Source organism: Streptomyces sp. NPDC093149 (assembly GCF_044754145.1).
Classification (GTDB): domain Bacteria; phylum Actinomycetota; class Actinomycetes; order Streptomycetales; family Streptomycetaceae; genus Streptomyces.
The window spans coordinates 534586-590125 of record NZ_JBIVON010000001.1 but is presented as its reverse complement, the minus strand read 5'-3'; the positions used below and the strand labels follow the sequence as shown (position 1 = coordinate 590125).

Annotated in this window: 56 protein-coding genes (2 of these 56 running past the window's edge); 21 read left to right on the top strand and 35 right to left on the bottom strand. The window is 71.3% G+C overall.

Annotated features, from left to right (window positions below; all coding sequences use genetic code 11):
- Positions 1–238, top strand: the end of a protein-coding gene (locus ACIQCZ_RS02930; protein WP_402279017.1) for a hypothetical protein. Its footprint begins 401 nt before the window's first position; 238 of the gene's 639 nt are visible here — the last part of the coding sequence; its start codon lies beyond the left edge, outside the window; it ends in the stop codon at positions 236–238.
- Between the two features lie 72 nt (positions 239–310).
- On the opposite strand, the gene ACIQCZ_RS02925 is transcribed toward ACIQCZ_RS02930, so the two are convergent.
- From ACIQCZ_RS02925 to ACIQCZ_RS02910, 4 genes are all read right to left on the bottom strand, one after another.
- Positions 311–1435, bottom strand: a complete 1125-nt coding sequence (locus ACIQCZ_RS02925; protein WP_072486665.1) for a GuaB3 family IMP dehydrogenase-related protein — start codon at positions 1433–1435, stop codon at positions 311–313.
- Positions 1436–1540: 105 nt separating this feature from the next.
- Positions 1541–3046, bottom strand: a complete 1506-nt coding sequence (gene guaB / locus ACIQCZ_RS02920; protein ID WP_376279161.1) for an IMP dehydrogenase — start codon at positions 3044–3046, stop codon at positions 1541–1543.
- 128 nt (positions 3047–3174) lie between these two features.
- Positions 3175–3750, bottom strand: coding sequence for a sigma-70 family RNA polymerase sigma factor (locus ACIQCZ_RS02915; protein WP_093893485.1), 576 nt, complete (start codon positions 3748–3750; stop codon positions 3175–3177).
- Between the two features lie 297 nt (positions 3751–4047).
- Entirely contained in the window at positions 4048–4659 is a 612-nt protein-coding gene (locus ACIQCZ_RS02910) for a response regulator transcription factor (protein ID WP_003948568.1), read from the bottom strand.
- Positions 4660–5072: 413 nt separating this feature from the next.
- On the opposite strand from ACIQCZ_RS02910, the gene ACIQCZ_RS02905 reads away from it, so the two are divergent.
- A complete protein-coding gene (locus ACIQCZ_RS02905) occupies positions 5073–5405 on the top strand; it encodes a WhiB family transcriptional regulator (RefSeq protein ID WP_351074519.1) in 333 nt (110 codons plus the stop codon).
- 85 nt (positions 5406–5490) lie between these two features.
- Here ACIQCZ_RS02905 and ACIQCZ_RS02900 read toward each other — a convergent pair whose 3' ends face one another.
- Positions 5491–6381: a LysR family transcriptional regulator gene (locus tag ACIQCZ_RS02900; RefSeq protein ID WP_351074521.1), complete on the bottom strand. Its 891-nt coding sequence runs from the start codon at positions 6379–6381 to the stop codon at positions 5491–5493.
- 253 nt (positions 6382–6634) lie between these two features.
- Here ACIQCZ_RS02900 and ACIQCZ_RS02895 point away from each other — a divergent pair, with 253 nt between their 5' ends.
- Both ACIQCZ_RS02895 and ACIQCZ_RS02890 read left to right on the top strand, forming a co-directional pair.
- On the top strand, positions 6635–7318 hold the full coding sequence (locus tag ACIQCZ_RS02895; protein ID WP_402280197.1) for an MOSC domain-containing protein: 684 nt from the start codon (positions 6635–6637) through the stop codon (positions 7316–7318).
- A 71-nt stretch (positions 7319–7389) separates the two neighbouring features.
- Positions 7390–8163 carry an SDR family NAD(P)-dependent oxidoreductase gene (locus ACIQCZ_RS02890; RefSeq protein WP_402279013.1) on the top strand — a complete coding sequence of 258 codons (774 nt, stop codon included), beginning with the start codon at positions 7390–7392 and terminating at the stop codon, positions 8161–8163.
- A 171-nt stretch (positions 8164–8334) separates the two neighbouring features.
- On the opposite strand, the gene ACIQCZ_RS02885 is transcribed toward ACIQCZ_RS02890, so the two are convergent.
- A complete protein-coding gene (locus ACIQCZ_RS02885) occupies positions 8335–9864 on the bottom strand; it encodes a hypothetical protein (RefSeq protein WP_402279011.1) in 1530 nt (509 codons plus the stop codon).
- 198 nt (positions 9865–10062) lie between these two features.
- On the opposite strand from ACIQCZ_RS02885, the gene ACIQCZ_RS02880 reads away from it, so the two are divergent.
- The 5 genes from ACIQCZ_RS02880 to ACIQCZ_RS02860 all read left to right on the top strand — a co-directional run bounded on the left by ACIQCZ_RS02880 (position 10063) and on the right by ACIQCZ_RS02860 (position 15510).
- Entirely contained in the window at positions 10063–11148 is a 1086-nt protein-coding gene (locus tag ACIQCZ_RS02880; RefSeq protein WP_402279009.1) for a substrate-binding domain-containing protein, read from the top strand.
- Between the two features lie 225 nt (positions 11149–11373).
- Entirely contained in the window at positions 11374–12702 is a 1329-nt protein-coding gene (locus tag ACIQCZ_RS02875) for an ABC transporter substrate-binding protein (RefSeq protein WP_402279007.1), read from the top strand.
- Positions 12702–13595 (top strand): carbohydrate ABC transporter permease, encoded by an 894-nt coding sequence (locus tag ACIQCZ_RS02870; protein ID WP_266358671.1) that lies wholly within the window; start codon positions 12702–12704, stop codon positions 13593–13595. The genes ACIQCZ_RS02875 and ACIQCZ_RS02870 overlap by 1 nt, the downstream gene beginning before the upstream one ends.
- A complete protein-coding gene (locus ACIQCZ_RS02865) occupies positions 13592–14446 on the top strand; it encodes a carbohydrate ABC transporter permease (protein ID WP_376222237.1) in 855 nt (284 codons plus the stop codon). The genes ACIQCZ_RS02870 and ACIQCZ_RS02865 overlap by 4 nt, the downstream gene beginning before the upstream one ends.
- A 35-nt stretch (positions 14447–14481) precedes the next feature.
- On the top strand, positions 14482–15510 hold the full coding sequence (locus ACIQCZ_RS02860; RefSeq protein ID WP_402279005.1) for a hydroxyacid dehydrogenase: 1029 nt from the start codon (positions 14482–14484) through the stop codon (positions 15508–15510).
- Between the two features lie 285 nt (positions 15511–15795).
- Here the strand turns inward: ACIQCZ_RS02860 and groL are convergent, their stop codons facing one another.
- Both groL and groES read right to left on the bottom strand, forming a co-directional pair.
- Positions 15796–17424 (bottom strand): chaperonin GroEL, encoded by a 1629-nt coding sequence (groL, locus tag ACIQCZ_RS02855; protein ID WP_351077925.1) that lies wholly within the window; start codon positions 17422–17424, stop codon positions 15796–15798.
- Between the two features lie 100 nt (positions 17425–17524).
- Complete coding sequence (gene groES, locus ACIQCZ_RS02850; RefSeq protein ID WP_093540722.1) at positions 17525–17833, bottom strand: co-chaperone GroES; 309 nt, start codon at positions 17831–17833, stop codon at positions 17525–17527.
- A gap of 327 nt (positions 17834–18160) precedes the next feature.
- Here groES and ACIQCZ_RS02845 point away from each other — a divergent pair, with 327 nt between their 5' ends.
- Positions 18161–18643: a DUF6234 family protein gene (locus ACIQCZ_RS02845; protein WP_402279002.1), complete on the top strand. Its 483-nt coding sequence runs from the start codon at positions 18161–18163 to the stop codon at positions 18641–18643.
- A 214-nt stretch (positions 18644–18857) separates the two neighbouring features.
- On the opposite strand, the gene ACIQCZ_RS02840 is transcribed toward ACIQCZ_RS02845, so the two are convergent.
- Entirely contained in the window at positions 18858–19838 is a 981-nt protein-coding gene (locus tag ACIQCZ_RS02840; protein WP_402279000.1) for a polysaccharide deacetylase family protein, read from the bottom strand.
- A gap of 115 nt (positions 19839–19953) precedes the next feature.
- Here ACIQCZ_RS02840 and ACIQCZ_RS02835 point away from each other — a divergent pair, with 115 nt between their 5' ends.
- Positions 19954–21207, top strand: a complete 1254-nt coding sequence (locus ACIQCZ_RS02835; protein WP_402278998.1) for a methyltransferase domain-containing protein — start codon at positions 19954–19956, stop codon at positions 21205–21207.
- A 16-nt stretch (positions 21208–21223) separates the two neighbouring features.
- Here the strand turns inward: ACIQCZ_RS02835 and ACIQCZ_RS02830 are convergent, their stop codons facing one another.
- Positions 21224–21589 (bottom strand): hypothetical protein, encoded by a 366-nt coding sequence (locus tag ACIQCZ_RS02830; protein WP_351077933.1) that lies wholly within the window; start codon positions 21587–21589, stop codon positions 21224–21226.
- 154 nt (positions 21590–21743) lie between these two features.
- Complete coding sequence (locus ACIQCZ_RS02825) at positions 21744–22409, bottom strand: hypothetical protein (RefSeq protein WP_402278995.1); 666 nt, start codon at positions 22407–22409, stop codon at positions 21744–21746.
- A gap of 95 nt (positions 22410–22504) precedes the next feature.
- On the opposite strand from ACIQCZ_RS02825, the gene ACIQCZ_RS02820 reads away from it, so the two are divergent.
- Positions 22505–23125, top strand: coding sequence for a class I SAM-dependent methyltransferase (locus ACIQCZ_RS02820; protein WP_402278993.1), 621 nt, complete (start codon positions 22505–22507; stop codon positions 23123–23125).
- Positions 23126–23154: 29 nt separating this feature from the next.
- On the opposite strand, the gene ACIQCZ_RS02815 is transcribed toward ACIQCZ_RS02820, so the two are convergent.
- From ACIQCZ_RS02815 to ACIQCZ_RS02805, 3 genes are read right to left on the bottom strand one after another with little or no spacing between them, the layout of a single operon-like run.
- On the bottom strand, positions 23155–24426 hold the full coding sequence (locus tag ACIQCZ_RS02815; RefSeq protein WP_402278991.1) for an RNA polymerase sigma factor: 1272 nt from the start codon (positions 24424–24426) through the stop codon (positions 23155–23157).
- Positions 24427–24467: 41 nt separating this feature from the next.
- Positions 24468–24824 (bottom strand): YciI family protein, encoded by a 357-nt coding sequence (locus ACIQCZ_RS02810; protein ID WP_402278989.1) that lies wholly within the window; start codon positions 24822–24824, stop codon positions 24468–24470.
- Positions 24825–24866: 42 nt separating this feature from the next.
- Positions 24867–26291 carry an MFS transporter gene (locus ACIQCZ_RS02805; protein WP_402280195.1) on the bottom strand — a complete coding sequence of 475 codons (1425 nt, stop codon included), beginning with the start codon at positions 26289–26291 and terminating at the stop codon, positions 24867–24869.
- A 370-nt stretch (positions 26292–26661) separates the two neighbouring features.
- Between ACIQCZ_RS02805 and ACIQCZ_RS02800 the strand changes: the two genes are divergently transcribed.
- Positions 26662–27276 carry a TetR/AcrR family transcriptional regulator gene (locus tag ACIQCZ_RS02800; RefSeq protein ID WP_402278987.1) on the top strand — a complete coding sequence of 205 codons (615 nt, stop codon included), beginning with the start codon at positions 26662–26664 and terminating at the stop codon, positions 27274–27276.
- Between the two features lie 263 nt (positions 27277–27539).
- On the opposite strand, the gene ACIQCZ_RS02795 is transcribed toward ACIQCZ_RS02800, so the two are convergent.
- From ACIQCZ_RS02795 to tsaB, 4 genes are read right to left on the bottom strand one after another with little or no spacing between them, the layout of a single operon-like run.
- Positions 27540–27818, bottom strand: coding sequence for a hypothetical protein (locus ACIQCZ_RS02795; RefSeq protein WP_402278985.1), 279 nt, complete (start codon positions 27816–27818; stop codon positions 27540–27542).
- Positions 27815–28915 carry a tRNA (adenosine(37)-N6)-threonylcarbamoyltransferase complex transferase subunit TsaD gene (gene tsaD, locus ACIQCZ_RS02790; protein ID WP_402278983.1) on the bottom strand — a complete coding sequence of 367 codons (1101 nt, stop codon included), beginning with the start codon at positions 28913–28915 and terminating at the stop codon, positions 27815–27817. Before tsaD ends, ACIQCZ_RS02795 begins: the two co-directional genes overlap by 4 nt.
- Positions 28915–29418 carry a ribosomal protein S18-alanine N-acetyltransferase gene (rimI, locus tag ACIQCZ_RS02785; protein WP_365690025.1) on the bottom strand — a complete coding sequence of 168 codons (504 nt, stop codon included), beginning with the start codon at positions 29416–29418 and terminating at the stop codon, positions 28915–28917. The genes tsaD and rimI overlap by 1 nt, the downstream gene beginning before the upstream one ends.
- Entirely contained in the window at positions 29415–30077 is a 663-nt protein-coding gene (gene tsaB / locus ACIQCZ_RS02780; protein ID WP_402278981.1) for a tRNA (adenosine(37)-N6)-threonylcarbamoyltransferase complex dimerization subunit type 1 TsaB, read from the bottom strand. Before tsaB ends, rimI begins: the two co-directional genes overlap by 4 nt.
- A 122-nt stretch (positions 30078–30199) precedes the next feature.
- Between tsaB and ACIQCZ_RS02775 the strand changes: the two genes are divergently transcribed.
- The gene (locus tag ACIQCZ_RS02775; RefSeq protein ID WP_402278979.1) at positions 30200–30793 is read left to right on the top strand and encodes a hypothetical protein; all 594 of its coding nucleotides are present in this window, start codon (positions 30200–30202) and stop codon (positions 30791–30793) included.
- A 9-nt stretch (positions 30794–30802) separates the two neighbouring features.
- Here ACIQCZ_RS02775 and ACIQCZ_RS02770 read toward each other — a convergent pair whose 3' ends face one another.
- The 12 genes from ACIQCZ_RS02770 to ACIQCZ_RS02715 form a co-directional block, all read right to left on the bottom strand.
- The gene (locus ACIQCZ_RS02770) at positions 30803–31057 is read right to left on the bottom strand and encodes a hypothetical protein (RefSeq protein ID WP_402278977.1); all 255 of its coding nucleotides are present in this window, start codon (positions 31055–31057) and stop codon (positions 30803–30805) included.
- A 131-nt stretch (positions 31058–31188) separates the two neighbouring features.
- Positions 31189–31719, bottom strand: coding sequence for a tRNA (adenosine(37)-N6)-threonylcarbamoyltransferase complex ATPase subunit type 1 TsaE (tsaE, locus tag ACIQCZ_RS02765; protein WP_361441509.1), 531 nt, complete (start codon positions 31717–31719; stop codon positions 31189–31191).
- Positions 31688–32947, bottom strand: a complete 1260-nt coding sequence (locus tag ACIQCZ_RS02760; RefSeq protein ID WP_402278975.1) for an alpha/beta fold hydrolase — start codon at positions 32945–32947, stop codon at positions 31688–31690. The genes tsaE and ACIQCZ_RS02760 overlap by 32 nt, the downstream gene beginning before the upstream one ends.
- Positions 32948–33040: 93 nt before the next feature.
- A complete protein-coding gene (alr, locus tag ACIQCZ_RS02755) occupies positions 33041–34195 on the bottom strand; it encodes an alanine racemase (protein WP_402278973.1) in 1155 nt (384 codons plus the stop codon).
- 97 nt (positions 34196–34292) lie between these two features.
- Entirely contained in the window at positions 34293–34691 is a 399-nt protein-coding gene (locus ACIQCZ_RS02750; RefSeq protein WP_402278971.1) for a DUF488 domain-containing protein, read from the bottom strand.
- A 69-nt stretch (positions 34692–34760) separates the two neighbouring features.
- Positions 34761–36221: an NAD(P)H-hydrate dehydratase gene (locus ACIQCZ_RS02745; RefSeq protein ID WP_402278969.1), complete on the bottom strand. Its 1461-nt coding sequence runs from the start codon at positions 36219–36221 to the stop codon at positions 34761–34763.
- Between the two features lie 4 nt (positions 36222–36225).
- Complete coding sequence (locus tag ACIQCZ_RS02740) at positions 36226–36594, bottom strand: holo-ACP synthase (protein ID WP_351077969.1); 369 nt, start codon at positions 36592–36594, stop codon at positions 36226–36228.
- Between the two features lie 20 nt (positions 36595–36614).
- Positions 36615–38462 carry a glutamine--fructose-6-phosphate transaminase (isomerizing) gene (gene glmS / locus ACIQCZ_RS02735; protein ID WP_402278967.1) on the bottom strand — a complete coding sequence of 616 codons (1848 nt, stop codon included), beginning with the start codon at positions 38460–38462 and terminating at the stop codon, positions 36615–36617.
- A 389-nt stretch (positions 38463–38851) separates the two neighbouring features.
- Entirely contained in the window at positions 38852–40180 is a 1329-nt protein-coding gene (locus ACIQCZ_RS02730) for a lanthionine synthetase C family protein (protein WP_402278965.1), read from the bottom strand.
- The gene (locus ACIQCZ_RS02725) at positions 40177–43350 is read right to left on the bottom strand and encodes a lantibiotic dehydratase (RefSeq protein WP_402278963.1); all 3174 of its coding nucleotides are present in this window, start codon (positions 43348–43350) and stop codon (positions 40177–40179) included. The genes ACIQCZ_RS02730 and ACIQCZ_RS02725 overlap by 4 nt, the downstream gene beginning before the upstream one ends.
- A gap of 134 nt (positions 43351–43484) precedes the next feature.
- Complete coding sequence (lanA, locus tag ACIQCZ_RS02720) at positions 43485–43643, bottom strand: SCO0268 family class II lanthipeptide (protein WP_376284049.1); 159 nt, start codon at positions 43641–43643, stop codon at positions 43485–43487.
- A gap of 498 nt (positions 43644–44141) precedes the next feature.
- Positions 44142–44969, bottom strand: a complete 828-nt coding sequence (locus ACIQCZ_RS02715; protein WP_402278960.1) for an alpha/beta fold hydrolase — start codon at positions 44967–44969, stop codon at positions 44142–44144.
- Positions 44970–45284: 315 nt separating this feature from the next.
- On the opposite strand from ACIQCZ_RS02715, the gene ACIQCZ_RS02710 reads away from it, so the two are divergent.
- Complete coding sequence (locus ACIQCZ_RS02710; RefSeq protein WP_402278958.1) at positions 45285–46739, top strand: ATP-binding protein; 1455 nt, start codon at positions 45285–45287, stop codon at positions 46737–46739.
- 86 nt (positions 46740–46825) lie between these two features.
- On the opposite strand, the gene ACIQCZ_RS02705 is transcribed toward ACIQCZ_RS02710, so the two are convergent.
- From ACIQCZ_RS02705 to ACIQCZ_RS02695, 3 genes are read right to left on the bottom strand one after another with little or no spacing between them, the layout of a single operon-like run.
- Positions 46826–47008, bottom strand: a complete 183-nt coding sequence (locus ACIQCZ_RS02705; RefSeq protein WP_402278956.1) for a DUF397 domain-containing protein — start codon at positions 47006–47008, stop codon at positions 46826–46828.
- 16 nt (positions 47009–47024) lie between these two features.
- Positions 47025–47234, bottom strand: coding sequence for a DUF397 domain-containing protein (locus ACIQCZ_RS02700; protein WP_402278954.1), 210 nt, complete (start codon positions 47232–47234; stop codon positions 47025–47027).
- Entirely contained in the window at positions 47231–48103 is an 873-nt protein-coding gene (locus ACIQCZ_RS02695; protein WP_402278952.1) for a helix-turn-helix domain-containing protein, read from the bottom strand. Before ACIQCZ_RS02695 ends, ACIQCZ_RS02700 begins: the two co-directional genes overlap by 4 nt.
- A gap of 144 nt (positions 48104–48247) precedes the next feature.
- Here ACIQCZ_RS02695 and ACIQCZ_RS02690 point away from each other — a divergent pair, with 144 nt between their 5' ends.
- The 6 genes from ACIQCZ_RS02690 (at position 48248) to ACIQCZ_RS02665 (ending at position 53785) form a co-directional block, all read left to right on the top strand.
- The gene (locus ACIQCZ_RS02690; RefSeq protein WP_402278950.1) at positions 48248–48667 is read left to right on the top strand and encodes an ATP-binding protein; all 420 of its coding nucleotides are present in this window, start codon (positions 48248–48250) and stop codon (positions 48665–48667) included.
- A gap of 303 nt (positions 48668–48970) precedes the next feature.
- On the top strand, positions 48971–49873 hold the full coding sequence (locus tag ACIQCZ_RS02685) for a helix-turn-helix domain-containing protein (protein ID WP_402278948.1): 903 nt from the start codon (positions 48971–48973) through the stop codon (positions 49871–49873).
- Between the two features lie 177 nt (positions 49874–50050).
- Positions 50051–50647: an RNA polymerase sigma factor gene (locus ACIQCZ_RS02680; protein ID WP_402278946.1), complete on the top strand. Its 597-nt coding sequence runs from the start codon at positions 50051–50053 to the stop codon at positions 50645–50647.
- Positions 50635–51594 (top strand): CU044_5270 family protein, encoded by a 960-nt coding sequence (locus tag ACIQCZ_RS02675; RefSeq protein WP_402278944.1) that lies wholly within the window; start codon positions 50635–50637, stop codon positions 51592–51594. The genes ACIQCZ_RS02680 and ACIQCZ_RS02675 overlap by 13 nt, the downstream gene beginning before the upstream one ends.
- A gap of 192 nt (positions 51595–51786) precedes the next feature.
- Positions 51787–52782 (top strand): type I pantothenate kinase, encoded by a 996-nt coding sequence (gene coaA, locus ACIQCZ_RS02670; RefSeq protein ID WP_351077997.1) that lies wholly within the window; start codon positions 51787–51789, stop codon positions 52780–52782.
- A gap of 46 nt (positions 52783–52828) precedes the next feature.
- A complete protein-coding gene (locus ACIQCZ_RS02665; protein WP_402278942.1) occupies positions 52829–53785 on the top strand; it encodes a DUF389 domain-containing protein in 957 nt (318 codons plus the stop codon).
- A gap of 181 nt (positions 53786–53966) precedes the next feature.
- Here ACIQCZ_RS02665 and glmM read toward each other — a convergent pair whose 3' ends face one another.
- Positions 53967–55325, bottom strand: a complete 1359-nt coding sequence (gene glmM, locus ACIQCZ_RS02660; RefSeq protein ID WP_402278940.1) for a phosphoglucosamine mutase — start codon at positions 55323–55325, stop codon at positions 53967–53969.
- A gap of 182 nt (positions 55326–55507) precedes the next feature.
- On the bottom strand, positions 55508–55540 hold the final stretch of the coding sequence (gene rpsI / locus ACIQCZ_RS02655; RefSeq protein WP_351078005.1) for a 30S ribosomal protein S9. It continues 495 nt past the right edge of the window; the window shows 33 of its 528 coding nt (coding positions 496–528); the start codon falls outside the window, past its right edge — the gene reads right to left on this strand; its stop codon occupies positions 55508–55510.

Below are 55540 nucleotides of genomic sequence, written 5' to 3'. Positions count from 1 at the left end.
GAACCCGGTGCTGCCCGTGGTCAGCGCCGTTCTGTCGGTGGGCGCCGTCTACCTCGGCCAGCTCGTGGGCATCTCGATCATCTTCTCCGACCTGGCCCACCAGTCCGCCTCCAGCCTCTTCTTCGACCACTTCGACGTCCTGACGAAGGCGTGGAGCGAGGCGGCGGACTTCAAGTCCTACCTCTTCCTGCTGCTCGGTGCCGTAGCCGCGTTCGGTGGCGCCAAGAAGGCCGCGTAACGCCTGCCCGGACACGGCAGGAGGCCCGGACCGCGTCTGCGGTCCGGGCCTCCTGCGTACTGCCGGGCGTACTCAGCGGCGGTGCTGCGAGTCCGCCACGGTCACCTCGACCCGCTGGAACTCCTTGAGGTCGCTGTACCCCGTCGTCGCCATCGCCCGGCGCAGCGCACCGAAGATGTTCATCGAGCCGTCGGGGGTGTGCGAGGGACCGGTGAGGACCTCCTCGGTCGTGCCGACGGAGCCCAGGTCCACCAGCTTGCCGCGCGGCACGTCCTCGTGGACGGCCTCCATGCCCCAGTGCCGGCCGCGGCCCGGCGCGTCCGTCGCGCGGGCCAGCGGGGAGCCCATCATCACGGCGTCCGCGCCGCAGGCGATGGCCTTGGGCAGGTCGCCGGACCAGCCGACGCCGCCGTCCGCGATCACGTGCACGTACCGGCCGCCGGACTCGTCCATGTAGTCGCGGCGGGCTCCGGCCACATCGGCGACCGCGGTCGCCATCGGGACCTGGATCCCGAAGACGTTGCGCGTGGTGTGCGCGGCGCCGCCGCCGAAGCCGACGAGGACACCGGCCGCACCGGTCCGCATCAGGTGCAGGGCGGCGGTGTACGTGGCGCAGCCGCCGACGATCACCGGGACGTCCAGCTCGTAGATGAACTGCTTGAGGTTGAGCGGCTCGGCCGCACCGGAGACGTGCTCGGCGGAGACCGTCGTACCGCGGATGACGAAGATGTCCACGCCCGCGTCGACGACGGCCTTGGAGAACTGCGCGGTGCGCTGCGGGGAGAGCGCGGCGGCGGTGACGACGCCGGAATCGCGCACCTCCTTGATGCGCTGGCCGATCAGCTCCTCCTGGATGGGGGCGGAGTAGATCTCCTGGAGACGGCGGGTCGCCGACTCGACGGGCATCTCGGCGATCTCGTCGAGCAGCGGCTGCGGGTCGGCGTGCCGGGTCCACAGGCCCTCGAGGTTGAGGACACCGAGGCCGCCCAGCTCACCGATGCGGATCGCGGTCTGCGGGGAGACCACGGAGTCCATGGGAGCCGCCAGGAACGGCAGCTCGAAACGGTAGGCGTCGATCTGCCAGGCGATCGAGACCTCCTTCGGGTCGCGGGTACGGCGGCTCGGAACGACGGCGATGTCGTCGAATGCGTACGCCCGGCGGCCGCGCTTGCCGCGCCCGATCTCGATCTCAGTCACGATGGTGTGGCCTTTCCCTCTATGTCTGCGCTGTCCAGTATCCCCGACACACGGCTGAGGGGCGGTCCCGGGAACCCCGGGCCGCCCCTCAGCTGCGCTGACGTGTTACTTCCTGCTGTAGTTCGGCGCCTCGACCGTCATCTGGATGTCGTGCGGGTGGCTCTCCTTGAGCCCCGCCGAGGTGATCCGGACGAACCGGCCGTTGGCCTGGAGCTCCGGGACGGTGCGCCCGCCGACGTAGAACATCGACTGGCGCAGGCCGCCGGTGAGCTGGTGCACGACCGCCGAGAGCGGGCCGCGGTAGGGGACCTGGCCCTCGATGCCCTCGGGGACCAGCTTCTCGTCGGAGGCGACGCCCTCCTGGAAGTAACGGTCCTTCGAGAACGACTTGCGGTCGCCACGGGTCTGCATCGCGGCGAGCGAACCCATGCCGCGGTACGACTTGAACTGCTTGCCGTTGATGAAGAGCAGCTCGCCCGGGGACTCCTCGCAGCCCGCCAGCAGCGAGCCGAGCATCACGGTGTCCGCGCCGGCCACCAGGGCCTTGGCGATGTCGCCGGAGTACTGCAGACCGCCGTCGCCGATGACCGGGACACCGGCCGCCTTGGCGGCGAGCGAGGCCTCGTAGATGGCGGTGACCTGCGGGACACCGATGCCGGCGACGACACGGGTGGTGCAGATGGAGCCGGGACCGACGCCGACCTTGATGCCGTCGGCACCGGCGTCGATCAGCGACTGGGCGCCGTCACGGGTGGCGATGTTGCCGCCGATGACGTCGACGCCGGAGGCGTTCGACTTGATCTTGGCGACCATGTCGCCGACCAGCCGGGAGTGACCGTGGGCGGTGTCGACGACGATGAAGTCGACGCCCGCCTCGATCAGTGCCTGGGCCCGCTCGAAGGCGTCGCCCGCGACACCGACGGCCGCGCCGACCAGCAGCCGGCCTTCCTTGTCCTTCGCGGCGTTCGGGTACTTCTCGGCCTTGACGAAGTCCTTGACGGTGATGAGGCCCTTGAGGACCCCCGCCTCGTCGACCAGCGGAAGCTTCTCGATCTTGTGGCGGCGCAGCAGTTCCATGGCGTCCACGCCGGAGATGCCGACCTTGCCGGTGACCAGCGGCATCGGCGTCATGACCTCGCGCACCTGGCGCGTACGGTCCGACTCGAAGGCCATGTCACGGTTGGTGACGATGCCGAGCAGCTTGCCCGCGGCGTCGGTGACCGGGACGCCGCTGATGCGGAACTTGGCGCACAGCTCGTCGGCGTCGCGCAGCGTCGCGTCCGGGTGCACCGTGATCGGGTCGGTCACCATGCCGGACTCGGAGCGCTTGACCAGGTCGACCTGGTTGGCCTGGTCGGCGATGGAGAGATTGCGGTGCAGCACACCGGCGCCACCCTGCCGGGCCATGGCGATCGCCATGCGGGCCTCGGTGACCTTGTCCATCGCGGCGGAGAGGAGCGGGATGTTCACCCGCACGTTCTTGGAGATGTACGAGGAGGTGTCGATCTGGTCGGGCGCCATGTCGGACGCGCCGGGCAGCAGCAGCACGTCGTCGTATGTCAGCCCGAGCGTCGCGAATTTCTCGGGCACTCCGTCGACGTTTGCAGTCATGACACCTTCCCCAAATGGCCTTGATCGGTGCGGATGTCCATGCTAACGGCCTTCGGGGGTGTCTCATTCCACGAGCAAGATCACCTAGAGGTTCTGTAGCTTCGTACGGACGGCGGCGGTGAGCCGGCTCACTGCTCCGCGAGGGCCCGCAGCCTGCTCAGCGCCCGGTGCTGGGCGACCCGGACCGCGCCCGGCGACATCCCGAGCATCTGTCCGGTCTCCTCGGCGGTCAGGCCGACCGCGACCCGCAGAACGAGCAGCTCACGCTGGTTGTCCGGGAGGTTGGCGAGAAGCTTCTTGGCCCAGGCGGCATCGCTGCTGAGCAGGGCGCGCTCCTCGGGCCCGAGCGAATCGTCGGGGCGCTCGGGCATCTCGTCGGAGGGCACGGCCGTCGATCCCGGGTGGCGCATGGCGGCCCGCTGGAGATCGGCGACCTTGTGGCCCGCGATGGCGAAGACGAAGGCTTCGAAGGGCCTGCCGGTGTCCTTGTAGCGCGGCAGCGCCATCAGCACCGCGACACAGACCTCCTGCGCCAGGTCCTCCACGAAGTGGCGAGCATCACCGGGCAGCCGGTTCAGCCGGGACCTGCAGTAGCGCAGCGCGAGGGGGTGGACATGGGCCAGCAGGTCGTGCGTGGCCTGCGCGTCCCCCTCGACAGCACGGTGCACCAGTGCACCGATCACCGTCGTCTCGTCGTCGCGCATCGGACCATGGTGCCTCGGAGCCTCGTCTTCCGCTCCGCCGCCTCCGTAGTTGTGCACCGAAGCGTTATGAGCGGGTGCGCCGGAAGTCATGTCCTGCGCCCTCCCCTTCCGCTCGACCGAATCGTTCCCGAGGAACTCCACGCCTCAAGGATGCGGCATCGGCCCGGAAGCGTCACATACCGTCGGCGCGGAGCGCACCACCGGCGGAGCGGAGCCTGCCCCGCGCACGTCGGCCACCCCGCCCCGTCCGCCGGTGGGCGGACGGGGAACCGCACGACTGCCGGCCATGACAGAGCCTCAGCGGACCAGGCCCCAGCGGAAGCCGAGCGCGACGGCGTGCGCCCGGTCCGAGGCACCGAGTTTCTTGAACAGACGCCTGGCGTGCGTCTTCACCGTGTCCTCGGAGAGGAAGAGTTCACGGCCGATCTCGGCGTTCGAGCGGCCATGGCTCATCCCTTCGAGCACCTGGATCTCACGCGCCGTGAGCGTCGGCGCCGCACCCATCTCGGCCGACCGCAGCCGACGTGGGGCGAGCCGCCACGTCGGATCGGCCAGCGCCTGGGTGACGGTGGCCCTCAGCTCCGCGCGGGAGGCGTCCTTGTGCAGATATCCGCGGGCCCCGGCGGCGACGGCGAGCGCGACACCGTCCAGGTCCTCGGCGACGGTCAGCATGATGATCCTGGCGCCGGGATCGGCGGAGAGCAGCCGCCGGACCGTCTCCACACCCCCCAGACCGGGCATGCGTACGTCCATCAGAATCAGATCCGAACGGTCGGCGCCCCAGCGGCGGAGAACTTCCTCGCCGTTGGCCGCCGTCGTCACACGCTCGACGCCGGGCACGGTCGCGACCGCGCGACGAAGCGCTTCTCGGGCAAGCGGGGAGTCGTCGCAGACGAGGACGGATGTCATGACCGTCCTCCGCAGCTGATGCGCGTCACCTTGAGCCTCCAGGCTGTTACAAGTCGTCACCTGAGCGGTTGACGCTCTCGGACATCTGCCCGATCGCTTTTTCTGTCAACCGCCTCCGCCCTCTCAACGATGGTCACTCGAAAGAGTTACGGGTCGGACGGCCGGGTTCGGCACTCTACGTGAGGACGCGTGCACACAGGAGAGCGGCGCGGATCATCCAACAGTCAACCGAAACTCCACATCAAGATATGCCCCATTTAGCGGGTTTTCTTCCCTTTTGCTGGTGTCTGTGGCTAGATTCGCAATCAGTCATATTTACATCTACTTACACCGTAGATGTAAATGTCATGGACACGGTCACCAATGGACGACAACGACGATTCCGACGCAGCATGGTTTCGAGGGGACAAGCAATGGCAGATTTCTCCCGCCTTCCCGGACCCAACGCCGATCTGTGGGACTGGCAACTGTTGGCGGCCTGCCGCGGGGTCGACAGCTCGCTGTTCTTCCACCCGGAGGGTGAACGCGGGGCGGCACGGAGCGCCCGCGAGAACTCGGCAAAAGAGGTCTGTATGCGATGCCCGGTACGTGCCGAGTGCGCGGCCCACGCACTCGCGGTACGAGAGCCCTACGGAGTGTGGGGCGGACTGACCGAGGACGAACGCGAGGAGCTCATGGGACGGGCCCGCAATCGTCTGATCGCGGCGGCGCCGTCGGGCGTTCCGTCCCCGACGGGGCACGGTTGATCCCGCCCACCCCGCCCGGTAACTAGAAAAACGTTTCCGCATCTCACCCGGCCACCGAGGGGGGCCGGGTCACAGGCAGGCCCCCTCAGCGGGCGGCCGCCAGGGACAGCCGGTCCAGGGTGGCCGCCACCGCCGGCACCTGGGCCAGGTCGGGCAGGGTCAGGGCGACGATCTCGCGCTCGATGGCCGGTTCCACCGTCACCGTGCGGGCCCCCTTGGGACGCACCGACTCGATCGCCAGCTCCGGCAGCACGGCCACTCCCAGTCCGGCGCCGACGAGACCGACGACCGCCGGGTAGTCGTCGGTGGCGAAATCGATCCGGGGCGTGAAGCCGGACTCCTCGCAGACCTCCACCAGCTGACGGCGGCAGCGCGGGCAGCCCGCGATCCACGACTCCTCGGCCAGTTCGGCGATGCCGACCGCGGCCGAACCGGACAGCCGGTGCCCCTCGGGGACCAGGCCGATCAGCCGGTCGGTGAGCAGCGGGCGCACGACCAGGTCGTCCCACTCGGCGCCGGGGACGCCGTAGCGGAACGCCAGCGCGATGTCGCAGTCGCCCTCGCGCAGCATCTCGACCGAGCGCGGCGGCTCGGCCTCGACCAGGGAGACCCGGGTGCCGGGGTGGGCCGCGCGCAGCGCCGCGAGGGCGCCGGGGACCAGGGTGGAGCTGCCGCTGGGAAAGGACACCAGCCGGACCCGGCCGGCCCGCAGTCCGGCGATCGCGGCGACCTCCTCCTCGGCGGCGGTGAGCCCGGCGAGGATGCCGGAGGCGTGCCGGACCAGGGCCTCGCCCGCCTGGGTGAGCCGCATCTCGCGTCCCGTGCGGATCAGCAGAGTGGTCCCCGCGGAGGCCTCCAGCGCCTTCATCTGCTGGCTGACCGCGGGCTGGGTGCAGCCCAGTTCACGGGCTGCGGCGGAGAACGAGCCGGTGGCGGCCACGGCGCGCAGGACACGGAGATGACGGGCTTCGATCACCCTTCAACCATAAGCCGCTCTTGGGTCGGATGCGAATTATTGCCGTGCATCTTTGGGGCTGACATGGTCACGGCCGGGTGCACGACAGGGAGTGGATCGGCGAGCGGCGTCATGCGGCTTCGGATCCGAGGCGGAGGAGGGAGGCGACGCGGAGCGTCGTCGACCGACGACGACGCCGGAGGCCAAGTCGCATGACGCCGGGAGCCCGCTCGCCATCGTGCACCAGGCCGTTAGCGTTTCCCGTATGAAGCCGATGAAGTTGCTCACCGTGAACGTGGGACGGCCGAAGTCCGTCGACTACACCGACGCCCCCGGCGGCGCGACCGGGATCGACAAGCGGCCGGTCGACGGCCCCGTACGTGTCACCGACCCCGGCCCCAAGGGCACCGGCGGCAGCGGACTGGCCGGGGACGCGGTGTGCGATCTGCGTCATCACGGCGGCTCCGACCAGGCCGTGTACGCCTTCGCCCGTGAGGAACTCGACGCCTGGGAGCGGGAGCTCGGCCGGCCGCTGCCCAATGGCGCGTTCGGCGAGAACCTGACGACCAGCGGGCTGGACGTGAGCGGCGCGAAGATCGGCGAGCGTTGGCGGATCGGCCCTGAACTGGTGCTGGAGGTCGCGTCGAGCCGGATCCCGTGCCGTACGTTCGCCGCTCATCTCGACGAGCGGGGCTGGGTCAAGCGGTTCACACGGGCGGCCGCCCCCGGCGCGTACCTGCGGGTCGTCGAGCCGGGCTCGATCCGGGCCGGGGACCCGGTCGAGATCGTGCACCGGCCCGGCCACGACGTCACCGTGGACCTGGAGTTCCAGGCCACGACGACGCGGCGCGAGCTGCTCCCGGAGCTGCTCGCGGCGCGCGACGCGCTGCATCCCGAGACGCTGAGTGCCGCGCTCAAGTATGTGGAGAAGATGGAGAAGGAGGCGGCGGGCGCCTGATCGCGGAGGGTGCGCGGGGGGTCGGTGCCTGTCCGGCCGTGATCCGTCGGACAGGCACTAACGTGCCGCTCATGACGACTGCACTGATTACGGGCGCGACCGCGGGGATCGGAGCCGCCTTCGCGCGGCGGCTGGCGGCCGACGGGCACAACCTGGTGCTGGTGGCACGCGACACCGAACGGCTGCGCGAGCAGGCGACGGAGCTGCACGACCGGCACGGCATCGAGGCCGAGGTGCTCCGGGCCGACCTGTCCGAGGACAAGGGCATCGCGGCGGTCGAGGACCGCTTGACGGACCGTCACCACCCCGTCGACCTGCTGGTCAACAACGCCGGGTTCGGCAACAAGGGGCGCTATCTGGACGTGCCCATGGCCGATGAGCTGAAGATGCTGAAGGTGCACTGCGAGGCGGTGCTGCGACTGACCTCGGCGGCGGCGGCCCAGATGCGGGAGCGCGGGCGGGGCGGGGTCGTCAACGTGGCCTCGGTGGCGGCGTTCGTGCCGCGCGGCACGTACGGCGCGTCCAAGGCGTGGGTCGTGCAGTTCACCCAGGGCGCGGCGAAGGATTTGGCGGATTCGGGGGTGCGGCTGATGGCGCTGTGCCCCGGTTTCGTACGGACGGAGTTCCACCAGCGGGCCGGGATGGGGACCGGCAACATCCCCGGCTGGATGTGGCTCGACGCGGACAAGCTCGTGGCGGCGGCCCTGGTGGACCTGGCGCGCGGCAGGTCGGTCTCGGTGCCGGACCCGCGGTACAAGGCGCTGATGGGGCTCGTGAAGCTGACGCCGCGCGGCCTGCTCGGAGGGGTCACCTCCAAGACAGGCCGCAAGTACGGTCCTCGATGAGCGGTCGGTTACGGCCTGGTGCACGACAGGGAGTGGATCGGCGAGCGGCGTCATGCGGTTTCGGATCCGAGGCGGAGAAGGGAGGCGACGCGGAGCGTCGTCGCCCGACGACGACGCCGGAGGCCAAGTCGCATGACGCCGGGAGCCCGCTCGCCATCGTGCACCAGGCCGTTAGCGCACTCCCCGGCCCGCGTAGGCGCCGATGTTGGGGGCGCCGGGCTTCAGCTCGTTGCCGAAGTAGTCCTTGCCGCCGTTGTTCTCGATGACGGCTCCGGCGGCGAGGGCGGGCGAGCCCGCGCCGAGCCGGAAGTCCGTGCGGAGCTTCGGGTCGGCCGTGATGCCGCCGGGGTCGGGGCGCGTCATGTCGATGCCGTAGAAGGCGTTGTGGTCGAAGGAGAGCCCGGCCGTCGGGTTCTTGAAGGCGTAGCCGCCGGTGCCCTCGCTCACGAACACGTTGTTCCGGACGGACAGTTCGTGCTGGGTGGTGGCCGGACTGCCGGCGTCGTCCTGGACGAGGTAGCCGGGGATCTGCTCCTTGTTGTGGAAGGTGTTGTTGTAGATCTCCGTGCCGAGGATCGGGCCCCAGCAGTTCTGGATCAGGCGGGCGCCGTCGTCGCGGCTGACGTTGTAACGGGCGACCGTGCCGATGGTCTTCGCGCCGCTGTACGGGCAGATCAGCAGGAAACCGCCCTTGTTGTCGTGGCTGTAGTTGTACTGGAAGACCGTGTTCTGCGAGGCGCCGTCGGCGTCGAAGGACATCCCGTCGTGGGTGTTCCCGCCGCCCGAGACCTCGTTGTACTCGACGGTCGTGTCGTCGGTGTTGAAGGTCCAGATGCCCGCGTTGGCGGAGGGCGAGCGGAGCTGGAAGCCGTCGACCCGGTTGTGGTCGACGCGGGCGCCGCTGGTGGTGTCGAGCTTCATGCCGTCGCCGGCCAGGGACTTCAGTGTGTTGTGGTGGATACGGACATCGGTGCTCGGCGTCCACTCCCCCGGGTAGACGTTCGGGTCCTGCTGCTGGCCGACCAGATCGCGCTTGGAGAAGGTCGACTTGAAGTAGATGCCCTCGCGGTCGACGTCCTCGATGCGGTTGTGCCCGATGTCCAGGCCGTCGTACCAGCTGGCCTTCGCCGTGCCCTGGACCGCGATGTGGATCGCGCTGGAGCCGGACACCGTCTTGTAGTCGCCGCCGCGCACATCGTGGATGTAGAGGCCGGAGATGTCGAAGCCGCGGGCGACGCCGTAGTCGGTGAGGCGGAGGCGGACGCCGTTGCGCTCGCTGCCGGGGTCGGCGGCGTTGGTGATCTCCAGATCCTTGAGGTGCACGTACTGCGTGTTGGAGAGCAGGACGACATCGTGGGCGCCCGCTCCGTCGAGCCTGGCGCGGGCCGGGCCGTTCCCGTAGTCGGCGATGGTGAACGGGGCACGGGCGGAGCCGGTGCCCTCGGGGGCGAGGGTGCCGGTACAGGTGGCGCCGCGCTTGAAGAGCAGCCGGTCGCCGGGGCCGTAGGTGTGCGCGTTGGCCTCGGCGAGCGTGGTCCAGGGGTGCTGCTTGCTGCCGGTGGCGCCGGCCGGCGCGGCGGCGCAGTCGACATGGAAGGTGCGGCCGGCGGGCGCGGCCTGTGCGGCGCTCTGACCGGCGACGGTCAGCCCGGCGGCGGCCGTCAGGGCCGCGAGCGCCGCGGCGGTGACGCGATGTCTCACAATTCCTCCGTACGAACAGTCAGGGGCGGGACGAGTCGGCATCGCCGGAATCCTGGACTCGGATTGATCGAACGTCAATGGATTGCGTTTGAATGATCGAAACTCCCATCGTTCGATCACGTTGCTCTAGGGTCGGAGAAGGGCCCCGGCAACGGCCGGACCGGGGACCGGGCCACACACTGCGAGGGGACTGCTGCCGTGCGCGAAAGTGCTGCTGAACGACATGACCGTCTGCTGGGACTGGTACGGGAACGGGGCTCCGCCCGGGTCTCGGACCTGGCCTCGCAGCTGGGCGTCTCGCCCGTCACCGTGCGCCGGGACGTGGAGGAGCTGGCCGGCCGGGGTCTGCTCGACCGGGTCCACGGCTCGGTCTCCTGGCCGCAGGACGCCGCCCCCGCGTCCGCCGCGGGGCCCGGCGGCAGCGGCATGGTCCTCGGCATGCTCGCGCCCTCGTCGACGTACTACTTCGCCGAGGTCATCCGCGGGGCCCACGAGGCGGCCGCCCGCGCCGGGGCCCGGCTGATCCTGCGGATCTCCGACTACCGGCCGCAGGAGGACCAGGCCCGCACCGAGGGCCTGCTCTCCGCCGGGGCGGAGGGCCTGCTGGTCGCCCCGGGCTGGCAGCACCCCGGCGATCCCGCGGCATTCGGCGACTGGATCGCCTCGCTGCCGGTGCCGACCGTCCTGCTGGAGCGCAGGCCCACCGCGGGCTCCCCGCTGGACGGCCTGGACCGGGTCTGCTCGGACCACGCGCACGGGGTGCTGCTCGCCGTACGCCACCTGGTGGACCTCGGGCACGGGGCGCCGCTGCTGATGGCCCGCGCGGACTCCCCGACCGCCGTCGCGGTGCGGTCCGGGTACGCGGAGGCCCTGGCCCTGCTCGGACTGGACGCACCGCAGGACGTGATCGAGTCCGTACCGGCGGAACTCGCTCCGGACGCCTTCGAGCAGGCCGTGCAGGCACTGCGCGAGGCGGTCCGCTCGGGCGTGGCGACGGCGGCGCTGATCCACAACGACGTGGACGCGATCCAGGTCGTGCAGCGCCTGGCCGAACTGGGTGTACGGGTGCCGGACGATCTGGCGCTGATCGCCTACGACGACGAGGTGGCCGCGCTCGCGGACACCCCGCTCACGGCGGTGGCGCCACCCAAGCGCGACGTGGGCCGCCATGCCACGGAACTGCTGGTCGAGCGGCTCGGACAGGACACGGGCGCACCCCGGCGCCATCTGACGCTGCTGCCGCAGCTGCGGGTCCGGGACTCGTGCGGGGCGCGCCTCCCGTAGGCCGCGCCCCACGGGCGCGGGCGGCGACGGCGATCCCGGAACGAGCCCCGGAGCCGACGTTCCCGCGGTGCCCGCGAACCGCTCACGCAGGGCATTCCACCCACTTCCGTACGCAACTTATCTGATCTTTTTTCGATCAATCGCTCTTTCGCTCTTGACTTCGGTCACGGCTGGTCCAAGGATCACGGCCAACGCCAATGTCGTCGCCTGTTCAGGAGCCTCGCTGTGAGCCGCAGTTCGAGCAGAACGTCCCTCGCCGTAGTCGGCGCCGCCACCGCCCTCGCCGTTCTCACGGCCTGTGGCGGCAGCGGCGACGGCGATGCCGCCGCCGGAAGCGACGGCAAGCCCGTCAGCATCACCTTCTGGGGCTGGGCCAAGGGGTCCAAGGAGGTCGTCGACGCGTTCAACGCCTCGCACAAGGACATCAAGGTGGTGTACGAGGAGATCCCGTCCGGCAACGCGGGCGGCTACGCCAAGATCTCCAACGCGGTGAAGGCGGGCAACGCGCCGGACCTGGTCTCCATCGAGTACCCGCAGCTCCCGGAGTACGTCAGCCAGGGCGCGCTCCAGGACATCGGCCAGTACTTCACCGAGGACATCCGGAAGAAGCTGCTGCCGCAGGCGGTCGAACTGACCACGCTCGGCGGCAAGAACTGGGCCGTCCCGTTCGACGCCTCCCCGCAGTCCTTCTACTACCGCAAGGACCTGTTCGAGAAGTACGGCGTCGAGGTCCCCAAGACCTGGGCCGACTTCCGCAAGGCTGCCGAGAAGGTGAAGAAGGCCGACAAGAACGCCCGCATCGGCACCTTCTTCCCCGACGACCCGACCACGTTCCAGGCGATGGCCTGGCAGGCGGGCGCCCAGTGGTACAAGCCCGAGGGCGACACCTGGAAGGTGACCACGGCCGACGCGGCCACCGACAAGGTCGCCGACTACTGGCAGGGCCTGCTCGACGACGACCTGATCCGCGCCAACGCCTCGTTCAGCCCCGAGTGGACCAACTCGCTCAAGAACGGCGGCACCGTCGGCTACCTCGGCGCCGCCTGGGGCGCGGGCGTCCTCAAGGGAACGCTGCCCGAGCAGAGCGGCAAGTGGGCCGTCGCCCCGATGCCCAGCTGGGACGGCAAGCCCGCCAGCGGCATGCTCGGCGGCTCCACCTTCGCGGTGACGAAGACCAGCAAGAAGGCCGAGGCCGCGGTCGAGTTCGCCACCTGGATGTCGACCACCGAGGAAGGCATCAAGGCCCGTATCGAGTCAGGCACTTCGAGTGCCTTCCCGGCCGCGGCGGCGCTGCGCCCGGTGGCGAAGAAGGCCTTCGACGCGGACTTCTACGGCGGCGAGGACATCTACCAGGTGTTCGAGGGCGCCGCCGCGTCCATCGGCCCGAACTGGAACTGGGGCCCGACGACCGGCACCACGAACACCACCATGAAGGACCAGTTCGGCAAGGTCGCCAGTGGCGGCACCACGATCAAGGACGCGGTGAAGGCCGGGCACGACGCCACGGTCGCCGAGCTGAAGAAGCGCGGTCTGAAGGTCGAGGACGCAGGCTGATGAAGCGCGCCCGGACGACCAGAGCCGCCGCCATCCTGCTGGGGCCCTTCTTCGTACTGTTCACCGTGGCCATGGTGCTGCCGATCGGATACGCGGTCTGGCTCAGCCTGTTCACCGAGAAACAGTCCGGCCTGGGCTTCGGCGGCACCGAGACCGTCTTCAGCGGACTCGACAACTACACGGCGGCCCTGGGCGACCGGGCGTTCCGCGAGGGCTTCGGCGTACTCCTCGGGTACTGCCTGTTCTACATTCCGCTGCTGCTCATCGGGGCCCTCGCCCTCGCCCTGCTGCTGGACTCCGCGCTGGCCCGCGCCCGCAGGTTCTTCCAGCTCGCGCTCTTCCTGCCGCACGCAGTGCCCGGCATCATCGCCGCGCTGATCTGGGTCTACCTCTACACACCCCAGCTCAGCCCCGTGGTCAGCGCCATGGAGTCCGGCGGAATCGGCTTCGACTTCTTCTCTCCCGAGGGCGCCCTCCCCTCCGTCGTCAACATCGCCCTGTGGGAATGGCTCGGCTACAACATGGTGATCTTCTACGCCGCGTTGCAGGCCATCGACCGCTCCGTGCTCGAAGCGGCCACGGTCGACGGGGCCGGTGCCTGGCGCGTCGCGCTCAGCATCAAGGTGCCGCTGATCCGCGCCTCGGTCGTGATGGTCGCGCTGTTCACGGTCATCGGCTCGCTCCAGCTGTTCACCGAGCCGCTGATCCTCAACAAGGGAACCGGCTCCGCCGTCTCCTCCACCTGGACGCCGAACATGTACGCCTACACCGCGGCCTTCGAACGCAACGACTACGGTCTCGCCGCGGCCGCCTCCATCCTGCTGGCGCTCACGGCCGCGCTGCTGTCCTTCGTCGTCACCCGCTTCACCGGCCGGAAGGGCAAGAAAGCATGAACTCCCCCGCCTCCCGCGGCCGCTGGATGTCGAAGACCGCGGTCAACGGCTTCCTTCTGCTCGCCGTCGTCTACATGCTCTTCCCCCTCGTCTGGCTGGTCACCGCCGCCACGAAGGACACCGGCGGTCTGCTCGCGGGCAACGCGTTCTCCTTCGAGGGCTTCAACCTCGGCGAGAACCTGTCGAACCTGGCCTCCTACGGCGACGGCATCTACTTCCGCTGGTACCTCAACAGCCTCCTCTACGCGGGCGGCGGGGCGATCGTCTGCTCGCTGATCTGCGTCGCCGCGGGGTACGCCTTCGACAAGTACGAATTCCGGGGCAAGGAGAAGCTGTTCGGCCTCGTGCTGATGGGCGTGCTCGTCCCCACCACGGCGCTCGCCCTGCCGATGTATCTCCTGGCCTCCAAGACCGGCCTGGTCAACACCTACTGGTCCGTGCTGATCCCGGTGCTGGTCAACCCGTTCGGCGTGTATCTCGCCCGGGTGTTCAGCACCGGCTACATACCGAACGAGGCCCTGGAGGCCGCCCGTATCGACGGTGCCGGCGAGCTGCGCGTCTTCTGGTCCATCGGGCTGCGCATGGTCATGCCGGGCTTCGTGACCGTCTTCCTCTTCCAGTTCACCGCGATCTGGAACAACTTCTTCCTCCCCCTCGTGATGCTCTCGGACCGCAAGCTCTTCCCGCTGAGCCTCGGTCTGTACTCCTGGAACACCAACACCCATGGCGAGCCGAGCTTCTATCCGCTCGTCGTCACCGGCTCGCTCCTCGCCGTCATCCCCCTGATCGTCGCCTTCGTCTCGCTGCAGCGGCACTGGAAGGCCGGTCTGACCGCCGGCAGCGTCAAGTGACCACCGCGCGAGCCCTGAGGAGTACGAGTTCCACCATGCCCCACGCCACTGACAACCGGCCGACGGCCCTGCTCGCGATGGGCCCCGGCGTCGCCGACCGCCTGCTCGCCGACCACCATCGCACCCGGCTGGCCGCCCTCACCCGCACCGACCCGTACCTCGTCGCCCACGACCTGGCCGATCCGACGCCCGAGGTGGCCGCCGCGCTCGCCGAGGCCGAGGTGCTGTTCACCTGCTGGGGTGCGACTCCGCTCACCACCGAGGTGCTGTCGGCCGCACCCCGGCTGCGCGCCGTGGTGCACGCGGCGGGTTCCGTGAAGCACCACATCACCGACGCCTGCTGGGAGCGCGGGCTCGCCGTCACCACGGCGGCCGGGGCCAACGCGCTGCCCGTCGCCGAGTTCACCCTCGCCGCGATCCTCTTCGCGGGCAAGCGGGTCCTGCACTCCGCGGACCGCTACCGCACCCTGCGCGCCGACCACGACTGGCTCGCGGAACTCGACGGCTGGGGCAACTACCGCCGTACGGTCGGCATCATCGGCGCCTCCCGCATCGGCCGGCGCGTGATCGAGCTGCTGCGCCCCTTCGACCTGGACGTCCTGCTGTACGACCCGTACGTGGACGGTCCGGAGGCGGCGCGGCTCGGTGTACGGCTCACCTCGCTCGACGAGCTGTGCGCGAGCAGTTCGGTCGTTTCGGTGCACGCGCCGCAGCTTCCTCAGACGCGCCATCTCATCGGCGCGGCCCAGCTGGCGGCCATGGCGACCGGGACGACCCTGATCAACACGGCGCGGGGTTCGCTGGTCGACGAGGAGGCGCTGCTGCCCGAGCTGACGTCCGGTCGGCTGCACGCGGTGCTGGATGTGACGGAACCCGAACTCCCGCCCGCGCACTCGCCGTTGTACGACCTGCCGAATGTACTGCTCACACCGCATGTCGCGGGTTCGCTGGGCGACGAGCTGCACCGGATGGCCGACCAGGCGCTGGACGAGACGGAGCGGTACGTACGGGGTCTGCCCTTCGCGGACCCGGTGCTGCCGGAGGCGCTGCCGCACTCGGCCTGACGCGGGCTCCGCCCCCGCCCGCATCTCCCCTGCGGCGTCCCCGGCCCGAGGGCGCCGCACATACCGAGGCCCGGTACCCCGCGACGGGGTACCGGGCCTCGGTGCCGGGTGGCGCTACACGCTGGTGCCCCTCCCGGCAGTGTTTGCCCCGTCGCGCCGCCCAGCACGCACGCTCGCGGCGTTGGCCAAAAGTCCTGGTAGCTCCGCTACAAGGACTTCCGACCGCCTTGCCGTCGCACGCACTGGACGACACTCCTCACGGGGCAAACACTGCCGGTCACGGCACTAGTGCGAGTGGCCGTGACCGTGGCCGTGGCCGGCCTCGGCCTCTTCCTCGGCCGGCTTCTCGACGACCAGCGTCTCGGTCGTGAGCAGCAGCGACGCGATGGACGCGGCGTTCTCCAGCGCGGAGCGGGTGACCTTGACCGGGTCGATGACGCCGGCCTTCACCAGGTCGCCGTACTCGCCGGTCGCGGCGTTGAAGCCCTGGCCCTTGTCGAGCTCGGCGACCTTGGAGGTGATGACGTAACCCTCGAGGCCCGCGTTCTCGGCGATCCAGCGCAGCGGCTCGACCGCGGCGCGGCGCACGACGGCGACACCGGTGGCCTCGTCGCCGGTCTTGCCGAGGTTGCCGTCGAGGACCTTGACGGCGTGGACGATGGCGGAGCCACCACCGGAGACGATGCCCTCCTCGACCGCGGCGCGGGTCGCGGAGATGGCGTCCTCCAGACGGTGCTTCTTCTCCTTCAGCTCCACCTCGGTGGCGGCACCGACACGGATCACGCACACGCCGCCGGCCAGCTTCGCAAGGCGCTCCTGGAGCTTCTCGCGGTCCCAGTCGGAGTCCGTGGCCTCGATCTCGGCCTTGATCTGGTTGACCCGGCCCTTGACGTCGCCGGGCTCGCCGCCGCCGTCCACGATCGTCGTGTCGTCCTTGGAGACGGTGACGCGACGGGCGGTGCCCAGCACGTCCAGACCGGCCTGGTCGAGCTTGAGGCCGACCTCCTCGGCGATGACGGTCGCACCGGTGAGGGTGGCGATGTCGCCGAGCATGGCCTTGCGGCGGTCACCGAAGCCCGGGGCCTTCACCGCGACGGCGTTGAAGGTGCCACGGATCTTGTTGACGACGAGGGTCGACAGCGCCTCGCCCTCGACGTCCTCGGCGATGATCAGCAGCGGCTTGGAGCCACCGGCCTGGATGACCTTCTCCAGCAGCGGGAGCAGCTCCTGGATCGAGCCGATCTTGCCCTGGTGGATCAGGATGTACGGGTCGTCGAGGACGGCCTCCATACGCTCCTGGTCGGTCACCATGTACGGGGACAGGTAGCCCTTGTCGAAGGCCATGCCCTCGGTGAAGTCGAGGTCCAGACCGAAGGTGTTGGACTCCTCGACGGTGATGACACCGTCCTTGCCGACCTTGTCCATCGCGTCCGCGATGAGCTCGCCGACCTGCGGGTCCTGCGCGGAGAGCGCGGCGACGGCGGCGATGTCGGTCTTGTCGTCGATCGGACGGGCGGTCGCGAGGAGCTCCTCGGACACGGCCTTGACCGCGGCGTCGATGCCCTTCTTCAGGGCGGCCGGGGAAGCACCCGCGGCGACGTTGCGCAGACCCTCGCGGACGAGCGCCTGGGCCAGCACGGTGGCGGTGGTCGTACCGTCACCCGCGACGTCGTTGGTCTTGGTCGCCACTTCCTTCACCAGCTGGGCGCCGAGGTTCTCGTACGGGTCGTCGAGCTCGACCTCGCGCGCGATGGTGACACCGTCGTTGGTGATGGTGGGAGCGCCGAACTTCTTGTCGATGACGACGTTGCGGCCCTTGGGGCCGATCGTCACCTTGACCGTGTCGGCAAGCTTGTTGACGCCGCGCTCAAGGGCGCGACGGGCGTCCTCGTCGAACTTCAGAATCTTCGCCATGGGAGCTGAGCTTTCCTCTCAAATGAACTGCGCCCCCGACCGCCCGGCTGGTTAGTTCGCAGGGGGCCAGGGGCGCAGAACAGAAGCAAACGTGGGTGAATTACTTCTCGATGATCGCGAGAACGTCGCGAGCCGAGAGGACGAGGTACTCCTCGCCGTTGTACTTCACCTCGGTGCCGCCGTACTTGCTGTACAGCACGACGTCGCCGGTCTTGACGTCGAGCGGCAGGCGCTCGCCGTTCTCGAAGCGGCCCGGGCCCACGGCCAGGACGACGCCCTCCTGGGGCTTCTCCTTGGCGGTGTCCGGAATGACCAGGCCGGAGGCCGTGGTCTGCTCGGCGTCGAGCGGCTGGACCACAATGCGGTCCTCGAGCGGCTTGATCGCAACCTTGGTGCTGGCGGTCGACACGATCCGGTCTCCCCCTTCGGAGATCTCACGGGGTTAAGAGTCTTTGGGTGGCGACCAGGTGGATCCGTCGTCGCGGGTGCCGGACCTGCCAGTCGCGCAGTACTGCTGGCACTCTCCAGTGGTGAGTGCCAGCACCGAGACTATGACCGGGATTAGCACTCGGTCAAGCGGAGTGCCAATTCAGCCAGTCGTGGCGTGCCGAGACCCCTGCCCGTTTCGGCCGCTCGCCACCCCCGCGCGGCCGACCGCACAACAGTCCGGACAACCTCCGGACACCATGAGGACAACGCGGGGACGGACCGAACCGTTCCGTACGACCGTGGGTGCATGCCCGGACCTCCGTACGGCCCTCCGGCCCCGCCCTCGCCCCGCCCTTCGACCGCGCCGCACCACTCGCGCACCGTCAACGGCTGCCTCGATGTGCTGCTCGGTCTGCTGCTGGTGGCCCTGGAGGGGCTGATCTGCGCGGTCGCCGCCTACTCCCTGACGGTCTCGCGACCGGACCTCGGCGGCCGGGAGGCGCCCGGTCCGCCGCCCATGGACTGGACCCCGGTCCTCGTCCTCGGCGGGTTCGCCGCGGTGGTCTCCCTGTTCGCCGTGGTCCTGATCCGCTCGAACTGGCCCTGGGCGGGTGGCATCCAGGTCCTGGCCGCACTGCTGCTGTGCCTGGTCACGGTGTTGACCGGGCACGAGGACTACCGCCGTTCGCACCCCGCACCGGCGCCCGCCCCCTCGTACGATCCCGGACGGTCCGGCCACCAGTGCCTCAGCGGCGGCGACAACCGCGAGTGCCTGGACTCCGGCGGCTGAGGGCAGGCGTCGACGACCAGCGACCCCGGCGTCCCGTGATCGCCGTGCGGACGCGCCCGCGGGCCGGCCTCCGGCGACGGCCGCGGCCGGGTCATCTTCTGCGCGGCCTTGCGGCCCAGCCGTTCGATCGGGTCCACCGACTGTGCGCACGCGGTGGTGGCGGTCAGCAGCGCACCTGCCGTCAGCAGTCCGGCGAGCAGCCGGTGCGCCCTGGTCATACGTAGTCCTCCAGCCGGGCCACGGCGTACCCCTTGTCCGTGATCGTCTTCATGACCGCGCGGACCAGGTCGGTCATGCCGGCTCCCCACTCCTTCCGGCCCCGGAAGTGCGTGAGGACGATGTCGCCGGGGTGCAGGTCCTGGTCCCCCTCGCGCCATTCCATGCGGTCCGGGAACGCTTCCGCGTTCCAGAGCGGCACGGCCTTGATGCCGCAGGACTTCGCGATGCGGAGCGTGTCCCCGTTGTAGTTGCCGTACGGCGGACGGAAGAGGGTGGGACGCTTGCCGAACCTCTTCTCGATGATGTCCTGCTGGCCGCAGATCTCGCGCTTCTGCCCGCTGTGGGAGAGGCCGGGCAGATAGGGGTGGTCGAGCGTGTGGTTGTTGAGTGACACGCCCAGCCGCTGCGCCTCGCCGAAGTACCCGTAGTTGTCGCGCACCTCGTAGTCGCTGAGGAACGCGCTGTACGGGATGTCCAGCTCGTCCATCATCCGCAGCAGTTCGGGGTCCTTCTCGGAACCGTCGTCCATCGTCAGGAAGACGACCCGGTCCTTGGTCGGGACGGTGGTGAACACCGGCGGCAGCGAGTCGTCACCGCCCTTGACCTCGAACCCCTCCCGGGTGGTGAGGCGCGGCTTCACCGCGGGCGGCGGGGGTGCGACCAGCGGTGGCCGGTCCAGTCCCCATTTCTTCGCGAGGGCCGCCCGCACGGCCGGGGCGAGCCTCGCGTTCTCATATCCGGCAGGCGCGCGGCCCTGCTGCCCCGGGCCCGCCTTCTGCCCGGGACCGCCCGGGTGTCCGGCGGAGGGTCGGGCCCGGTGCTCGGTGTCCGCGTCGCCCCGGCCGCCGGTCCCGGATGCGCAGCCCGAGCCGACCGCGGCCAGCAGGAGTGCGACCAGGACCACGCGGGCCGGCCGGTGCGCGCCGGAAGCCCGGCGCGCACCGGTGTCGAACGTGCCCGATTCTCGCCCTTCCATGTCTAATTCTTCCTTTTGTCGCATAAGTAATATGACGTCGCATCCTGCCAGCCCGTGAGCGGCCCCGGGGTCCGACACCGCGGCCGGGTCCGCCGGTCAACCCGGCTGGCCCACAATGGGACGGGTGAACGCTCTCGCCCCGAACGACCCGTCCGACGCCCCCGGCCCGTCCGGCGCCGACGACCCGCTCGCCGCCTTCATGGCCCTGCGCACCCCGGAGGGCGCGGCGCTGCTGGACGGGCTGCGCTCGTACGACCCCGCCCAGGAGCTCGCCACCGCCACCCGGCTGCGCCGCACCCACCCGGCCTCCCTGGTGTCGGCCGCGCTGGGGCAGGCGCGGCTGCGGCAGCGGGCGGTGGCGAAATTCGGCGCCGAGGACGCGTACCGGATGTTCTTCACGCCGAACGGCGTCGAGCAGGCGACCCGTACCTCGGTGGCCGCCCATCGCGCGCGGCGGTTCGTGGAGGCGGGGGTGCGGAGCGTCGCCGACCTCTGCTGCGGGATCGGCGGCGACGCGATCGCGCTCGCGCGGGCGGGCATCTCGGTCCTGGCCGTGGACCGCGATCCGCTGACCGCCGAGGTGGCCCGCGCCAACGCCGCCGCGCTCGGTCTGGACGGCCTGATCGAGGTGCGCCGCGCCGATGTCACCGGGATCGACACCTCGCCGTACGACGCGGTCTTCGTCGACCCGGCGCGGCGCGGCGGCAGGGGCAGGATCTTCGACCCCGAGGCGTACTCGCCGCCGCTCTCCTGGGCGACCGGCGCGGCGCTCGGGGCCCCGCGCGCCGCGCTGAAGATCGCCCCCGGCATCCCGCACGAGGCGATCCCGGCGCGGGCCGAGGCCGAGTGGATCTCGGACGGCGGCGATGTGAAGGAGGCGGTGCTCTGGTTCGGCGAGGGCTTCACGGCCGGTTCGTACCGCGCCACCGTGCTGCCTGCCGGTGCCGCGCTGTGGTCGGCGGCCCCGCTGCCCGCCCCGCCCGTCGGCCCGGTCGGCCGCTATCTGTACGAGCCGGACGGCGCCGTCATCCGTGCCCATCTGGTCGCCGACATCGTGGCGCGGTGCGACGGCCGCCTGATCGACGAGACCATCGCGTACGTCACGAGCGACGAGCCGTACGACTCCCCGTACACCACCGGGTACGAGATCACCGACCGGCTGCCGTTCAACATGAAGAAGCTGAAGGCGCTGCTGCGGGAGCGGAAGGTCGGCGTCCTGACGGTGAAGAAGCGCGGCTCGGCCGTCGAGCCGGAGGAACTGCGCCGCAGGATGAAGCTCCAGGGACCGAACGCCGCGACGGTCTTCCTGACCCGGGTGGCCGGAGCACCGACGATGCTGATCGGCCACCCGCTGACCGGTCCCGCCTGACCGGCGGGGGCGGCCGTCACGCCAGGTCGGTCAGGTCCTCGGCGTACACCTGGGAGAGCGGCTGGGGACCCACGTACTGCTGGCAGTTGCACTGGCCCGCCTCGAAACGGACCGGCTTCTTGGCCTCGTCCCAGGCCGTCGGCACCTCGACCCGCTCATGGCACCTGCCCCGCTTGTCGTGCTTGGCGAGATGGTGCGTGCAGCCGCAGACCGGCTCCGGCGGCTTGTGGGCCGCTTCGACGGCCAGCCGCTCCTGCCTGGCCGCCTCCAGCAGCTCCAGCTTGCGGCTGTGCCGGTTGCGCAGCGCGGTACGGACGTTGTCGACGGCCCATCCGAAGCCGCCCGTCCAGAAGATGATGAGCACCCACCAGTACCACTCCATGCGACACCCCTCCCCCTGCGTGACTCATGTATCCGGCCAGGATAGGTCCACGCCCTCGCCCGCGCTCGGCAGCGGGAGAAGGAATGGCGTCGGGGCCTTCGAATCCAAGGCGGAGGCCCCGGACTCCGCGACGCCGCCGTCGCGGGCGAGGCCGTCAGCGGTGCGCGCCGCCCCCGGCGGAGAACAACGGCTCCGGGGCGGGCGCCCCGACCAGTACCCGCAGCACCCAACGGCGGTGGGCGAATGCCTTGGTGACGCCGATCAGCCCGACGAGCCAGCAGATCATCCCGAGTCCCATGAACAGGGCGGCGAGGCCGAAACCGCCCCGGACCGCCTCGTCGGTCGCCGGGACCGCGATGCAGGTGTACAGCCCGAGTACGCACAGCGCGAAGGACGACAGCAGCCAGACGAGACTGACGCCCGGCATCCTCAACCCCGCGTCGCGCACCGGATCGCGGTCCAACCCGCCCCAGGCGGAGAGCAGTCGGCGGATGTCGCAGTCGCGGCGCAGCCCGATGACGACGAGGACGACCGCGGGCACCGCGCAGCAGGCGCCCATTCCGGCGAGGATCACGGCGAGCACGGCGCTGAAGATGTCGTAGGTCTCCTCGAACGTGATGAGCGCCGCGCTCACCAGCGACCAGCCGACCGCGCAGAGCGCCGCCCACAGCCACAGCGTCGCCAGCCGCGCCGGTGAGACATGCCTCTTCACCAACTCCCCCAGCACCAGGGCCCGGTCGGCGAGCAGCGCCTCACGGTCGGGCCAGGAACGTATCTCCACGGGCGGTGGGGGCGGCGGCAGTTGTGCGCGGCTGAACATGGGCCAGACCATATCGACCGCGGGCATCCGGCGACGGCACGGTGCGTCGGGGCCGCCGGGGTGCCATGCTGGGAAGGGACACACGGAGGTTCACGATGGGGTTCTATGCCGAACGGATCGTGCCCCGGATCGCCGATGCCACCGGCCGCTCGAAGGCGTTCGAGCCGCTGCGGCGCCGGGTCTGCGAAGGCCTGTACGGCGAGATCATCGAGATCGGGTTCGGCTCCGGGCACAACGTCCCGTTCTACCCGGAGGCCGTCACCGACGTGGCCGCGGTCGAGCCGTCCGATCTCGGCTGGAAGCTGGCCCGGGACCGCATCGACGCGGGGCACGCCCTGGTGCGGCGCGCCTGCCTGGACAGTCAGTACCTGCCGTTCGAGGACAACACCTTCGACGGCGCCCTGTCGACGTGGGCGCTGTGCACCATCCCCGACGCCGACGCGGCGCTGCGCGAGGTGCGGCGGGTCCTCAAACCCGGTGCGACCCTGCACTTCCTGGAGCACGGGCTGGCGCCGGAGGGGGACGAGGACGTACGCCGCTGGCAGCGCCGCCTCGATCCACTGGAGCGGCGGCTCTTCGGCGGGTGCCATCTGACCCGGTCGATCCCCGAGATGCTGACGGCCGCGGGGTTCACGATCGTCGATCTCGACGTGTTCTACGCGAAGGGCGCCCCGAAGCCGATGGCGGCCGCGTCGATGGGGGTCGCCGCCCCCTGACCGGCGTGGCCCGGCGCGGCGCCCGGAACTCATCGCCCGGCGCGGTCGGGGTGGGCGGCGCGGTCCAGGAGCAGCTCGCGTTCGCGTGCGTTGCGGGTCAGTCCGGCCGCCCGTACGAACTCCGCCCGTGCCTCGTCCGTACGGCCCGTCCTGGCCAGCAGGTCCCCGCGGACGCTGGGCAGCAGGTGGTAGCGCGCGAGCGCCGGATCGCGGGCCAGGGCGTCGACCAGGGCGAGGCCGGCTTCGGGGCCCTCGGCCATCGAGACCGCGACGGCCCGGTTGAGCTCGACGACCGGGGACGGCGCGATCGCGGCGAGACGGCCGTAGAGGGCGGCGATGGTGCTCCAGTCCGTGTCCTCGTACGTCACCGCCCGTGCGTGGCAGGCGGCGATCGCCGCCTGCACGGTGTACGGACCGAGCCCGGTGCCCTCCTCCGTCGCCGCCACGGCCCGTTCCAGGGCCGCGATGCCGCGCCGGATCAGCAGGTGGTCCCAGCGGGCCCGGTTCTGGTCGGCCAGCAGCACCGGCGCGCCGTCCGGCCCGGTCCTGGCGGCGGTGCGCGAGGCCTGGAGTTCCAGCAGCGCCGCCAGGCCGTGGACCTCCGGCTCCCGTTCCATCAGGGCGGCCAGCACCCGGGCCAGCCGCAGCGCGTCCTCGCACAGCGCCGGCCGCAGCCAGTCGTCGCCCGCGGTCGCAGCATACCCCTCGTTGAAGATCAGGTAGATGACGTCGAGCACCGAAGCGAGGCGCGCGGCACGCTCGGGTCCGTACGGCACCTCGAAGGGGACGCCCTCCCGGCCCAGGGTCCGCTTCGCCCGGACGATGCGCTGGGCGACGGTCGGTTCGGGGGCCAGGAACGCACGGGCGATCTCCTCGGTGGTGAGTCCGCCGAGCAGCCGCAGGGTGAGGGCGATCCGGGCCCCGGTGGACAGCACCGGATGGCAGGCGGTGAAGATCAGCCGGAGCAGATCGTCGTCGATGTCGTCCGCTTCCGCGGGCTCGGGCGGTGGCACGTCCTCCAGGGTCCGCCCCACCTCGGCGAGCTTGCGCGCGTACGTCTCCTTGCGGCGCACGAGATCGATCGCGCGGTGTCTGGCGGTGGCCATGAGCCAGGCGCCCGGCCGGTCCGGGACACCTGACTGCGGCCACTGTTCCAGCGCGGCCACCAGGGCGTCCTGCGCGAGTTCCTCGGCGATGCCCACGTCCCGCACGATGCGGGTGACACCTGCGATGATCCGCGCGGACTCGATCCTGAAGACCGCCTCGACCGCCGTCCTCGCACTTGCTGCCGTCACGGTCACTCATCAGAGCAGCGGTACGGGGACGCGGCAAACCGGGGCGGTCAGGCGCCCGGGGCCTCGTCGATCTGCCGGACCTCGGAGGTGACGGTCCAGCTCTCCGGGTGGATCTGCAGGAACCGCTTGGTCCATTCCAGGGCTTCGGCCTTGTCCTTGACCTGGAGGATGGCGTATCCGCCGATGACCTCCTTGGTCTCGGTGAAGGGGCCGTCGGTGCAGCTGAGCCTGCCGCCGGACCAGGTGACCCTGGTGCCCTGGGAGGTCGGGGTGAGTCCGGCCGTCTCCAGCATGACTCCGGCCTTGGTGATCTCCTCGAACAGCGCGCCCATGCGCTTCTCGAACTCGGGTCCCGGGTTCTGGTTCTGCTCGTCGATGCGGATCAGCGACATGAAGCGGGGCATGGTGACTCCTCGGTCGGAAGGGGCGGGGTCCTTCCCCGCCTCTCACCCTTGCGTCGAACGGGAGACACCCGGATCGACAGCTCCCCCGGAATTCTTCTGAGAATCTTCCGGAGCGGCCACCGGGGCAGCCGCCGCAGCGGTCCGTTCCGGTGCCGGGAGCAGCACCAGGGCCACCAGCACCGCGAGCGCGAGCAGCCCGGCACAGACCCAGAACGCCGCCGCGTACCCCGCCGCCAGATCGGCCGGCCGGCCCCCGTCACCGGTGACCTGCGCGGCGACGGTGACCAGGACCGCGAGCCCCAGCGAGCCGCCCACCTGGCGGGAGCTGTTCAGCAGCCCGGAGGCCATTCCCGCCTCGTCGGGCGCGACATCGGTCGTGGCGGCGGTGCCGAGCGGCACGAAGCACATCCCGATGCCGATGCTGCAGACCAGGGACGGGCCGAGGATCGAGTACAGGAAGCCGCCGTCCGCCCGCGCCGTCGCGGCGAACCCGGCGAGGCCGAGCGCGGCGAGGCCACCGCCCGCCGCCAGCAGGCGCCGGGTGCCGAGCTTCGCGACCGTACGGGTGGCGACGGCCGAGCCCGCCACGATGCCCGCCGTGAACGGCAGGAAGGCGGCACCGGCGGCCGTCGGTCCCCGGCCGAGCACCTGCTGCAGGTAGAGCGAGACGAAGTAGAACGCGGCGAACTGCCCCGAGCTCAGCAGCAGGCAGAAGAGGTTCGCGGTCAGGACCGGGCGTCCCCTCAGCAGACCGGGACGCAGCAGCGGCGCGGCAACCCGCAGCTCGACGACGGCGAAGGCGGCCAGCAGGAGCACGGCGGCACCGAGCGTGCCGAGCGTCGGGGCCGACCCCCATGGGTGGGTCGAGGTGCGCACGAGCCCGAGGACCAGCAGTGTCGTACCGGCGGTGACCAGCAGCGCTCCGGCCACGTCGAGCCGGGTCCGGGCGCTCACGGGGCGGCGCCCCGGCCCGATGCGCACGGCTCCCACCAGCGCGAACACCACGATCGGCACATTCACCAGCATCACCGCTCGCCAGCTCAGCGCATCGGTGAGCACGCCGCCGGCGAGCACGCCGACCGCGCCCCCCGCCGCGCCCGCCATGCCCCACAGCCCCAGGGCGCGGGAGCGGGCGGGCCCGGCCGGGAAGGCCTGGGCGATCAGGGCGAAGGCGACCGGGGCGAGCGCGGCCGCTCCGATCCCCTGCGCCGCACGGGCGGCGATCAGCCCGCCGGGCGACCACGCCAGCCCTCCGGCCAGACTCGCCGCCCCGAACAGCGCCAGGCCCGCCGTCAGGACCCGGCTGCTGCCGATCAGGTCGGCGAGACGTCCACCGAGCATCAACAGCCCGCCGAACGCCAGCGCGTAGGCGTTCACCACCCAGAGGAGCCCCTCCGGGGTGAAGCCGAGATCGCGGCGCACGTCCGGCAGCGCGACGTTCACCACAGACATGTCCAACGCCACCATGAACTGCACGGTGAGAGCCACCACCAGCAGCCAACGCACGTTCCGTGACCGGTCGTTCACGTCTTCCCCTTCCCTCGCGACCACTTGTCCGGCACATTAATATACGCGTATAAAAAATGGCGGTCGCAAGGGAACGAGGGACAATGCCGGGGTGTCGGGGACAGAGAAGACGCCAGCAGGAGCGCAGACGCCGGGCGCGGCCGAGCCGTCGGGTACGGCCGCGCCGTCGAGTGCGGCTGCATCGCCGGGCGGGGCCGAGCCGTCGAGTGCAGTTGCATCACGGGGCGCGGCCGCATCGCCGGGCGGGGCCAGGAAGCGGGCGGCGGCGAAGCGCCCTGTCGGGCGGCCTCGCAGGCTCGACCCGGACGCGATGGTCGCCACCGCGCGCCGCATCATCCAGGAAGAGGGCCTGGACGCCCTGAGCATGCGGCGGGTGGCGAAGGAGCTCGGCTCCACGCCGATGGCGCTCTACCACTACGTGCAGGACAAGGACGAGCTGCTGATGCTCACCCTGTCGGGCACCGCGGCCGCCTTCCCGCGCCCCGAGCTGCCCGAGGACCCGCGTGAGCGGATGCTCGCCGTGGCGGTGCACATGCACGACATCCTGGGGCGGATCCCCTGGGTGCTGGACATCCTGGCGCTGGGCGAGCTCACCGACAAGGACGCGCTGTGGATGGTGGAGGAGATCATCGACTGCGCGCTCGCCTGTGGCCTTTCCCCCGCCCGGTCGGTGCGCGCGTACCGGGTGATCCGGAGCTATGTCTACGGCGACCTGGTCTTCCGCAGGGCGACCGAACGCCGTGCGGAGAACCCGTCGCGCGGACGGTACTTCCCCGAGATGATCACCGAGGAGGACGCGGCCACGCTGCCCCGTCTCGCGGCGGTCAGGGACCGGTGGCGCGAGTACAGCGCCGACAACGAGACGGCCGAGGAGCTCGACGCGATCATCGAGGGGCTGATCGGCCGAGGGACCGCCCACGGCTGAGAGCCTGTCGGGTGACCTCGGATCGGATGGCGGGCGCGGGCTGGTGCGTACGATTCCAAGGCGGAGGAGGGAGTCGACGCGGCGCGTCGGCGACCGACGACAACGCGGGAAGCGTGCGTGTCAGCCCGCGCCCGCCCGGTCGGAGGCCACCCGACAGGCTCTGAGAGACTGCCCGCGACCGAGGGCCTCTCCCGTCCCGGCCGAAAGATCCCGCCACCGAAGGGATCACCCCGCCCCGGGTGCTCTCCCCCGTCCGTGAGCCTCTACGACCCCACGGACTCGAAGCGCCAGCGGTGCACCGGACGGGTGATCAACTCGGCGGCCGGTTCGGGGAGTTCGGGCAGCTCGTCGCCGTAGGCCGCCGCCCACCAGGTGATGACCAGGACCCGGTCCTGCGGGGCGCGCAACAGCTCGCGCCGCAGCGGCTCGCGGGCCAGCTCGGCAGCGCGGGCGCGCGCCCACTCCAGGAGTTCGGGGCCTCTGCCGTCGACGGCGCGGGCCTCCCACATCAGCGCGACGGTCGTACCGCCCGTGCCGCTCATGAGTACAGGTTGTCCTTGCTGATCTCGTGCACGTGGTCGTGGTCGTGCGCGTGGGCACCGGGGACGTGGGTGTCGGTCACCGGCAGCGACGAGTCCGCGGACAGCTCCAGGTCCGAGGCCGGCCTGCCCCGGGCCACCATCTCCGCGCCCAGCGCCGCGACCATCGCCCCGTTGTCCGTGCACAGCCCCGGCCGCGGCACCCGCAGCCGGATGCCGGCCCGCTCGCACCGCTCCTCGGCCAGCGCCCGCAGCCGCGAGTTGGCCGCGACGCCGCCGCCGATCATCAGGTGGTCGACGCCCTCGTCCTTGCAGGCCCGGACGGCCTTGCGGGTGAGCACGTCCACGACGGCCTCCTGGAAGGACGCCGCCACGTCCCTCACCGGCACCTCCTCGCCCGCCGCCCGCTTGGCCTCGATCCAGCGGGCCACCGAGGTCTTCAGACCGGAGAAGGAGAAGTCGTACGCGGGATCGCGCGAGCCGCTCAGGCCGCGCGGGAACGCGATCGCCTTCGGATCGCCCTCCCTCGCCAGCCGGTCGATGACCGGACCGCCGGGGAAGCCGAGATCCAGCACCCGGGCGATCTTGTCGAAGGCCTCGCCCGCCGCGTCGTCGATGGTCGCGCCCAGCGGCCGTACGTCCTGGGTGATGTCGGGCGCGAGGAGCAGCGAGGAGTGGCCGCCGCTGACCAGCAGCGCCATCGTCGGCTCGGGCAGCGGGCCGTGCTCCAGCTGGTCGACGCAGATGTGCGAGGCGAGGTGGTTCACCCCGTAGAGCGGCTTGTTCAGCGCGTACGCGTACGCCTTGGCGGCCGAGACGCCGACGAGCAGCGCGCCCGCGAGTCCAGGACCCGCGGTGACGGAGATGCCGTCGAGGTCGCGGGCGCTGATCCCGGCCTCCTTCAGGGCGCGCTCGATGGTGGGGACCATCGCCTCCAAATGCGCCCGGGAGGCGATCTCCGGGACGACACCGCCGAAGCGGGCGTGCGTGTCGACGCTGGACGCCACGGCGTCCGCCAGCAGCGTCGTACCGCGGACGATGCCGACGCCGGTCTCGTCGCAGGAGGTCTCGATGCCGAGTACGAGCGGTTCGTCAGCCATCAGTCAGTCTCTGTCTCTTGTACGGGCTCTTGCACCGTCAGGCGCATGACGAGTGCGTCGATGTTGCCCGGCTGGTAGTAGCCGCGGCGGAAGCCGATCGGTTCGAAGCCGAAGCGTTCGTACAGCTTCTGCGCCCGGGTGTTGTCGACGCGGACTTCGAGGAGCACCTCGGCGCACTCGAAGGCCGTGGCGTGCTTCAGCAGATCGCCGAGGAGTTCGGAGCCGAGGCCGCCGCCCCAGTGGTCACGGGTGACACCGATGGTCTGTACGTCGGCGAGGTCACCGGCCGCGGCGAGCCCGGCGTAGCCGACGATCCGGCCGGTCACGGGATCCTCGGCGACGACGTAGCGGCGGGTGGCCCGCGCGCCGCGGGAGTGCGCCAGCTCGGACCAGAACATGCCGGCCGACCAGGCGTCGTCCGGGAACAGCTCGTGTTCGAGCTCCAGCACCGGATCGATGTCCCACCAGCGCATCTCGCGCAGTACGGCAGTCGTGCTCGTCACTTGGGGGTGACCACCTTGTAGTTCTTCGGAACCTGGGCGTCGGGCCTGCGGAGGTAGAGCGGCTGCGGCGGCAGCAGATCCGCGCCCGCGGCCAGGCGCTCGGCGGCGAGGGCCGCCAGCGCACCGGCGCTGACGTGCTCCGGGCCCCGGGCGTCCGGGAACGCCTCCGGGTAGAGCACGGCGCCCGCGCCGACGACGGGAAGTCCGGCGAGCCGCTCGGCGATGTCGGCGGGCCGGTCGACGGCGGGCTCCGTCGCAGGTGTACGGAAGTCCTCGTATCTCGCCCAGTACACCTCCTTGCGGCGGGCGTCCGTCGCTACGGCGAAGGGGCCTTCCAGGCCGTCCCGCCCGGCGGCGTACGCGAGACCGTCGAGGGTGCACAGCCCGTGCACGGGCACGGAGAGGGCGGAGCCGAAGGTCGCGGCCGTGACCAGGCCGACCCGCAGCCCGGTGTACGGGCCGGGGCCGACGCCCACGACCACGTCCGTCACGGCGTCGAGTTTCACCCCGGCCTCGGCGAGGACCCGGTCGACGGCGGGCAGCAGCAGCTCCCCGTGCCTTCGGGCGTCGACCTGACCGGACTCGGCGACGACGGAGTTTCCGTCGTGAAGGGCGACGGTGACGGCGGGGGTGGCGGTATCCACGGCGAGCAAGAGCACGCAAACAGCCTACGGCTCCTCCGGCGGGGGCACGGCGTCCCGTCCGGCGTCCCGGTACGACCGGCACCGGCTGCTACCGTCACCGTGTACACGCGAGTACGACGTAAACGCTTGTACTACATATGGAAGCGAAAGGGGCGCGCACGGTGGCTAGGGGCAGCTCGGGAATCGTGGCCGGGCTCACCGCGGCGGCTCTCGCCGTGGTCGGTTTCCTGGCCTACCAGGCATCGGCGAACGCCCCCGATTCCGTCGCCGTGCCCAAGCCGAAGGTCTCCAGCAGCGCCCCTGCCGCCGGCCATGACAAGCCGAAGGAGAAGAAGAAGCCGCCGGCCGCGCTCCCGGCCGTCTCCGGTACCGGCAAGCGCGTCGTGTACGCCCTCAAGGACCGTCAGGTGTGGCTCGTCGACGCGTCCGGCACGGTGAGCAGGACCTTCGAGGTCATGCCGAGCGCGCTGAACCCGCGGCCCGGGACGTACCAGGTGGGTGCGCCGCGCCAGGGGCCGCCCACCAAGGGCTCGGACGGCGTGATGATCGAGCACGTGGTGCGGTTCGCGATGGTGGACGGCGTGTCCGTCGGATTCAGTGCGGCGGTGGACGGCTCGATGGAGAGCCCGGATCCGTCACTGAAGACGGGCGGCGTGCGGATGTCCCGGGCCGACGGGGACGCGATGTGGGGATTCGCGACCGTACGCACGCCGGTGGTCGTCGTCCCGTAACCCGCGGGTTCAGCCGGCCCGGCGTCCCTGGGCGGATTCGACCGGTTGCGCGTCGGGGTCCGTTTCCGCGTCCGCGTCCGCGTCTGTTTCCGCGTCCGTTTCCGCGTCTGTTTCCGCGTCCGTTTCCGCGTCGTCCGCGGGAAGGGCGGTGTCCTGGTCCGCGGACGGCGCGGGCGGGGTCGAGACCGCCGTGGCCGCGGCGCAGGCCGACAGCAGGTCTCTCATCGATGGCGGCGGCACTTCACGGTCGGCGGACGTCGTCATGGATGCCTCCTGAGGCTCCGGCGGAAGGCATGGTTAGGCAGGCCTAACCCGCTCTCACCATCCATGTGACCACGCCCGCCCCGCCCGGCGCAACAATGTGCCGACACACTGTCGGAAAGCGCGTCCCGCGCTCAGACCTCGCCCAGCCCCGCCCAGCGGGCCCCGATCCCGACCAGCGTGACCTCGCGCCGTTCGTCGTCCGTGTCACCGACCGCGCGGTGGATCACCACCTGCAGCCGGTCGTCCGAAAGCTCCTCGACCTTGCCGTCGCCCCACTCCACGACCACCACCGACTCCGGCAGCGACACGTCGAGGTCCAGGTCCTCCATCTCGTCGAGCCCGCCGCCCAGGCGGTACGCGTCGACGTGGACCAGCGCGGGACCGCCGGTCAGCGACGGATGGACACGGGCGATCACGAAGGTGGGCGAGGTCACGGCGCCACGCACCCCGAGGCCCTCGCCGAGCCCCCGGGTCAGCGTCGTCTTCCCTGCGCCGAGCTCACCGGTGAGCATCACGAGGTCGCCGGGGCGCAGGACAGCGGCGATCCGGCGGCCGAGGGCCTGCATCTGTTCGGGGGATTCGACGGCCAGACGCACGGTGACGGTGCCCGGCGCGGCGCCTTCGTCTGGCTCAGCCGTCAGGCTGTTGTGCGGTGCTTCCATGCCCGCCAACGTTAGCCGCTGCCGGCACCGCTCCGACGCGTACCAGCAGGTCCGCCAGCCGGTCCGTCACCGTCTCCGGGTGTTCCAGCATCACCAGATGACCGGCGTCCGGGACGATGACCAGCTCCGCCTCCGGGAGCTGGTCCGCGATGGCCTCGCTGTGCGAGCTGGGCGTCACCAGGTCCTTGTCGCCCGCCAGGATCAGCACCGGGAGGTCACGGAAGGCGGGCAGGACGTGGCTCTTGTCGTGTTCGGTGAAGGCCGGGTAGAACTCGGCGACCACATCGATCGGGGTGGACTCGATGAGCCGCTCGGCGAACCGTTCGACCGCCGGGTCCACGTCCCGCGAGCCGAACGAGTAGCGCTTGATCAGACCGGCGAAGAGATCGGCGGTCGCCCGCCGGCCCCGCTCCACCAGTTCGGCCTGGGAGCCGAGCGCCCTGAGCACCCCCGGCAGCACCCTTCGCACCGCGTTCACACCCGCGATCGGCAGCCCGAAACTGACCTCGCCCAGCTTCCCGCTCGATGTGCCGACGAAGGCCACGGCGGCGACCCGGTCCCGGATGAGCTGGGGGTACTGCTCGGCGAGCGCCATCATCGTCATGCCGCCCATCGAGTGCCCGACCAGCACCAGCCGCCCTTCCGGGGCGGCCGCGTCGATGACCGCCTTCAGATCCCGGCCGAGCTGGTCGATGCCGACCGTCACCCCGTCCGCCTGCGCCCGGCCCCGCTCGGAGCGGCCGTGGCTGCGCTGGTCCCAGTGGACGGTACGGACCAGACCGCGCAGCGCCGCCCGCTGGAAGTGCCAGGAGTCCTGGTTGAGGCAGTAGCCGTGGCTGAAGACCACGGTGACGGGCGCGGGCGCCTTGCGGCCGAAGAGCCGGCGGCGGCGCGTACCGGCCCCGGTGGCGGTTGCGCTCTCGCCGCCCGGACCGGTCCCCGCACCGCCGTCCGGTTCGACCTCGTCGATCTCGTAGTACAGCTCGGTGCCGTCGTCGGCCGCGGCCCGGCCGGGCAGTCCGCGCAGCGAGCCGTACGGCCCCGAGGCGTCGAGCGCCAGCCTGGCCCTCCTGCGCATGCCCCGGCCCACGGTCAGCCGCTCGACCGCGACGCCCGCGGCGGCTCCGGCCGCGATCACACCTATGGCGGCCCCGGCGAACCCCGCCCGGCGCCAGCCGACCGCCGTAGCGGCGTCCGTCACCGCGTCCCCCGCGCTGATCTCGCTCACCGTGCCGCGCTCCTCGTCGGTCGTATCCGTCAGGTCAGGGCTGGTCTGTTCCAGTCGTGCTCAGATCGTGCCTGGTCAGGGGAGCTTGATCGGTCAGGACTCGGCCGGGGTGCCATGCAGATGGACGCGCGGCACACGGGTGCCGATCCGGGTGACGATCTCGTACGCGATCGTGTCGGCGGCCTGCGCCCAGTCCTCGGCGCTCGGCTCTCCCCGGTCCCCGGGGCCGAAGAGCACCGCCTCGCTGCCCACCTCGATCTCGTCCCCGCCGAGGTCGACGACGAACTGGTCCATGGCCACCCGGCCCGCGATCCGCCGCCACACGCCACCGACCAGGACGGGCGCGCGGCCGGAGGCATGGCGCGGGATGCCGTCCGCGTAGCCGACCGGCACCAGGCCCAGGGTCGTCTCGGCGGAGGTGGTGTAGTGGTGCCCGTAGCTGATCCCGTGACCGGCCGGCACCTGCTTGACCAGGGCGATCGACGCGACGAGCGTCATGACGGGACGCAGTCCGAAGTCGGCCGGGGTGCCGAGCTCGGGGCTGGGCGAGATGCCGTACATCGCGATCCCGGTCCGTACCAGATCGAAGTGCGCCTCGGGGATCGTCAGCGTCGCCGGGGAATTGGCCATGTGGCGCACCTCGGGGTCGACGCCCTCCTTCTCCGCGTACGCGACCATGTCCCGGAACACGTTCAGCTGCGCGGCGATGGAGGGGTGGCCCGGCTCGTCGGCGCAGGCGAAGTGGGACCAGAGGCCGGTGATCCTGACCGTGCCCGCGTCCTCGGCGGCGCGGGCGGCGGCGACGAGCTCGGGCCAGTCGGCGGGCTGGCAGCCGTTGCGTCCGAGGCCGGTGTCGGCCTTGAGCTGGACACGGGCCGGGACGCCGGCCTCCGTGGCCGCGGCGACGACCTCGCGCAGGGCCCACATCCCGCTCACCGACACGTCGATGTCGGCCTCGATCGCCTCGCGCCAGGGACCGCCCGGTGTCCACAGCCAGCACATCACCCGGCCGCCGAGCCCGGCGGCCCGCAGCGCGAGCGCCTCCTGCGGGGTCGCGGTGCCCAGCCAGGTCGCCCCGGCCTCCAGCGCGGCGCGGGCGCAGGGCACCGCGCCGTGGCTGTACGCGTCGGATTTGACGACGGCCATGAGTTGCGCACCGGCCGCACGCGCGCGCAGTTCACGCACATTGGCGCGCAATGCGGCGAGGTCGATCTCGGCACGGGCTCTCAAAGACACTGTCTCGTTCATCGCGCCCAGTCTCTCAGAGGCGTACGGCGGGCCCTGCGGGCGGCGGGTCGGGCAGGGGCCGTCACCAGGGGCGTCCGCTGTGCCGCGGGGCGCCATCTCAGCGCCGGCGCAGCTCGTGCTCCAGATGGTCGACGAGGACCGGGACATGGCTGTGCGGTACGTCCTTGACCGCCGTGACGAGGGTGACCGGGCCGCCCTCACGGACCAGATCCACCAACTCGTCGACGGCCGCCGTGTGGACGGGGTCGGCCAGTTCGGCGCGGTAGCGGTCGGTGAACTCGTCGAAGCGGGTGCCGGTGCGGTCCTCGTGGTACCAGGCGCGGAGCTCGTTCGACGGGGTGACGTCCTTGAGCCACCTGTCGATCCCGGCCCGGTCCTTGGCCACGCCGCGCGGCCAGAGCCGGTCGACGAGGACACGGGTGCCGTCGCCGTCCTCCTGCGGGTCGTACACCCGGCGTACGCGCACGTCGGTACCGCTGCCCTTGCTGGTGCCCACGATCGGCCTCCTGTCGGCGTCCGCCCGCCGTCGCCCCCTGCCGCCGGCGCTGTCTGCGGCCAGGATCACTCAGGCCCGTACGTCCCGCCATGCCGCCGGGATCGCCTCGGCGACGTCCTGCGCGGCGACGGGGGCGCCGTCCGCGGCGTGGCGGGCGGCCAGGCCGTGCAGATACGCGCCGACCGACGCGGCGTCGCGCGGGGCGAGGCCCGCCGCCAGCAGGGAGCCCGTCAGGCCGGAGAGGACGTCGCCGCTGCCGGCCGTGGCCAGCCAGGAGGTGCCGGTCGCGTTGACCCGTACGGGGGTGTGCGCGGTGTCGGTGGCGACCAGGGTCGTCGACCCCTTGAGCAGGACCGTGGCGCGGTGGCGGGCGGCCAGTTCCCGTACGGCGGCGAGCCGCCCCGCCTCGACCTCCCCGCGCGGGACACCGAGCAGGGCCGCCGCCTCACCGGCGTGCGGGGTGAGGACGGTCGGCGCGGTGCGCGCGCGTACGGCGGCGGCGTCGAGCAGCCGCAGCCCGTCCGCGTCGACGAGCACCGGGACATCCGCCTCCAGCACGTCACGGACCGCCTCGACGGCCTCCGCGCCGTCACCGAGCCCCGGCCCGACGACCCATGCCTGCACCCGTCCCGCCTTCGACGGCGGGCCCTCGTGGACCAGCGTCTCCGGATGGCGGGCGATCACCGCGTCCGCGCCCGGACCGACGTACCGCACCGCCCCCGCACCGCCCCGCAGCGCCCCCGAGACGGCCAGCACCGCCGCCCCCGGGTACCGCGCCGACCCGGCGACGATGCCCACGACGCCCCGCCGGTACTTGTCGCTCTCGCTCGCGGGCGCCGGCAGGAGCGCGGCGACGTCCGCGTACTGCAGCGCCTCCAGGTCGGGTACGTCCGGCAGCTCCGGCCCGAGCCCGATGTCGACCAGGTGCAGCGCGCCCGCCAGGCCGGCGGCCGGGTCGACGAGCAGCCCCGGCTTGTACGTGCCGAAGGTGACGGTGGCGTCGGCCCGCACCGCCTCACCGAGCACCTCGCCGGAGCCGGCCTCGACCCCGCTGGGCAGGTCGACGGCGACGAAGGCCGCGCCGGTCGCCTCGAAGGCCCGCACCAGCGCGGCGGCGTCCGGGCGCAGTCCGCCCCGCCCGCCGATGCCGGTGATCCCGTCCACGACGAGATCGATGTGCCCGCCCCAGGCGCTCGTCGCCGCGTCGCCCTCCGCCACGCGCCCGCCCGCCGCCAGCAGCGCCGCGAGCCCGCCCTCGTGGGCGCGGCCGGGTGAGGTGAGCACGGCGCGCACGCCCGCGCCGCGGCGGGCCAGCCGGGCGCCCGCGTACAGCGCGTCGCCCCCGTTGTCGCCGCTGCCGACGAGCAGGACGACCCGGGCCCCGTACACCCGTCCGCGCCGGCGCAGCACATCGCCGCAGGCCGCCGCGAGGCCCGCCGCGGCGCGTTGCATCAGGGCGCCCTCGGGGAGCCGGTCCATCAGGGCGCGCTCGGCGGCCCGTACGGTCTGAACGCTGTACGCGGTACGCATGTGCTCAACCCTCCGCGATCACCACGGCCGACGCCACCCCCGCGTCATGGCTGAGCGACACGTGCCAGTTCCGTACCCCCAGTTCGGCCGCGCGCGCGGCGACGGTGCCGCTGACCCGCAGCCGGGGCTGTCCGCTGTCCTCGACGTACACCTCGGCGTCCGTCCACAGCAGACCGCCCGGCGCGCCAAGTGCCTTCGCGAGAGCCTCCTTGGCGGCGAACCGCACGGCGAGCGAGGCGATACCGCGCCGCTCGCCGCTGGGCAGCAGCAGCTCGCTCTCCACGAAGAGCCGGTCGGCCAGGTGCGGCGTACGCTCCATCGCCGCGTCGAACCGTTCGATCTCGGCCACATCGATCCCGACCCCGATGATCACGCATGTTCCTTCACTGCTCGCTACTCCACGGTCACGGACTTCGCCAGATTGCGCGGCTGGTCCACGTCGTTGCCGCGGGCCGTCGCCAGCTCGCAGGCGAAGACCTGCAGCGGCACGGCCGACACCAGCGGCTGAAGCAGCGTAGGCGTAACGGGAATCCTGATGAGGTGGTCGGCGTACGGCACGACCGCCTCGTCGCCCTCCTCGGCGATGACGACGGTGCGGGCGCCGCGGGCCCGGATCTCCTGGATGTTCGAGACGATCTTGTCGTGCAGCACCGAGCGGCCGCGCGGCGAGGGCACGATCACGACCACGGGGAGATCGTCCTCGATGAGCGCGATCGGCCCGTGCTTGAGCTCGCCCGCGGCGAACCCCTCGGCGTGCATGTACGCGAGTTCCTTGAGCTTCAACGCGCCTTCCAGGGCCACGGGATAGCCGACATGGCGGCCCAGGAAGAGCACGGTGTCGTGGTCCGCGAGGGAACGGGCCAGCGCGCGAACGGGCTCCATGGTCTCCAGGACCCGTTCGACCGCCCCGGAGATCTCGGAGAGCTGGCGGATGACGGTCCGGATCTCGTCGCCCCATTTCGTGCCGCGGAGCTGGCCGAGGTACAGGGCGACGAGGTAGCAGGCGACGAGTTGGGTGAGGAAGGCCTTGGTGGAGGCGACGGCGACCTCGGGCCCGGCGTGCGTGTAGAGCACGGCGTCGGACTCCCTCGGGATGGTGGAGCCGTTCGTGTTGCAGATGGCCAGGACCTTCGCGCCCTGTTCGCGGGCGTGCCGCAGGGCCATCAGGGTGTCCATGGTCTCGCCGGACTGGGAGATCGCGACGACGAGGGTGCGCTGGTCGAGGATCGGGTCGCGGTAGCGGAACTCGCTGGCCAGCTCGGTCTCGCAGGGAATACGGGTCCAGTGCTCGATGGCGTACTTGGCGATCATCCCGGCGTGGAACGCGGTGCCGCAGGCGACGATCACGACCTTGTCGACCTCGCGGAGCTCGCGGGGGGTGATCCGTACCTCGTCGAGGTGGAGCCTGCCCGCGCCGTCGATCCGTCCGAGGAGGGTGTCGGCGACCGCCTTGGGCTGTTCGGCGATCTCCTTGAGCATGAAGTAGTCGTGGCCGCCCTTCTCGGCGGCGGAGACGTCCCAGTCCACGTGGTATTCGCGGACGTCGGCGGGCCGCCCGTCGAAGTCGGTGACGGTGACGCCTTCCCGCCGCAGCTCCACCACCTGGTCCTGTCCCAGCTCGATCGCGGAGCGGGTGTGCGCGATGAACGCGGCCACGTCGGAGGCCAGGAACGACTCGCCCTCCCCCACCCCGACCACGAGCGGCGAGTTGCGCCGGGCCCCGACCACCGCGTCGGGCGCGTCCGCGTGCACGGCCACCAGGGTGAAGGCGCCCTCCAGGCGCCGGCACACCTGGCGCATCGCCTCCGCCAGGTCGGCACAGGACGAGAACGCCTCGGCGAGGAGATGGGCGACGACCTCGGTGTCGGTCTCGGAGGCCAGATCGTGGCCGCGCTCGGCGAGTTCGGCGCGCAGCACGGCGAAGTTCTCGATGATCCCGTTGTGCACGACGGCGACGCGGCCGGCGTTGTCGAGGTGCGGGTGGGCGTTGGCATCGGTGGGGGCGCCGTGGGTGGCCCAGCGGGTGTGGCCGATGCCGGTGGTTCCGGCCGGGAGCGGCGCCTCGGCCAGCGACTTCTCCAGATTGACGAGCTTGCCCGCCTTCTTCGCGGCGGCCAGACCGCCGTCCGCGAGGACGGAGATGCCCGCCGAGTCGTAGCCCCGGTATTCGAGGCGCTTCAGGCCCGCGACGACAACGTCCTGCGCCGACTGCCCACCGACGTATCCGACGATTCCGCACATACCGTTCCCTTCCTGATCGCCCTCCCCCTCTCCTTCGCATCGTCGCAGAAGGTGAACGGAGCGGCAGAAATCAAGACGGAACGACAAAAAGCAGAGCGCGCCCCGGACGCACTCGGGTGATGCGACGACGCGGCGAGGCGCCGTGCCGGGCGTCACGAGCCGGTGAACCTCCCCGGTCACAGCCCTCGGAGCCTGTCGGGTGGCCTCCGGCCGGGCGGCCGTGCCCTGGCCACGCACGCCTCCCGCGTCGTCGTCGGTCGCCGACGCTCCTTCCCCGGGCTCTCAGCCGAGTTCGAGCAGGGGAGACCCCATCCGACTCCCTCCTCCGCCTCGCAATCGCACGCACCGGGCCGCGCCCGTCATCCGGTCCGAGGCCACCCGACAGGCTCTCAGGCCAGCAGCAGCGGCATGTCCCAGTCCGAGGGCACGCCCCCGGCGGAGTACGCGTCCAGGGCCAGGGCCAGGCCCGCCGCCCCGTCGAGGTATCCGGAGACGTCCGTCCCGAACGGCACCTTCGTCATGGTGAAGCGGTACCCGAAGGGCAGCTCCGGGTCGAAGGCGTCGACCAGCGGGGCCGCGATCCGGTCCCGGACCTCCTCGATCCGGGCGTCGGCGAAGTGCTCGTTGAGCCGCCCGAGCTGGTGCAGGGCACCCGCCCAGCCGTGGCACAGCGCGTTGTCGTCGATGTCCCACCGGTCCGGGGTCAGCGTCAGCAGCCGCTCCACGGACGCCTTCGCCGTGCCGGTCCAGTCCGCGCGGTCCAGTGCCAGCCCGGCCAGTTGCAGCGCCCGGGAGACCGCGGGGGCGCCGTAGCACCAGGCGGGCCGTCCGGCGGGGGTGGTGAAGGCGTCGGGTCCGGCCAGCCACTCGTCGAGACTCAGGTACGGGGGCCAGTACAGCCCGTGCTCGTCGTGCACCGCCCACCGGGTGAGCAGCGCGACGCACGCCTCGATGGCCTCCCGCTGGTCCGGCACGCGGACCCCCTGGCGCCAGGCGAGCGAGAGCAGGGCGAGCGGCCCGGCGACACCGTGCGAGAGCCCGAGGTTGAGGTGGCCGTCGGGCAGTTGGTCCTCCGCGCCGATCCGGGGCGCGTCCAGGGCCCACCACCGCGGCACCTCGTGGCCGCGGTGTTCCACCTCCCCCCGCGCGAGGCGGGTCAGATAGGTGAGGGTGGTCTCCAGTTCCTCGCCGCAGGTCTCGGCGCGGGCCAGCAGGTAGCGGCCCACCCCCGTCATCCCGCGCACCACCTCGTAGTGCCCGATGGTGGGCAGCGGGGAGTTCTCCGGGACGGCGGGCAGCGCGGTGCGGACCAGGTCCCGCTGGTAGCCGTCGAGCCGCTGGAGCGCGGAGACGTAGCCGCCCGTGGCGCGATGGGCGAGCAGGACGGCGAAGGCCAGGGCCCCGGGCCCCTTGAAGATGCCGCTCGGGGTGGTGTCGCCGAGGGCGGCGGCCGAGGTGGCGGCGGCGAGGTACCCGTGCGCGCGGGCGGTGCGGTCGGTACCGGGACGGGCGGCGCCGCTGAAGGCGATGGCCAGGCCGGGGCTGCCGCTGCCCAGGGTCATCTCGGCCCAGATGGCCTCGGTCTCGCCGGTGTCGTTGGCCTCGGCCGGGATCCGGGTCGCGGCCATGGTGGCGGCGGGGTCGGCCAGCCGGTCGAGGATCCGCTCCGAGACCTGCCCGGCGCGCTCGCGCAGTTCGGTTCGGTCGAGGGTGGTCATCGGGCGCTCCTGACGGCTGCGGCGGTGGACCGGGCCGCGTGTTCGCGGCGGGCGATGCGGGTGCGGGCGGCTCCGCGCAGGACCGCGTAGGCACGGGCCTCCGCCGCCTGGTCGATGCCGAACAGCCGGTTGTGCCGCATGTGCAGCAGCGACAGCACGGCCTCGTCGCGGTCGGCCTCCGAGGCGGCCAGCACCAGCTTTCCGTAGGCCGCCGGTTCGGGGGCGTCGGCCCACAGCTCCGCGAGCGCGGGGACACGGAGTTCGGCCGCGGCGCGGCGGGCGGTGTCGCCGGGGAGGTCTCCGGGCCCGATCAGCCGGTCGGCCAGGGCGCGATGGCGCTGGTAGACCTCGTGGTCGGGGCCCTTGGTGAACATGTGGACCGCCCAGGCGCACCAGTCCCAGTCGCCGAGCGCGTCCAGCAGCACCGCGTGCCCGGCGGCCGCGAGGACGTCGTCGGGCACGGCCGCCGCCCCGGCGCGGCGCGCCCGGAGCTGGACCAGCGCGGACTGGCTGTCCGTCAGGAAGAGTCCTTCGACGGCCTCCTGCGCCGAGGGTCCGAGGTAGCGGTCGGTCTCGGGGCGGTACGCGTCCAGCGTCATCCCGCGTACCGCGCCGCTGTCGGTCAGCCGCCGCACATGCCGGGCGACGACGGGCAGGACCCGGCCGTTCAGCGTGGCCGGATCGCCGTGGAGACGCAGCCGCAGATGCGGGTCGGGGTCGCGGTAGCGGAGGAAGAACCAGCGGTCGATGTCCGCGCCGATGTCGGCCAGCAGCACGGGGAGATGTTCGGCGAGCAGGGTGTCGTGGGCGGCCTGCTCGGCGTACAGCTTGACGGTCAGCCAGTCCTCGCCGGGCAGGTGGAACGCCGTGGGCGCGTACCGGAGCGCGGACTTGGCGAGCGCCGGTGCGTCCTCCTGCGGCCGGCCGGCCGCCGGGGTGCGCGGGGCGCGGACGAGCGGGACGACGATCTCGGTGCTGTACCCGGAGTTCCAGCCGAGCCCGGCACCGTCCGCGGTGAGGTCCTCGTACAGCTGGAACCGGGGTTCCTCGGCGGTCAGTTCGGCGCGCAGCAGCCCCTGGTCCCACGGTTCGCGCAGATCGATCGGGAACATCTGGTCGTTGCGGGCGATCTGGATCCGGTCGGGCACCCGGCCCCGGCGGCGCCAGTCGCGCAGCCCCTCCTCCCACACGGCCGTGCTCCCCGAGCGTGCCGCGTCCATCAGGCGGCGCCCGGCGAGCCAGCGGCGCGGCGCGGTCAGCACGCGGCCGTAGCGGACGCGCGGGAGATACGGGAGGACGTCGAGCCCCGCCCAGTCCCAGCCGGACCAGACCCGGGGCCGGGCGGCGGCGAGATCGGAGAGGAAGCGGGCGACGGGCGGGGCCTGCGCGTCGAGGGCCAGCATGTGCGGGAAGACGGGGACGACCTGACGGCCGGTCGGACCGTGCAGCAGTCGCAGTCCGTCCTCGCCCGCGGCGACCAGGAGGGTCCGCCAGTCCAGGCAGTGCGGGTCGCCGCGGTCGTCCGCGACGCCGACCGGTATGCGGTACGGCAGCAGCGGCGGCACCTGCACGATGTTCAGCGAGCGCGGGTCGGTCGGCATGATGTCGACCTGGGCGACGAGCACGTCCTCGTCGCCGGGCCCGGGAGCGGGGCCCGCGGCCAGCTCGGCGAGTTCGTCGGTGAGTCCGGCGAGGGTGGCGAAGCGGCCCGCGGTCGCGCCGGCCGTCCACGAGCCGATGTGCGGACTGCCCAGGAGCAGGAACTCGCCCCGGTCGATGGCCTCCTGGCTGTCGGCGAGGATCTGGAAGCAGAGTTCCAGGGTGCGCGGCGCGCGGCCCTCCGGGGTGTGTCCGACGGCCTTGGCCAGACGTGCCACGTCCGCGTCGGTGAGTTCGATGTCGCCGCCGTCGAGGACGGCCTGCTGGAGGAGCTCGGCGATCGCGGCGCGGCGGGGACGGTCGGCGTCCTCGCCGGGGCCGGTGCGGGGGTGGGCCGGCGCGGAGGAGCCGTACTCGGGCGGCAGGCCGAGGCCGCGGTGCGGGTCCACCAGGTCGGCGAGCGGGACGGCGGAGGCGGTGCCGTACCGCTCGATGAACCGGTCGCGGTAGTCCCGCATGTGCGCGAGCGTGGTCCACTCGGGGGTCATCGCCCAGATCGCGGCGGCGTAGCGGCGCACCTCCTCGCCGATCGCCTCCGGCAGCACGATGTCGGCGGGCATCCGCAGGTCCACATGGACGGGCGGCCGTCGGCCGCTGTCCGCGTCGTCTCCGTCCAGGGCGCGGACGGCGGCGAGCAGCGCCCGCCAGGAGTCCTGTCCCCGGCCGGGCGGGTCCGCCTCGTGGGCGCCGGCGGCGGCGCGGACGGCCCGCAGTCCTTCGGCGGCGCCCGGCACGGCCCCGTCGACGGCGGCCTCGACGCGGTCGAGGAGGGTGGCGTCGATGCGGTGCGGGGTGAGGGAGGTGAGCAGGAGGCCGTGCTGGACGAGACCGGCGAGGAGACCGTCGATGCGGCCCGGCTCGACGGACGGGAAGCGGGCGCTCAGGTCGTCGACGAGTGCCGCGTACGGGACGGGCCGCGCGGCGGCCTCGCGGACCACGGCGACCAGCGCGTTGTCCCGGACCGAGATCTCGCGCTCGCCGGTGTGCAGGGTGAGCCGGCCGTCCCGTCGGACGCACAGATCGTTGAGGACGACGTCGGTCCGGCGGCGGACCTCGGGGACGGCGAGCCAGTCGAGCACCCGGCGGTGCAGCCAGAGGCCGTCGAGCCGGACCGACACCGCGCCGGGGCCGGTGAGCGCGGCCTTGGCGGCGGGGCCGAAGGCGGCCCGGCCGACGCCCGCGAACAGGCCGAAGGGGGTGGGCCGGCCACCGGCGCGGCGTGCGTACCGGGTGAGGGTCCTGGCCGCGCTGAGGGTGCGTTTCCGGCCGAGGGCGGCGGCACCCTCGGCGGTGGCGAGACGCTGGAGGCTGAGCGAGAGACTTCCGCTGGCGACCTCGACGGCCTGGCGGAGCAGCGGATCACCGGCCAGGCGGCGGAGCCCCGGCACGGGGTCGTCGGCGTCGATACGGGCCTCGGCGCGGTCGCGCGGCGCACTCGCCATCCGCACGAGCACCGGCTCGCGGACCTCGAAGAGATCCAGGTCCAGGTCCGTTTCCAGGTCTGGTCGCACGTCGGCAGCCCCCCATGGTGCGGCGGTACGGGAAAGCGATGTGGTGGTACGGCGAGGCGGAGCGGGCCGGGCCCGCTCCGCCTCGCCTCACTTCAGTCGGTCCCGCGTCGGCCGATGCCGACGCATGTGCCGCGTCAGCAGCAGATCGGACAACGGGTGCCGATCGCGTAGCTGCTCGGCGAGGAGTACGTACCGGCGCCGAACTCCTGGGTCTCGTCGGACACCTCCGAGATGCGGAGGTCGAGGTCCAGGTCGGCGGAGACGTCGTTGGCGAGAATCATTTCGGTGCGCATGTGTACCCCCAAAGGGTCAGTGAAGCGAACAAATGATTGGAATACCTGAGTGCCTGTTCGGCTCTCTCGTGCTCACTTTTCACTGCGGCACCACTGATCGGGGAGCCCGTTTTCAGCCAACCGGAAGAACGACGAAACGGCCCCGTCCAGGCGACAAGAACGGGGCAGTACGGGCCCTCGTGCGCTCGGAACGACGGAATCCGCCCCCGTGAACAGAAGCTTCTCCTGCCGCCCGCGCCACGCGATCTACGCCCCGAGCGGACTTCGGCGCCCGAAATCACTGCGTGGCAGGGTCCCACCCGTCAGCATCCGGCCGCTCCGCACGGCTCGCCGCATATTCGGCGTGATGTGACCCTTGCCGCCGCCACGCTTCACTGCATATCGACAGAACTCGAAAAGATTGCCGATGGATTCGGCGAACCTGCCGCGCACCCGGACATCCGGTGATTCAGCGCGTGAGGACATCCGGTGGTTCAGCGCTTGAGGACATTCGGTGGTTCAGCGCTTGAGGAACTCCAGGAGGTCCCCGTTGAACTTCTCCTTGTCACCGGGGACGAGGGCGAGGCCGTGGGAGCCTCCCTCATAGACCTTGAGGGTCGCGCCCTGGATGAGCCGGGCGGACTTGCGGCCCGTGGCGTCGATGGGAACGATCTGGTCGTCGTCGCCGTGCACGACGAGCGTGGGGATGTCGAACTTCTTCAGGTCCTCATGGAAGTCCGTGGCCGCGAAGGCGTCGACGCACGCGACGCCTCCCTCGATGGTCTCGGCCATGCCCATGTGCCAGAAGGCGTCCTTGTTGCCCTGGGTGGCCCTGCTGCCGTCGCGGTCGGCGCTGAAGAAGCCCACCGCCGCGTCCTTCCAGAACTGCGAGCGCTCGGTGAGGATGCCCCGTTTGATGTCGTCGAAGACGGACTGCGGCACGCCCTCGGGGTTGTCGGGGCCCTGGAGCATCAGCGGAGTGATCGCCGAGAGCAGCACCGCGGACCTGATCCGGCCGGTTCCGTGCCGGCCGATGTAGCGGGCGAGTTCGCCGCCGCCCATCGAGTGCGCGACCAGGGTGACGTCCCGCAGGTCCAGTTGGGTGACCAGGTCGTCGAGGTCGTCGGCGAAGGTGTCGAAGTCGTAGCCGTCCCAGACCGGGGTGGAGCGGCCGTGACCACGCCGGTCGTGGGCGATGCCGCGGAACCCGTTGTCCGCGACCACCTTGAGCTGGTCCTGCCAGGCGTCCCCGTTCAGGGGCCAGCCGTGGATGAAGACGACGGGGCGGCCTCGGCCCCAGTCCTTGTAGAAGATGTCGACACCGTCGCGTGTGATCACCGTGGGCATGCGTGCTGTCCTCTCGGGTGTGCTGTGGGCCCCCGTTCCAGGGTGCGGGCGGACACCGGGGCCGCAATCCGAACCGCGGTCCTGCAGCGGCCGCTCGGCGGGAACGGGCGTCCGCGCCACAACCTTCAGACGCCCACGACAGCGAACTCATGAACCGGGATCCAAAGCCGTCGGGCTCGCCGGTGACCGGCGGGAGGCCGGCGCTCCTGGGGTCGATTCCACAGGGGCAGCGTCTGGCGAGGAGCTATAAAGTAGGAACCCCGCATACTTTGAGCCGCTCCTACTTCATGGGACTCCTACTTCAAGGAGATGCTGATGGCCTTCACCGGACGCAGTCGCGAGTTGCGCATCCTCGAATCCTGGCTGGACAAAGTCAGGGCGGCTTCGGGCGGCAGCGCGGGGCAGGCTCTGGTGATCAAGGGCCGGCGACGGATCGGCAAGACTCGGCTGGTGCAGGAGTTCTGCGCCAGGTCGGCATTGCCGTACGTGTTCTTCCAGGCGACCCGCGGCCAGCCCGCACCACTGGCTCGGCGGGCGCTCTTCGACGCGGTCGCCGGGGGGCACGGCATGAGGGAATACGGGGCAGCCCTGGGACAGGCAGCCGCTCCTGAGGACTGGGTCCGGACGCTCACCGCGGTGGCTGCGGCGCTACCCGCGGACGAGCCGGTCGTTCTCGTGCTGGACGAGGTCCCCTGGCTGGCCGAGGCCGACGCCGGATTCGACGCGGCGCTCAAAACCGCCTGGGACATGCACTTGTCCGCGAAGCCCGTGCTCTTGCTGATCCTCGGCTCCGATCTCGCGATGATGGACCGGCTGACGTCGTACGAGCATCCCTTCTACGGGCGTGCGGGCCAGTACACCGTGGGGCCGCTCAACCCTGCGGACGTACAGGACTCCACCGCGCTCGATGCCGCGGACGCGCTGGACGCGTACCTGGTCACCGGAGGCTTCCCCGAGGTCGTGACCGACTGGCGGACCGGTGAGTCGGTGGCCGACTATCTGACACGCCAGGTGGAGAACCCTTCGTCGGTGCTGCTGACGACGGGGGAACGTTCCCTCGCGGCCGAGTTCCCCGCGCGTCTGCAGGCCGGCCGAGTGTTGCGGGCGATCGGTTCCGGCGAGCGGACGTTCTCGGGCATCGCCGCAAGCACCGGAGGCGCCGACGGACATCCGCTGGCGCACGGCACTCTCGCCCCGATACTGGCCGAACTCACCGATTCGAAGAAGATCGTGGCCGCGGACCTTCCGCTGTCCACCCGGCCCGCCCCGAAGCTCAAGCGCTACCGGATCGCCGACACCTACCTGCGCTTCTGGCTGGCACATCTGGAAAACGCCGTCGCGCAGGCGGAGAGAGGCAGAGGGGACGTGTCGGCCGCCCGGATCCAGCGGTCGTGGCCGTCCTGGCGAGGCCGTGCGGTGGAGCCGGTGATCAGGGAGGCACTGGCCCGCGCAGTGCCCGGCGGCCTGTTCCCCGAGGCGACCGAGGTGGGCGGCTGGTGGAACCGCCGGAACAACCCGGAGATCGACCTCGTCGGCGCGGACGCGCAGCCCGTGGCACGTCGTGTCTTCTTCGTCGGATCAGTGAAGTGGCGTAACGAGACACCCTTCGGTGCACGGGATCTGACGGAACTGGCATCGGCGGCGCAACAGGTGCCGGGCGCGGAGGGCGCGGCCCTGATCGCAGTCAGCCGAAGGCCGCCGACGGGTGCGGTAGCGGAGGAGCTGGCCGCGCACTGGGGTCCCGAAGACGTGCTGGCGGCGTGGCGGTGACAGCGGCGGCAGTCAAGTCGCCGGCACCGTGACCGCCCCGCCCCCAGGACGACCGGGAACGGGGTGGGCGTTGGTCGGCGCGGCAGTCAGCTGCCGGAGGCGTACGTGACGAACTCCGCCCAGGCTCGCGGCGCGAAGCCGAGGTGCGGGCCGGGGACGTTCTTGGAGTCGCGTACGTGGATCGTGCTTGCGGTCTCCGCGACCTCGACACATGCGGGGCCGTCGTTGGTGCTGTAGCTGCTCTTGAACCAGGTCAGTTCGGTGTCCATACGTCTCCCCGGTGGGTCAGCTTCCCGACGCGTACGTCACGAAGTCTTCCCACGCCGAGGGCGTGAAACCGAGTTGGGGGCCGCCCGGCAGGTTCTTGGAGTCGCGTACGTGGATCCTGCTCGCGGTCCCCGCCACCTCGACGCAGTCTGGGCCGTCATTGCTGCTGTAACTGCTCTTGAACCACGTCAGCCCGGAAATGCTTCCTACCGAGGGCTTGGCACTCATGTCTCTCCCAGCAGTTTCTCGATGAAGGCCCTTGAGAGCCGAGGCGTCAGCGCCTGGGCTCGGACCAGGCCGTACCGCATCTCAAGGATCTGGACTTCCTTGGGATCGGTGATCAGTCGACTGGTGAGCTGAACCTCGTTGTGCCCCACAGCCGTTCCGTCACTCAGCTTAAGCACTCGATGCGAGCCGGCGAGTCCCGCATGCTCCTCCGTATCCGTCGGCATGACCTGGATCGCGACATGCCTCAACGTGCTCAGTTCCAGCAGGTGTTCGAGCTGCCTCCGCAACACCATCTTGCCCCCGATCGGCCGTCTCAGCGATGCCTCTTCCTGGACGAATGTCAGCAGCGGAGCAGGGCGTCGTTCGAAGACCGATTGGCGGGCCATGCGCGCAGCGACCAAGCGATCCACCTGATCCTCGACGTACGCCGGGCGTCGCTCCTTGTACAGGGCGCGCGCGTACTCTTCGGTCTGGAGCAGGCCGTGCACGACCTCGCTGGTGTAAGCGCCCATCTCGACCGCATTCGCCTCCAGCTTCGCCAAGTCACGGACCTTCTTCGGGTATCGCGCCTCCGCCACGTCCTGCTTCATCGCGGCGATCTTGCCGCCCGCGCCCAGGGCCTTGTCCGCCTTGTCCAGGAACTCCGGCTTGGGAATGCGTTTCCCGGCTTCCACCTTGTAGACCTGGTTCTCCCCGTAGCCGATCGCAGCGCCCAGGTCCGCCGCACGCAGGCCGGCCGCCTCACGCCACAACCGGATCTGCCGGCCGACCGCCGCGATCACCGCGCCCGAGTCGTCCTCGACGTCGAACTCCCAGTCAGGGCCGTCCGCAGTGTTGTCTCCGTTGCCCCGGTTGTCCTCGTCCGCCATACGACACCCGCCTCCACCCGTGCCCGCACCGTTTCGCGTTGGACGCCGTACCGGATGGACAGACCCGTACAACCACTGGACAGTCACTGTCCGTACGCACGTCATTGCTGTTCAGAGTAGGCATCTGCAGCCACGCTGAGTGACGTGAACCACGAAATCACCCAACCGCGTGCCCGCAGCGGACAGTTCGCCGTGCAGCTCTCCGCCACCCGCCGGGGTGCCCGACTCGCCAGGCTCCTCGCGACCGAGCAACTCCGGTCCTGGGGACTGCCGCCGGACGACGCCGGGCATGTCATCGCCGAGTTGGCGTCCAACGCCGCGCTGCACGGGTACGTGCCGGGGCGGGACTTCTGCATCATGCTGACCGTCACCGGGGACACGCTCCGTATCGAGGTCGCCGACGCTCGCGGGGACATGCTGCCCCGCCTCCCGGAGCGGAACTGCGAATCCGAGGTGGGGCGCGGGCTGTTGCTCGTCGAGGCGATCGCCATCCGGTGGGGCGTGCAGGTCGGCCCCTTCCCGCGCAAGACCGTCTGGGCGGAGGTAGCCCTCACCGGATCGTGACAGTCGCGACCCGGTGGGCCACGTCCCGGTGAACCGCGACCTGGCGGGCCCCGACATAAAAGGCTTTCAAGGCTTTGGAGAGAAAGAACCCTCCCAACCCAACCCCAACTCCTACCCCGGCTTCACGCAGGAGCACACCCGAGGCCCCGTCACCCACACGGGTGAGATCACCAACTCGACTGGCTTTCCGCCCGGTTGGCAGGCATATGCTCGCCCTCGCAACCCCAGACATGCGTCGGCCCCCGGCCGGGACTCGGAATCCCGATCGAGGGCCTGACCAGCGAGGAAGAGAAAAGCTTCCCGATGGATACCCAGCAGGTTAGCGCGCCCTCGCGCACCCCGTCCCCCGTTTCCGGGGACACCACGCCGCCATCCGGTGTCATGCACATCAACTCCCGCCACACCAGCCGCTTCACCGTGGTCGGCAACCACCTCGCCCAGCACCGCGAGCTCTCCCTCCTCGCGATCGGCCTCGCCACCCACATCCAGTCGCTGCCCACCGGGGCGGGGGTCGGGATCAAAACCCTCACCGAGCGCTTCCCGGAAAGCGAAGCCCGCATCGCCGCCGCATTGCGCGAACTGGAAGCCCACGGCTACCTCAAACGCACCCGCGAACGCCTCCCCGACGGCCGCGTCATCACCCGCACCTGCTCCTACAACCAGCCGGGCTCCAGCAAGGCCCGCCCCGTCCCCGTGCCCAGACGACGCCCCAAGCCCATCCACCCGGCTCCGGATCCGGCTCCGGTATCCGCAGCCCTCGTACCCCCGCGACCCGAGCAGCCACCCCACGTCCCCGCCCCCACCGCGCCCAAGCCCCCACCCCCACCGCTCCCCCAACCCGACACCCCCCTCCCCCAACGCCACCAAGCCGCCCTCGCCCTCCTCACCGACCTCCACCGCAGCACCCCCCAACTCACCCTGGCAGAACGGGACATCCACACCCTCGCCCCCGCCGTCGCCACCTGGTTCGAACGCGGCTCCACACCCACCGCCCTCCGCCACGCACTCACCACCAACCTCCCCCACCCCCTCAAGCACCCCGCCAAACTCCTCCGCCACCGCCTCACCCACCTCCTCCCGCCGCCGACCACCCCCACCTACCAGCCCACCCCGCTCCAGAACTGCAACCACTGCGACCGCGCCTTCCGCTCCCCCACCCCCGGAAACTGCCGCGACTGCGAGAGCAGGCTGTCGCTCCTGGAATAGCCACGGGCCAGTTGGCGTGGACGGCGACACCCTGGGCCGGGGTCGGCTGCAGCGGCGGCGGCACGCCTTCCTCCCCCCGTCGCACCGGACCCGGGCACCGCGTCACGTGCGAACCTTTCCGTGCCCTGCGGGGAACAAGAGGTGACACGCTCACCCACCGAGTCCACAGGAGCCGATGTGACCGGACCGCCGGCCAGCCCCGACGACGCCGAGCTCGTCGCGCAGTCGCTGGAGCAGCCCGAGATCTTCGCCGAGCTCTACGACCGCCACGCGCCCGACATCCACCGCTATGCCGTCCGCCGCCTCGGGGAGGGCGCGGCGGACGACATCACGGCGGAGACCTTCCTCATCGCGTTCCGCTCCCGGCGCCGTTACGACCGCGCGCGCCGCGGCGCCCGCCCCTGGCTGTACGGCATCGCCGCGAATCTCATCGGCAAGCAGCGGCGCAGTGAGGAGAGGGGGCTGCGGGCTCTGGCCCGTACCGGGCAGGACCCGGTGGCCGCTTCCTGGAGCGACCGCTGCGACGACCGGATCTCCGCGCAGGGGCCGCTGGCCGGGGCACTCGCCGCGCTGTCTCCCGGGGACCGCCATGTGCTGCTGCTCGTCGCGTGGGCCGACCTCGGATACCAGGAGGTCGCCGAGGCGCTCGGCATCCCTCTCGGCACCGTACGGTCGCGACTCAATCGCGCCCGCCGCAAGGTACGTGAAGCGCTCAGCCTGGATCCCTCGTTCACGCCCGACGCCATGGAGCTGACCCCGTCATGGACGAAATGACCACGCTGCGCGAGCTGCGCGCCGACGCACCCGTTCCGGACCGTTCCGCACTCGCCCCGGGCCGGCGACGGCTCACGGAGACCATCGCCTCGGGCCGCCGTGCCCGCCGGCTGAAGGCAGACTGGCGGGTCGCCGCGTTCGGCGCGGCAGCGGCGATCACCGTGGCGGCCGTGCTCGGCACCCAGCTCGTCGACGCCGCCGCCCCCGACCGCTCCGGACCCGCCTCGACGACCGGCACCCTGCGGCTGGACAGCCCCGCCGAGGTGCTGAACCGGGCCGCCGACGCACTGGAGAAGCAGCGGGCCGCCCCGGAACCGCGCGACGACCAGTGGATCTACACGAAGACGGCGACGGCCCAGCTGGACAACCTGCCCGAGGGCAGCTTCTCGCACGACTCCGACAACTGGGTCCCGTACGACAACTCCGCCGCGGCCAGGAACGGGAAGGACGACGACTACCGCACGTCCCTCCAGGTCTACCGCGCCGCCAACGAACTGCCCGACGATCCGGCCCGTCTCCTGGCGAAGGTCCGTTCGTTCTATCCGACGGGCCACCCCCCCGAGAGCCTGCCCGAGCCCGAGGCCGTGCACAGCTTCCGCGCGATGGGGCTGTTCATCCAGGCCTACCCGATCGCGCCCCGCGCCCTGGCCCGCGTCTACCGGGCGCTGGCCACCGTCCCCGGGGTGCGCGTCACCGACCACCTGGTGAAGGACGCGGCCGGGCGCGAGGTCATCGCCATCACCCGGGAGGAGGACGGCACGCACCAGCAACGCGAGATCCTCATCGACCCGACCACCTTCGGTTACGCCGGACTGCGGTTCGTGGTCACCGAGGACTACACGTTCCAGCTCAAACTGCCGCCGGAGAAATTCAAGGCCGGTCAGATCACGCTGAGCGAAGCCCGGGTCGAGGCCGCCGTCGTCGACGCCGAGGGTGAGAAGCCCTGACACGACCGGGAGCTCGAACCCGGGAGCCGGGCGCCGAGCCCGGGAGCCGAGCACGGACGTGGGAGCGCGTCCGGGAACCGGGTCCGGTGTCCGCCACAGGGGTGCGGACACCGGGCCCCGCCTCCTGCCCGCCGTACCCCACGTGACCGAGCCCACCCCCCGCTCCGTTCGAACTCCCGCAACAATGAACATGTGATCACTTCGCCGCCACGAAGCACCCACCGCCGTGCCGAGCATGCGGCGACGCCGTACGTCGATCTGTCGCGCGCCGAATGGAGCGCCCTGCGCGACAAGACGCCGTTGCCGCTGACCGCCGACGAGGTGGAGCAGCTGCGCGGGCTCGGGGACGTGATCGACCTCGACGAGGTCCGGGACGTCTACCTGCCGCTCTCCCGGCTCCTCAACCTCTATGTCCAGGCCACCTCGGGCCTGCGCGGCGCCCTGAACACCTTCCTCGGGGACGCGGGCAACGGCCACGGGGCGCAGCGCGGCACCCCGTTCGTCATAGGGGTCGCGGGCAGTGTCGCGGTCGGCAAGTCCACCAGTGCCCGTATCCTCCAGGCGCTGCTGGCCCGCTGGCCCGAACATCCCCGGGTGGAACTCGTCACCACGGACGGCTTCCTGCTGCCGATGAACGAGCTGAAGGCGCGCGGGCTGATGTCGCGCAAGGGGTTCCCCGAGTCGTACGACCGCCGGGCGCTGACGCGTTTCGTCGCCGACATCAAGGCCGGCAAGGACGAGGTGACGGCGCCCGTCTACTCGCATCTGATCTACGACATCGTGCCGGGTGAGCGGCTCACCGTGCGCCGCCCCGACATCCTGATCGTCGAGGGGCTGAACGTGCTCCAGCCCGCGCTGCCCGGCAAGGACGGGCGGACCAGGGTGGGGCTGGCCGACTACTTCGACTTCAGCGTGTACGTGGACGCACGGACCGAGGACATCGAGGCCTGGTATCTCAACCGGTTCCGGAAGCTGCGCGAGACGGCGTTCCAGAACCCGTTCTCGTACTTCCGCAAGTACACCCAGGTCTCCGAGGAGGAGGCCATGGAGTACGCGGCGACGATGTGGCGGACCATCAACAAGCCCAACCTGGTGGAGAATGTCGCGCCCACCCGGGGCCGTGCCACCCTGGTACTGCGCAAGGGTCCGGACCACAAGGTCCAGCGGCTGTCCCTGCGCAAGCTCTGAGAGCCCGACAGGCTCCGAGACGTCGAACCCCTCCAGGAGTGTCCGCGTGCTGCACCTGCGCCTGATCGTCCCCGCCGACCGTACGGACGAGGTGGTGCACCTGGTGGAGACCACCGTCGGGACGACGCATCTCGTGGTGATGTCCGGGGTCGCCCGGAACCCGGCGGGCGACGTGGTGCTGTGCGACGTGGCCCGTGAGGCGGGCGACGTGCTGATCTCCGCACTGCGCGGCCTCGGTATCGACAAGTCGGGGTCGATCACCGTCGAAAACATGGACCTGACACTCTCCGCGCACGCCGACGAGGCGGAGGCGGCGGCGCCGGGCGAGGGCGCGGACGCGGTGCTGTGGGAGGAGCTGACGGAGGCGACCCATGAGGAGTCGACCTTCAGCGTCACCTACGTGTCGTTCCTCGCGGTCGCGACGATGCTGGCGGCCTGCGGTGTGATGCTCGACAACGCGATCCTGATCGTGGGCGCCATGGCGGTCGGCCCGGAGTTCGGGCCGCTGGCCGGGATCTCCACGGCTCTGGTGCAGCGCGCCCCGCGGCTGGTGTGGCGGTCGTTGGTGGCGCTGATCGGCGGCTTCGCCGTCGCGATGATACTGACCGCCGGGTTCGCCTGGCTGATGGACGCCTTCGGGCTGTTCACCCGCGCGATGGTCGAGGCGGACCGTCCCAATACCTCGTTCATCTGGAAGCCGGACCCGCTGTCGTTCGTGGTGGCGTTCCTGGCCGGGATCGCCGGAACGCTCTCGCTCACCTCGGCGAAGTCCGGGGCGCTGATCGGGGTCGCGATCTCCGTGACGACGGTGCCGGCGGCGGCCAACGCGGCGGTGGCGTTCAGCTACACCGACTACGGCCAGATGTGGGGCTCGGCGGCCCAGCTGCTGGCGAACCTCGGCGGAATCGTGGTCGCGGGGACACTGACGCTGCTGCTCCAGAAGGCCCTGTGGGCGGCACACCGCCGCCGGACGGGCTATGTGACGAACGCATCGGGCGAGTAGCGCGGACGACCCGGTCGGCACCGGCGGGCCCGGTCGGCGAACGGACGGGAGTCCCGCCGCCGGATCAGGGCCGGACGGGGCGCACCGGCCTCGGCCGTGCTCCACCGGAGAGGCCCCCAGGGGCTTTCGCTCGGATCCTGCCGGGCTCACCCGGAGCCCGGCAGGACCGAAACGAGAGGCCCTAACCGAGCGCGGACTTCACCACGTCGGCCAGCCGCCCGGCGACCGCGCGTGCCTGTTCGATGTCGGCCGCCTCGACCATGACCCGTACCAGCGGCTCCGTACCCGACTGGCGCAGCAGTACGCGCCCGGTGGAGCCCAGCTCGCGCTCGGCCTCGGCGACCGCCGCGGCCAGCTCCGGAGAGGTGTCCACCCGGGACTTGTCGACATCGGGGACGTTGATCAGCAGCTGCGGCAGGCGCTGCATGACCCCGGCCAGCTCCGCGAGCGTACGGCCGGTCGCGGCGACGCGGGCCGCCAGCAGCAGACCGGTCAGCGTGCCGTCGCCGGTCGTGGCGTGATCCAGGACGATGACATGGCCGGACTGCTCGCCGCCCAGCGCGTAGCCCTCGGCCTTCATCGACTCCAGTACGTAACGGTCGCCGACGGCGGTCTGGACGAGCCGGATGCCCTCCCGCTCCATCGCGATCTTGAAGCCGAGGTTGGACATGACCGTGCCGACCACGGTGTCCTTGCGCAGGTGCCCGGCCTCACGCATGGCGAGGGCGAGCACGGCCAGGATCTGGTCTCCGTCGACCTCCTCGCCCGTGGCGTCCACGGCGAGGCAGCGGTCGGCGTCGCCGTCGTGTGCGATGCCGAGGTCGGCGCCGTGCTCGACGACGGCGGCCTTCAGGAGGTCCAGGTGCGTGGAGCCGCAGCCGTCGTTGATATTCAGACCGTCCGGTTCGGCACCGATCGTGACGACCTCGGCACCCGCTCGCGTGAACGCCTCGGGCGAGACCCGGGCGGCGGCGCCGTGCGCCTCGTCGAGGACGACCTTCAGACCGTCGAGCCGGTTCGGCAGGACGGCGACGAGGTGGGCGACGTAGCGGTCGAAGCCCTCGGCGTAGTCGGTGACCCGGCCCACCCCGGCGCCCGTCGGACGCGTCCAGGGCTCACCGGTGCGGTGCTGCTCGTAGACCGTCTCGATCCGGTCCTCCAGCTCGTCGGCGAGCTTGTGGCCGCCGCGGGCGAAGAATTTGACACCGTTGTCCGGCATGGCGTTGTGGCTGGCGGAGAGCATCACTCCGAGGTCGGCGCCCAGCGCGCCGGTGAGGTGCGCCACCGCGGGGGTGGGCAGCACACCGACCCGCAGGACGTCCACGCCCGCACTGGCCAGGCCTGCCACGACGGCGGCCTCCAGGAACTCTCCGGACGCACGTGGGTCACGCCCCACCACGGCTGTCGGCCGATGCCCCTCAAAGGTGCCCGCCTCGGCGAGCACATGCGCCGCAGCGACCGACAGGCCGAGCGCGAGCTCAGCCGTCAGGTCCGCGTTGGCGACACCGCGCACACCGTCCGTGCCGAAGAGTCGTCCCACTGGTGTCCTCCGAAGATGCTCCGAAACCGCAAACCAAACCAAAGCAACACAACGCGCCGCTGTGTATGCAGGCCTATGAACGTCTTATGCCGTTATACGCCCGAGCGTGCCGATAAACGAACGCCCCGGCAAGCACGAGGTGTGCCGCCGGGGCGAACGTGTAAAGCAGATGAGCAGGCGGTTTAGCGCTTGCTGTACTGCGGGGCCTTACGGGC

Coding starts and splice junctions, on each gene's coding strand:
- guaB (WP_376279161.1), bottom strand. CDS start 3,046: ATGACTGCAAACGTCGACGGAGTGCCCGAGAAATTCGCGACGCTCGGG.
- ACIQCZ_RS02915 (WP_093893485.1), bottom strand. CDS start 3,750: ATGCGCGACGACGAGACGACGGTGATCGGTGCACTGGTGCACCGTGCT.
- ACIQCZ_RS02910 (WP_003948568.1), bottom strand. CDS start 4,659: ATGACATCCGTCCTCGTCTGCGACGACTCCCCGCTTGCCCGAGAAGCG.
- ACIQCZ_RS02905 (WP_351074519.1), top strand. CDS start 5,073: ATGGCAGATTTCTCCCGCCTTCCCGGACCCAACGCCGATCTGTGGGAC.
- ACIQCZ_RS02895 (WP_402280197.1), top strand. CDS start 6,635: ATGAAGTTGCTCACCGTGAACGTGGGACGGCCGAAGTCCGTCGACTAC.
- ACIQCZ_RS02890 (WP_402279013.1), top strand. CDS start 7,390: ATGACGACTGCACTGATTACGGGCGCGACCGCGGGGATCGGAGCCGCC.
- ACIQCZ_RS02870 (WP_266358671.1), top strand. CDS start 12,702: ATGAAGCGCGCCCGGACGACCAGAGCCGCCGCCATCCTGCTGGGGCCC.
- ACIQCZ_RS02865 (WP_376222237.1), top strand. CDS start 13,592: ATGAACTCCCCCGCCTCCCGCGGCCGCTGGATGTCGAAGACCGCGGTC.
- ACIQCZ_RS02860 (WP_402279005.1), top strand. CDS start 14,482: ATGCCCCACGCCACTGACAACCGGCCGACGGCCCTGCTCGCGATGGGC.
- groL (WP_351077925.1), bottom strand. CDS start 17,424: ATGGCGAAGATTCTGAAGTTCGACGAGGACGCCCGTCGCGCCCTTGAG.
- ACIQCZ_RS02845 (WP_402279002.1), top strand. CDS start 18,161: ATGCCCGGACCTCCGTACGGCCCTCCGGCCCCGCCCTCGCCCCGCCCT.
- ACIQCZ_RS02840 (WP_402279000.1), bottom strand. CDS start 19,838: ATGGAAGGGCGAGAATCGGGCACGTTCGACACCGGTGCGCGCCGGGCT.
- ACIQCZ_RS02835 (WP_402278998.1), top strand. CDS start 19,954: ATGGGACGGGTGAACGCTCTCGCCCCGAACGACCCGTCCGACGCCCCC.
- ACIQCZ_RS02830 (WP_351077933.1), bottom strand. CDS start 21,589: ATGGAGTGGTACTGGTGGGTGCTCATCATCTTCTGGACGGGCGGCTTC.
- ACIQCZ_RS02825 (WP_402278995.1), bottom strand. CDS start 22,409: ATGTTCAGCCGCGCACAACTGCCGCCGCCCCCACCGCCCGTGGAGATA.
- ACIQCZ_RS02820 (WP_402278993.1), top strand. CDS start 22,505: ATGGGGTTCTATGCCGAACGGATCGTGCCCCGGATCGCCGATGCCACC.
- ACIQCZ_RS02810 (WP_402278989.1), bottom strand. CDS start 24,824: ATGCCCCGCTTCATGTCGCTGATCCGCATCGACGAGCAGAACCAGAAC.
- ACIQCZ_RS02805 (WP_402280195.1), bottom strand. CDS start 26,291: ATGGTGGCGTTGGACATGTCTGTGGTGAACGTCGCGCTGCCGGACGTG.
- ACIQCZ_RS02800 (WP_402278987.1), top strand. CDS start 26,662: ATGGTCGCCACCGCGCGCCGCATCATCCAGGAAGAGGGCCTGGACGCC.
- ACIQCZ_RS02795 (WP_402278985.1), bottom strand. CDS start 27,818: ATGAGCGGCACGGGCGGTACGACCGTCGCGCTGATGTGGGAGGCCCGC.
- tsaD (WP_402278983.1), bottom strand. CDS start 28,915: ATGGCTGACGAACCGCTCGTACTCGGCATCGAGACCTCCTGCGACGAG.
- ACIQCZ_RS02775 (WP_402278979.1), top strand. CDS start 30,200: ATGGAAGCGAAAGGGGCGCGCACGGTGGCTAGGGGCAGCTCGGGAATC.
- ACIQCZ_RS02770 (WP_402278977.1), bottom strand. CDS start 31,057: ATGACGACGTCCGCCGACCGTGAAGTGCCGCCGCCATCGATGAGAGAC.
- tsaE (WP_361441509.1), bottom strand. CDS start 31,719: ATGGAAGCACCGCACAACAGCCTGACGGCTGAGCCAGACGAAGGCGCC.
- alr (WP_402278973.1), bottom strand. CDS start 34,195: ATGAACGAGACAGTGTCTTTGAGAGCCCGTGCCGAGATCGACCTCGCC.
- ACIQCZ_RS02745 (WP_402278969.1), bottom strand. CDS start 36,221: ATGCGTACCGCGTACAGCGTTCAGACCGTACGGGCCGCCGAGCGCGCC.
- glmS (WP_402278967.1), bottom strand. CDS start 38,462: ATGTGCGGAATCGTCGGATACGTCGGTGGGCAGTCGGCGCAGGACGTT.
- ACIQCZ_RS02730 (WP_402278965.1), bottom strand. CDS start 40,180: ATGACCACCCTCGACCGAACCGAACTGCGCGAGCGCGCCGGGCAGGTC.
- lanA (WP_376284049.1), bottom strand. CDS start 43,643: ATGCGCACCGAAATGATTCTCGCCAACGACGTCTCCGCCGACCTGGAC.
- ACIQCZ_RS02715 (WP_402278960.1), bottom strand. CDS start 44,969: ATGCCCACGGTGATCACACGCGACGGTGTCGACATCTTCTACAAGGAC.
- ACIQCZ_RS02710 (WP_402278958.1), top strand. CDS start 45,285: ATGGCCTTCACCGGACGCAGTCGCGAGTTGCGCATCCTCGAATCCTGG.
- ACIQCZ_RS02705 (WP_402278956.1), bottom strand. CDS start 47,008: ATGGACACCGAACTGACCTGGTTCAAGAGCAGCTACAGCACCAACGAC.
- ACIQCZ_RS02700 (WP_402278954.1), bottom strand. CDS start 47,234: ATGAGTGCCAAGCCCTCGGTAGGAAGCATTTCCGGGCTGACGTGGTTC.
- ACIQCZ_RS02695 (WP_402278952.1), bottom strand. CDS start 48,103: ATGGCGGACGAGGACAACCGGGGCAACGGAGACAACACTGCGGACGGC.
- ACIQCZ_RS02685 (WP_402278948.1), top strand. CDS start 48,971: ATGGATACCCAGCAGGTTAGCGCGCCCTCGCGCACCCCGTCCCCCGTT.
- ACIQCZ_RS02675 (WP_402278944.1), top strand. CDS start 50,635: ATGGACGAAATGACCACGCTGCGCGAGCTGCGCGCCGACGCACCCGTT.